This window comes from Moraxella sp. K1664 (assembly GCF_039693965.1).
In the GTDB taxonomy this organism is placed as follows: Bacteria; Pseudomonadota; Gammaproteobacteria; order Pseudomonadales; family Moraxellaceae; genus Moraxella.
Map to the genome: position 1 here is coordinate 517,712 of NZ_CP155576.1, position 56,968 is coordinate 574,679.

Sequence of the window (56,968 nt, forward strand, 5' to 3'; positions counted from 1 at the left end):
CAGAACCGCCCAAGCCGATGACTGTATAATTTGCCATGAATGTGCCTTTTTTAAATGCTAAATAATCATTATTCTATCAGAATTGGCGTGGGTGTTGTTGGATTTTTGCCAAAATTGTCATATAATGACAAAAGCTACTTGCCAATAAGGATTTTTATGAAACTTGTTACCGCCATTATCAAACCCTTTAAACTGGACGATGTCCGTGAAGCCTTGTCGGACATTGGTGTGAACGGCATTACCATCACCGAAGTCAAGGGCTTTGGTCGCCAAAAAGGGCATACCGAGATGTATCGTGGGGCGGAATATGTGGTGGATTTTTTGCCAAAGGTCAAGCTAGAAATCGCCTGCACCGATGAGATGGTGGACGAGATTATTGAAGCCATCATTGGCGTGGCAGGGACGGGCAAGATTGGCGATGGCAAGATTTTTGTTACGCCATTAGAGCAAGTCATTCGCATTCGCACGGGCGAGACGGACGAGAATGCGTTATAAACAAAACCCCACCGAAGTGGGGTTTTGTGTGTTTGACTAAATCATTAAGCCTTTGGTTATTGTCTAACACCTGTTTGAGTGCCAGCACGGCTTGTGATGGTGATGTTATTTCCGTTTAACGTGATGTTGGCGGTGCCTGAGATGGGTAGGGTTGGGTGTTTGCCTTTACCTGCATATTTGCCACCACCTTGGGCTTTGATGTCTCTGATGACGGTCGTGCCTTCACGCTTTTTGGCTTTTTCGGTCAAGCCTTTGGTCATCACGGCTTGGTAGCCACTGCCTGACTTGCTGATTTTGATGATGGCTTTGGCTTCGCCTTTTTCGCTCATTTTCCAGTTGCCCACAATGGCGTCATCATTGGCAAATGCACTGGCAGATACTGCAACACCTAGACCGATGGCAAGTAGTTTGTTCAATTTCATGGCTTACTCCTGTTTACAAAAATCTCATTAATTCAAGCCAGTCAGTACTCGTACTGACAACTGTTTACCCATTATAAACAAGGATTTTTTAAATTGCAAACATTAACTTTGTAAGCCATTTGCCTTTTTGTAAGTGCTTGGTAAAAATGTTTCTGCCTAGGGCGTGTCTACTCAAAAGGGTTGTTTACCATCACTACTTTGGACGGGTCTTTATCAGCAGTGGCAGGCAAACCTTGGCTATCCAACTCATCAAACGCCCCGCAAAGTGCCTGTGCAAAGTCAAGCAATGCCTGTGCCTGTGCCTTACCCGCCTGCGTTTTGGCAATTTCCACATCACCACTGATGATGACACTGTCCGTGCCGTTCTCTATGGTCAAAGCCCCAATTTGTAGGACTTCGCTGTCATTGTCAAAGATATTCATCGTCTCTCCTATTAGATTATTTTAACAAACCAATTAAAAATTCTAAAATCATCATAATCAGTCTTATCCAGACATCATCTTGACCATCGGTGTCAGCCTGCTGTTTTGGGTCAGACGCAGCAGGCAGATTAAAAGCCACTGACTGCACCTGTGGCGACAGCGATGGCATGGCATTGACGCCCGTGCGTTCGGACAACTCGGCAAGGCTAATATGTTCAATCTTGCCCGAGTCGTCATTGGGTGTATAGTACACGCCTGCACGGTTGATGCCAGGGACATAGACCGCCTTAAAAAAGTGGCTCGGCACCAGTACGCCATCGCCGATTTGGGCGACTTGACGACCTTGGAACACCACACCTGTCACGACATACAGCTCGCCATATTTCAAGGTCAAGTTGCGTGTGTCTCGCTCTATCTCCTGCCACAGTCCACGGTTGTGTGTGCCGTTTTGGGGGGCGATGTTGGCAAGGCTAAAACTGTCAAACTGCTGTGAGACGTTCGCCATGTCGCCATTGGGTGATAAATGCCCCCTGTCATAGCCCGAACGGCGATAGTCATTGAGTGTTGCTCGCACGTTTGTGGGCAGGCGACTCTCTTCGTGAAAGCTGTCTTTGCGAGCCAATGAACGTGCCTGATTGATGCGTTCACAAGTCAAGTACTCGGCAGAGTAGATGGGCGTGCGTGAGATGCCCGAATACAACACGGCAAAGCCATCAAAGCACAGCTCATAATTTTTACGAGCCAGTTTTTGCCCTTTGGTGCCGACCAACTGTGGGGCGGTATTGGCATAAAAATGCTCAGGGCAACTGGCGAGATTTTGGGCGTTTACTGGATTGTTTTGCCCCACAAAAGTCCCCTGCTCGCCATACGCCACCGCTATCTTGGCATGACTGGCGGAGCATAACAGCAGTAACGGCAACACAAGCAGTCGCTGACTGGCACGACATGATGAGAAAAATGGGGCTAAATACATGACAAACTCTAATGACAAAACACGACATTATAACCGATTTTTGATGACAAAGGGTGTTATCTCGCCTGTTTTTGAGCGTTAAAAGACTTACCAGACCATCATGGACATGCCCCACCATGCTTATACCACCTAGAAATCCATCACATCGCCCCCATTATTGTTTCTTATTTTATTATTTTTATTTTTCCAGTCCATTTATCTCCCGCTCATGAACCACGCCACTTTTGCCCCACGCCTGCTTACTTGGTTTGCCACACACGGTCGTCATGACTTGCCTTGGCAATATCATCATGCCGACACGTCCGACATTTATGCCGTTTGGCTGTCTGAGATTATGTTACAGCAAACCCAAGTCGCCACCGTTTTGGGTTATTTTGGGCGGTTTATGGATACATTTCCCACCGTACAAGACTTGGCAAATGCCGACTGGGATGACGTGGCAAACCCATGGGCAGGGCTTGGCTACTATGCTCGGGCAAGAAATCTACATCAAGGGGCAAAGCAAGTGGCGGATTATGTCGCCACGCATGGGCATTTCCCACAGACGGTGGATGAATGGCAAAACGTGCGTGGCGTGGGACGCTCCACCGCAGGGGCGATAGTGGCGATGGGCGTGCGTGGGCGTGGCGTGATATGCGATGGCAACGTCAAACGGGTGCTGACACGCTGGGCAGGCATAGACGGCGACATCACCAAATCCGCCACCGACAAGGTACTGTGGGAGCTTGCCGACACGCTCACGCCCACAGATGATAGCGGTAAGTTCGCCCAAGCGATGATGGATTTGGGGGCGATCGTCTGCACTCGCACTCGCCCTGCTTGCATATCTTGTCCATTATCAGACGACTGCACCGCCCATAAGAACGACAATCCCACCGCCTATCCTGTCAAAGCCAAAAAGGCAGACAAACCCCACCGCCATTCGCTCGTGTTCGCTCTGATGCATGATGACAAACTGTTATGGATAAAACGCCAAAGCGATACAGGGACAGGCATTTGGGACGGACTGTACGCCTTGCCCATGCTGATGATAAATGATAAACAAGGCGATATGCCCCATGATTTACATCACGCCAAAACCATGCATGATAAATACGCCCACGCCCATAAGCCTAGCCTTGCTGAAAGTCAAGTTTTGGATAATCTGCCAAACATCACCATCAATCACCCCAAAACCATCAAGCACACACTCACGCATTTTCATTGGCATTTGTCATTGGTCTATATCAATGTTGATAAAATGCTTTATGACAACATCAACCACGCCCTAACTGCCATTCATGCCGATTTTGTTTGGCAAAAAGGGTATGATGGGCTGGGCGTACCAAAGGCGATGGGGAAATTAGTAGGGTAGGCTTGAAAAGGTTATTAATTCAAATCGTAAAACTAAAAATTTGAAATTTTTCCAAACATCAAAACTCTGTTTAATAATCCCGTTTTTGTAGCCAATCCACCATTTGCAAAAGTAGATTATCATCGCCCAAATCCGCCACCTGCTCCCTTGCCCTATCAAAGAGTTCATCGGCATAGGCACGGGCGTTATCCACGCCAAGCAGTTTGACATAGGTGGACTTGTCCAGTTTTTCATCACTGCCTGCCATTTTGCCAAGCGTTTGGGTGTCCGCCACGACATCTAGCACATCGTCTTGCACCTGATAGGCAAGCCCGATGAGCCGTGCATACTCGCCAAGGCTTGCCATACGCTCATCAGACGCACCGCCACACACCGCTCCCATCAACACACTAGCTTCTATCAACGCCCCTGTTTTGTCCTTGTGAATGGCTTCTAGCTCATCTTGGCTAAGCTGTTTTTGCTCACCGCTCAAATCCGCCTGTTGCCCTGCCACCATACGCCGAGCGTTGGGAGCAAGTATGCCAAGTAGCCTTGCCACGACATCAGCCCCAACCGCCCCGAGCTCATAATCTCCGCCCAACACATCAAAGGCAAGCGACTGCAATACATCGCCTGTCAGCACCGCCGCCCCTTCGCCATAAACCACATGACAAGTCGGCTTGCCACGGCGTAGCTCATCATCGTCCATAGACGGTAGGTCATCATGCACAAGCGAATAACCATGCACGCACTCTATGGCAAGCATGGCACGGCGTACCGCTCCAAAGGCAGGCATATCCACACGCCCCCCAACTGCCAAAAAAGTCGCCAATACAAGCAAAGGACGCACCCGTTTGCCACCGTTAGAAATGGCATAGCGAGACGCTTCACCCAAGGGGTGTGGCAGATTGGCAGTGTCAAATAATAGGTCAAAATCTGCCATTAGCTGATTTTTGGTAAAATCTTGTACGCTGTTTAAATCATCGGTGTGCAATTTACTCATGTCCGCCCCCACGTCAAAAAACGCTATCATACCCCAAAATGCAAGGATTTTGGGTAAAAATCATCGGTTTTTAAAAATTTTTCAAAAAATATGCAAAAAGTGCTTGCAAAGTTTTTAAAATCATATATAATACGCACCACTTAGCCAATAAAGCTAAACATGGCGCGGTAGCTCAGTCGGGAGAGCAACGGATTGAAAATCCGTGTGTCGGCAGTTCGATCCTGCCCCACGCCACCATATTTTAAAACACTCAACTTCGGTTGGGTGTTTTTTGTTGTGCGTGATAAAAATAATGCCATCAAAGGATGTATTCAGCACGCCCATTGGCATATTTTAAAATCAAATGAGCATAAAGCCAAACCACAAAAAACCCTGCCATGTCAGCAGGGTTTTTATTGGATAAATCAGATAAGACATTAAGCGTCTTTTTTGGCACCCAATTTTTCTTTGATACGGGCAGACTTACCAGAACGCTCACGTAGGTAGTAAAGTTTGGCACGGCGAACATCACCACGACGCTTAACTTCGATACCACCGATGATTGGTGAGTGTAGTTGGAATGCACGCTCAACACCCACACCGCTTGAAATCTTACGTACGGTGAAAGATGAGTTGAGACCACGGTTACGCTTAGCGATAACCACGCCTTCAAAGGCTTGTAGACGCTCTTTGTCGCCTTCTTGGACACGAACTTTAACCACAACAGTATCACCAGGGGCGAATGAAGGGTGGTCTTTTAGCTGTGATTGTTCAATTTGTTGAACCAGGGGATGTTTGTTACTCATGGAATACTCCAATAAATGACATAGGCTCATACCTTTCTACATGGCTCAAAGGTCGCATATCATATCATCATCAGATTGAAAAACTCAATCCACGTCCGAGCCACACGGACACATAAAACGGCTCATTATAATAAAAAGCCAAACAAAAATCAAGGGTTATTCCACTGTCACCGACTTGGCAAGGTTACGGGGTTTGTCCACGTCCGTACCACGCACCAAGGCGACATGATAGGAGAGCAGTTGCACGGCAATGGTATGGACAATGGGCGATAACACTCCGATATGGCGTGGCGTGCGAATGACGTGTACGCCGTCTGTTTCGGTAAAGTCGCTGTCAAGGTCGGATAAGACAAACAGCTCGCCACCCCTAGCTCCAACCTCTTGCATATTGGCTTTGACCTTATCAAGCAGTTTGTCATTGGGGGCGATGACCACCACGGGCATGTTTTCATCAACGAGTGCCAAAGGACCATGTTTGAGTTCGCCTGCAGGATAAGCCTCGGCATGGATATAGGTCAGCTCTTTTAATTTTAACGCCCCTTCTAGGGCAATCGGATAATGAATGCCACGCCCCAGATATAACGCAGATGGCTTGGTGGCAAACTCTTTTGCCCATACGGCAAGCTGTGGCTCTAAGTTTAAGGCGTGCTGTATGCTCCCTGGCAACTGACGTAAATCATCAGCATAGCCTACCAACTCATCATCAGACACATGCCCACGAAGTTTGGCAAGCGTCACTGCCAGTCCAAACAAAATCACAAGCTGGGTGGTAAATGCCTTAGTACTCGCCACGCCAATCTCTGCCCCTGCTCGGGTATAGATGGCAAGCGTACTGGCTCGGGGCAAGGCAGATTCTAATACATTACAAATAGATAGGCTGTACTCATGCCCTTGGGATTGGGCGTACTTTAACGCCTCCATCGTGTCTAGGGTCTCGCCCGACTGGCTAATCGTGATGATAAGCTCATCAGGGTCAGCGATGACATCACGGTAGCGATATTCGCTAGCTATCTCTACATCGGTACGAATACGAGCGATGGATTCTAGCCAATATTTGCCCGTGAGTGCCGAATAATAAGACGTGCCACAGGCTAGGATTTTTATGCTTTTAGTTTTTGAGAAAATCTCTGGGGCATGCTCACCAAAATTCTCTGACACAAAACCGCCATCTAGGAAAATTTCTGCCGTATCCGCCACCGCTTTTGGCTGTTCATAAATCTCTTTTTGCATAAAGTGGCTATACCCACCCAGCTCCAAACTTGCCAATGACAGCTCGGAAGTTTTTACCGCACGCTCGGTTTTGTCGCCATTTTTATCAAGGAGCATGTCAATGCCGTTAGCGGATAACAAAGCAATATCGCCATCTTCTAAATAAGTGACTTTACGGGTAAAGGCAATGACTGCCGACACATCGGATGCGATAAATACTTCTTCATCGCCAAATGCCACCAGGAGCGGACAGCCCATGCGAGCCACCACCATGTGAGCAGGGTCATCATGGCACATCACAGCAATGGCAAATGCCCCATGAAAACGACTGCACGCTGTTTGTACTGCACGGTACAAATCCTTGCCGTTATTTTCGTATTCGTGGCGGACGCTGTGAGCGATGACTTCGGTGTCGGTTTGCGATTCAAATTCATAACCCAATGCTTCTAGGCGAGTACGTTCGGCTTCAAAATTCTCAATAATGCCGTTATGCACCACCGAGATGAGTCCGCCTGAGATGTGCGGGTGAGCGTTTGGCTCGGTAACACCGCCATGTGTTGCCCAGCGGGTATGTCCGATGCCGATATGACCTGTCAGCCCTTTTTGCCTGACCGCCTCTTCCATGAGAGCGACACGCCCCACACGACGAACTCGTTTAATCTTTTGTTCGCTCTCACTATAGACCGCAATGCCTGACGAGTCATAGCCACGATATTCTAGGCGTTTTAGCCCGTCTGTTAAAAAATCCACCACATTGGCATGGGCACGAATTGCCCCAACGATACCGCACATATTTGTTCCTTAGTATCTGGTTAATGTTACAATGACAAAGATTGCCACAAAAAGTCCTACCCCAAATCGTTAGGTAAGGCGTGTATTATAGCAGATTTGGCAGTCGCTGTGACATCTGCTTTGGTGGTAGTTTTGCAACGCCCCCCCCCTTTTTTTTTCCTTTGCAAACCCCACCCCAAAAACCCAAACCCCCCACCATCTCTGGCAGGGGGTTTGGTTTGACTTGGTTGGTCTTGTTTGCTGTTAAGCCAATCTTGTTAGATTAGTTCTTAACGTTAGCAACAACACCAGCACCTACGGTGCGACCACCTTCACGAATCGCGAAGCGTAGACCTTTGTCCATGGCGATTGGGTGGATAAGCTCAACACTCATCTCAACGTTGTCGCCAGGCATAACCATTTCAGTACCTTCTTGTAGGGTGATGGCACCTGTTACGTCAGTGGTACGGAAGTAGAATTGTGGACGATAGCCATTTAGGAATGGAGTATGACGACCACCTTCTTCTTTTGACAGTACGTATACTTCAGCGTCAAAGTTGGTGTGTGGGGTGATTGAACCTGGCTTGGCTAGTACTTGACCACGTTGAACTTCTTCACGCTTGGTACCACGTAGTAGAACACCACAGTTCTCGCCAGCACGACCTTCGTCTAGTAGCTTACGGAACATCTCAACACCAGTACAGGTGGTTTTGGCGGTGTCTTTGATACCTACGATTTCAACTTCATCACCAACTTTGATGATACCAGATTCAACACGACCTGTTACCACAGTACCACGACCAGAGATAGAGAATACGTCTTCGATTGGCATTAGGAATGCTTTATCGATGTCACGCTCAGGCTCAGGAATGTAGCTGTCTAGGGTGTCTAGTAGTTCTAGGATGGCAGGCTCGCCATATTGACCAGCATCACCGTTTAGACCTAGAAGAGCAGAACCTTTGATGATTGGGGTGTCATCACCTGGGAAGTCATAGTCAGATAGAAGTTCACGTACTTCCATTTCTACTAGTTCTAGTAGCTCTTCGTCGTCTACTAGGTCGCACTTATTCATGAATACCATGATGTAAGGTACACCAACCTGACGAGACAGAAGGATGTGCTCACGAGTTTGTGGCATAGGACCATCTGTGGCAGCAACAACTAGAATCGCACCGTCCATTTGAGCGGCACCAGTAATCATGTTTTTAACGTAGTCGGCGTGACCGGGGCAGTCTACGTGTGCATAGTGGCGAGCTGCAGTGTCATACTCGATGTGAGAAGTGTTAATGGTAATACCACGAGCTTTTTCTTCAGGAGCTGAGTCAATGGCAGCGTAGTCTTTTGCTTCACCACCGTGGTGCTTAGCAGCAACGGTAGCAATCGCAGCAGTTAGGGTAGTTTTACCGTGGTCAACGTGACCGATGGTACCAACGTTTACGTGTGGTTTGTTACGTTCGAATTTGGCTTTGGCCATGGGTATGTCCTCTTATTAACCTATGAATTTAGGTATGGAAATTTTCGCTCGGATTGTCTTAATTTCACAGACAAATTTATGACAACATTCAAACGAATTTGCCATATCTTGCTAATTATAACACAACTCTTTATAATTTAAACCACCGTCAATGTAAAATTATGCCAATTTTACAGGAAAATTTGTGGGTTTTATCCCAAATATGATGAATTTTTAGACAAATTGATAAAAATAATTTATAAGGATGTAAAATAAATACATTGGTTTTGTTGATAATTTCATCATTTATCAAGTAGTTTTACAGATTTTCAATACAAATTTAACCAACAAAAAAGCCCAAACCTTTCGATTTGGACTTTTTAAAATTTGGAGCGGGAAACGAGATTCGAACTCGCGACCCCAACCTTGGCAAGGTTGTGCTCTACCAACTGAGCTATTCCCGCTTATCAGCATTCGCTGTATGGGTGCGTATTATATAGGATTTTTGGCAGACGTCAAGCACTTTTTTAAAAATTTTAAAAAAAAATTCAAAAAATTTTAGCCGTTTTAAATTTTTAAAAATAAATCAACGACTTAGCACATCCAAAGTCACGCCCCACGACAGAAAGTTATCAATCTCATCAACCAGCCCCGTGAACAGCTTCTCTTTTTGCATGTCCAGCACCCAGTGCGTCGGACTGTGCAGGGTGAATTTGATGTCAGACTTTTGGATGTCGGTGCGAGTGTGGTTAATCGCCACCGCCAAACGCAGTAGTAGTGCCAGCTTGGTCATTCTGTCGGTGCTGATGCCCATCAATGCCTTATGGTCGTTTGCGGTGATTTTTCGGCGGTGATAACGCACCATGCCTGCCAGTCTGGTCTGCTCCATCTGCGAAAACCCTGCTATCTCGCCAAACTCCAAGATATACGCACTGTGGCGATGATAGCTACTATGCCCGATACTCATGCCAATCTCATGCAACAGTGCCGAGCGTCTGAGCAGGTCATGGTCGTTTTGGTTTAACCCCAGTGGCTCTTGGGCGACATCAAAGAGCAAACGGGCGGTCTTAGCGACTCGCTTGGCTTGTTTTTTGTCCACATTGAACTTATCAATGAGCTTCATCACCCCGCCATCACGGGCGTCATTGCTGTCAAAACGTGAGAGCATGTCATACATGACCCCTTCACGAAGAGCCCCATCAGAGTAGCTCATCGCCTTGACCCCAAAGGCTTCCATCACCGCCAGCAGTATCGCCACGCCAGCAGGGAAAATCGCCTTACGATGAGCCTTGACCCCTTGTAAGTCAATATGCTCAATATGCCCAACATCCATCAAATGCTGTTTTAGAGCCAATACCGCCCCTTTGGTAATCAGTCCATGCTTGATAAGCCCAAGCCCCGTCAATGCCCCCAGCACCGCCTTAATCGTCCCTGATGAGCCAATCACTCGCTCAAAGCCCATTTTCTGATAGCGTCTAATGTGCTGAGCCATCTCTTTTTTGGCAGAACGCATGGCATGCCCAAAGGCTTCATCATTTATCACGCCATCTTTAAAAAACTTCTGCGTAAAGCTCACCGCCCCCATCTGTGCCGACTCGGTCAGGAGCGAATGACCACCCTGCCCGATGATAAGCTCAGTTGAACCACCACCGATGTCAATGACAAACCGAAGTTCATCACTAGGGTTTGTGTTCGCCACGCCCAGATAGATAAGGCGAGCTTCTTCACGCCCTGAGATGACTTCAATGGGGCAAGGCAAAATCTGATTTGCCTTGGCGATAAACTCATCGCTGTTGATCGCTTGCCTTAGGGTGTTGGTCGCAACCACACGCAAACGCTCGCCTGCCACATTATCCAAGCGACCCATAAAGCGAGACAAGCAAGCAAGTCCACGCTCTTGGGCGTCGGCACTTAAATGACCTTGCTCATCTAGCCCTGCCCCCAGTTGGACTTTTTCGGACATGGACGCAATTTTTTTTAGCTCGCCATCTTTGACATAGGCGATTGCCATGTGAAAGCTGTTTGACCCCAAATCAATGGCACATAAGAGTTCATCATCGATGATACTTGACATAACTGTCCTTTGGCTGTGTGGCTAAGTGGATAAAAAGTGATAAAATTGTCAGATTAATTTTAAAATCAAAAAAAGCTTTTAAAATTTGGTGTTATCAATATCTGCACACCCATTTTTAATACACTTTTAACATATTTTTAAAAAACCCTAAATCATGGTCACGCCCAATTTTAAAATCATCAAACCAATCGCTCTTTGGGAAATAGGATTTTAAAGGTAGAACCTTGACCCAACACCGAATCGATGTGCAGACTTGCCCCATGTTTGTGCAGGACATGCTTGACAATGGCAAGCCCAAGCCCCGTCCCACCCGTGGCACGAGAACGCCCACTATCAACCCGATAAAACCGCTCGGTCAGGCGTGCCAAATGCGTCTCTTCAATGCCAATGCCATTATCAGCAATGCTTAGCAGTCCGCCATCTGACGTCTCTTCCCACAAAATGCTAATCTCGCCCTGCCTGCCTGTCTCGGTGCTGTCCGTGGGCGTGTATTTCATGGCGTTGATGACAAGATTTAAAATGGCACTGTATAAATATTTCTCAATGCCCAGCACATGACGCTCGGTGTCTAGGTGTATGTCTAGCAAATGCCCGAACTCTTTGTTGGTCGCACGGGCGTCATCAAAGACCTGCATGAGCAATCGGGGCATGTCCACCGCCACTTGTTGCTCGCTGTCATCATGTTCTAGTCGTGACAACATGAGCAGGTCATTGACTAAGTTGTTCATCCGCCGTGCTTGCTCGCTCATCAAGGCAAAGCCCCGTTGCCATTTGGGTTCTAGGCTCGGGGCGTTTGAGAATGTCTCAATATAACCCATCAGCACCGTCAAAGGCGTTCGCATTTCGTGCGACACGTTACCCACGAAGTCGGTTCTCATTTGTTCTAGATGATGAATGTAGGTGTGATTGGCGACGGTCAAAAGCACGTGGTTATGGGCGTTATTAATCCTAGCGAGTGTAACCTTATAAATCTCGCCACGGTAAATCTGCCCAAAAAACTCAAAGGCTTGTTTGGTGGATTTGGCGGTATTGGTTGGGTTGGGTTGGTTGGTTGGATTAGCCGATTTGGCAGATTGATAAATGGCATGAAAAATGTCAGGGAATTTTTCCAAAAATTCATGATTTAAAATCAGCGATGACACCTTAGCACCGATAATCGGCTTATCCACATAAGCGGTCAAGATAAACAGTGCCGATGAGTTATGCCACACTATGCGTTCGTGTTCATCTAATATCATCAGCATGTCATCGGATGATTCTAATATCTGATAAAAATCATCGGATAAATCAGGGGCTGTGTCTAACTTTGCATTGACAGCCTTTGCATTGATAGCCGATGACCGACCGACAACATCTGCCGTCGTGTCTGTCTTATCAAGCCCCTTCTTATCAAGCCCTTTATCGTCCAACATGAAACTTGCCTTGCTTTTGTTATATCATTTTGATTTTTAAAATATTTTTATTAATCATTGATTAGAAAACCGATAACCCGTCCCACGCACCGTCTGAATCAGCCCATCCACGCCATGCGGGGCAAGCACTTTACGCAAACGGCGAATATGCACATCAATGGTACGCTCATCAATGTACACATTACCACCCCACACATGGTCTAATATCTGACTGCGACTGTACACTCGCTCAGGGTGGGTCATGAAAAATTTTAACAGCTTATACTCGGTGCTACTGACCGCCACAGGCGACTCAGCGACCGAGACACGCTGACTTTTGTCATCAAGGCACAGCTCGCCCACGCTCAGCACTTTATCAGTTGGCATGCTACGGCGTAACACCGCCTTGACACGGCTAACCAGCTCCTTGGTGCTAAATGGCTTGGTCATATAATCATCCGCCCCAGCGTCCAGCCCCAGTACTTTATTGTCTTCTTCGCCTTTGGCGGTCAGCATGATGATAGGAATGTCATCGGTACTGCTGTCTTTTTTGAGCAAGCGACAAAAATCCACCCCCGATGTGCCTTGGGGCAACATCCAATCCAATATCATCAAATCAGGGCGAGCGTCCACAATCTGACGATGAGCCGTCTTGACATCATACGCCGACACCGTCTCAAAATCCGCCATCTGTAACGTCGTGGCAATCAGCTCGTTAATGGCAGGTTCGTCTTCAACGATTAAAATGGTAGGCATGGGTTATCCTTAATTCACACAACAGCCCATATAGGGCATTGCCAAAAAATAACAATACTATAACAATAACACAAAACATCACAAAAGTGGGTAACTATTTGCAACCACCCTACTCCCCCACAACATCACGCACCACACTCATCTCGCTATGGCGAATGTCCGTACCGCTACTGGTATAGATGACAAGCTCCGCCACGTTACGGGCATGGTCGCCCACCCGCTCCAACGCTCGCAATACCCACAGCGTGTGCATAATCTCGGACGACTTTATCTCATCTTTGTCCTGTAATGCCACCAACAGTTCGCCATACTCGCTATCAACAAGCTCGTCCATCTGCATGACATCAAAGGCAAAACGACTGTCGTGATTATTAAAGGCTTCCAAAGCGTCCAGCGTCATCATACGCACATTGTCGGCAAGGGTGTGGACATTGGCATGAATGGGCGTGTCATATAGGGCAATGCGAGCGATTTTTACTGCTTCATCGCCAATCCGTTCAAGGTCAATCACCGCCTTACTCATGCTCATGATATACCGCAAATCCACCGCCGTGGGCTGACGCATGGCGACAAGTTTGACCACTTTGTCATCAAGCTGTCTTTCATAGTCATTGATTGTCTTGTCTGACTCAATGACCGCCCGTGCCAGCTCTTTGTCGCCATCGGATAGGGCTTTGATGGCTTTACCGACATTACTGATTGCCAAATTGCCCATCGTTAGGAGCAATTCTTTGGCAACGGTTAATTCGTGGTCGTAGGATTTTGAAGTGTGTTTTTCCATTATTTTTTCCAAATTTTAATTAAAAATTATTAAAATTGTCAATTAAACTTCCTAAAAAACCAGTTTTCCGTTCGCCCTTGTATCAACCCAACACCAAACCTAGATTATCTGCTAGAATGTTGTTGGGTTATACAAGCAAAGAGAACACGGGTTCGCCCTTAGTGTCTTAACACTGGTGCTCAGATGGTGTCCTTTGCTTGTCATCTTAACTCTGAATGGTATCTAAGTGCGTTTATTAAAACAGACACTGCATAAACAAGGCAAGAGACAGATGATACACTATATTGGCATAGACATCAGCAAAGCAAAGTTTGATGTTGCATTTATAAACCCAAGCACAAATAAAGTAAAAACCAAGGTTTTTAACAACAACAAAGCAGGCTTTGATTTACTGCTTGCTTGGTTAAAAACCAATGTCAGCAATCATCTTGATGAGCTACACATCATCCTAGAAGCAACAGGGGTTTATCATGAACACCTAAGTGAGTTTCTTGATGATAATAATATCAAGCAAAGCATTGTCAATCCTAACTATGTCCGCAAATTTGCAGACAGTTTGGGGGTAATCCATAAAACTGATAAAAAAGACAGCATTATTTTATCAAGGTATGGTTATAGCCACAAGCCTGAGGTTTGGGTAGCACCTAGCATTGAAGCCAAACAGCTAAAAGCTCTATTGGCTCGCTTAGAAGCACTCAAAGAAGATTTGCAACGAGAGCAAAACCGACAAGAGTTGCTCTTATCACCCAATCTGCCCGATTTGGTTAAAGCATCCATGCAAACAGTCATCAGTGTCCTTCAAGAGGAAATTGCCAAACTCACCAAAGACATTGATGACTTTGTTGACAAACAACCAAGTTTAAAGCAAGACAAAACCTTACTTGAAACCATTGACGGCATTGGTTCTGTTATTGCCAAAGAAGTGGTATGCTTAATACATACCAAACAATTTAAAAAAGCCTCACAGATGGCTTCGTTTTTAGGCTTAATACCCAAACAAAGACAGTCAGGTGTCTTTAAGGGAGCAACCAAACTGTCCAAACAAGGGCAAGTCTCTTTGCGTGCTAAGCTGTATATGTCTGCAATGAGTGCCATTCGTTATAATAGCACCATTAAGGCATTTTATGAACGATTACAACAAAACGGTAAAACCAAAATGCAAGCCTTATGTGCTTGTATGCGTAAATTGGTACATATCTGTTTTGGTGTTATCAAAACCCAAACATCCTTTGAGCAACAAGTATCTTTAAGTTAGTTTGTAAGATACTAGATACCAGATACTTAAAAAACCATTGACTTAGGTGGGGTATCATGGTATCTGAGCCATGCCTGCGGGTGGCGGAAAACCGTTATGGGCAGGCATAGCTCACCACGAACGGTTTTCTTTAATTCAGGGTTTTGCAGAAAGTCTATTGTCTTTTTTAAAAAAATCATTTAACAAAAATGATTTTTAAAGTTAACTTTTTATAATCAGCATTTAACTAAAAACAAATCAACCATACCGCCCTGTAATATAATCTTCGGTTGCTTTTTGTTTGGGGTTGGTAAATATCTCTTTGGTCTCGCCCATTTCAATCATATCGCCCAAATACATATAAACGGTATAATCAGAACACCGTGCCGCTTGTTGCATATTATGCGTAACAATGGCAATGGTATAATCTTCTTTTAAATCATCAATCAAATCTTCAATCGCCCCTGTGCTAATCGGGTCAAGGGCGGACGTTGGCTCATCAAGTAGCAAGACTTCGGGACGGGTTGCCACGGCACGGGCGATACATAGGCGTTGCTGTTGTCCGCCTGATAAGGACAGCCCTGACGCTTTTAGCTTATCCTTGACTTCATTCCATAGGGCGGACTTTTTTAATGCCCACTCCACCCTGTCGTCCATCTCCGACTTTGAGAGTTTTTCATACAGTTTTACCCCAAAGGCGACATTGTCATAAATGGACATCGGAAAAGGCGTGGGCTTTTGAAACACCATGCCTACTCTGGCACGGAGTAAGTTTACGTCCACCGATTTATCCAAAATATTCTCGCCATCTAAGATAATCTGCCCGTCCGCTCTCATGCCTTGATACAAATCATACATTCTATTAAACGTGCGAAGTAAGGTAGATTTGCCACAGCCTGAGGGCCCAATAAAGGCGGTTACTTTTTTGTCGGCAATGTCCAAGTTGATGCCTTTTAGGGCTTTAAAATCGCCATAATAAAAGTCCAATTCACGCACCGACATTTTTGGCACGATGACTTTATCAGTTTGGCGAGTATGGTTATCCACAATGGGGGCATTTAGGGTCATAAAATCTGCCTGATGATTGGTAAATGAAGTGTGGGTTTGGGTGGGTTTTTCTAATAACGCTGACATGGGATTTTTCCTAATGAATAATTAAACTTTTGGTATTGTTAATTCAATCTACCTTTGGGTGGATTTGTAGGGGCAAATTGCAATTTGCCCTTTATTGAATTTTGATAATTGGGCGAATGTGATTCGCCCCTACACGTCCAATTTTTAAAATGTATCTTTATTAAGCAATGCTAAATTTTAAAATACTTATTTATATTCCTTACCGCCAATAAATCTTGCCAAGATATTTAATGACAAAACAGCAAGGGTAATCAAGAGTGCCGCCGACCACGCCAATTTATTCCAAGTAATATCAGGATTCATGGAGAATTGATAAATCGTATTTGGCAAATTGGCAATCGTCTGACTCATGTCCATGCTAAAATACAAGTTATTTAAAGCGGTGAACAGTAGCGGAGCGGTCTCGCCTGTGATACGGGCAAAGGCAAGGAGTACGCCTGTAATCACGCCTGCTTTGGCGGATTTTAGGGTAACGTGTCCCACGAGCTTATATTTGGGCGTGCCTAGGGCGTAGGCGGATTCTCTAAGGGCATTTGGCACAAGGGCGAGCATATTCTCGGTGGTACGCACGACCACAGGAATGACGATAAGAGCCAAAGCAACCGCCCCTGCCCAACCCGAAAACCCCCGACCGCCTGACACCATAAGAGCATAGACAAACAGACCGATGACGATACTCGGAGCGGACAGCAAAATGTCATTTAAAAAACGAGTAACACCGCCAAGCGTCCGCCCAAATTTGCCATCATTATCGGCAAATTCCGCCAAATAAATCCCTGCCATCAGCCCCACAGGCGTGCCAATAAACAGCCCCGAAAAGGCAAGCATTGCCGAGCCGACAATCGCGTTTTTTAGACCGCCCACGGTGGCAGGGGGCGGAGTGTTGGCGGTAAAAATGGGCAATTCCATAAAGCCTGTCGCCCCACGAGAAAACAGCGTAATCAAAATCCAAACAAGCCAAAACAGCCCAAACACCATCGCTGACATGGTAAAACCAATGCCAAGGGCGTTTTTGAATTTGCGTTTTTGGTACAACGTGCCATTCATCCGCTCATGGAATTTGGGCGTTGGGGCAGTTGGTTTGCTTTGCGTGAGTGTGGTCATGATAACCTTCTTTTAACCTTTGGGGTTGGTGGTGTATTTATTTGGGCGAATAAATTGCCCTTACAATTTTATTTAAAATACATTTATTTAAAATTAAAAACTTACCTTTAATCTATCGCCTTATTTCCCTGCCTTTTTATCAATTTTCATGAGCATAATTTTAGAAATTGACAACACAATAAAGGTAATGACAAATAAGATAAGACCCAAATGCAGAAGCGATGATAAATGTAGCTCGCTGGACGCTTCGGCAAATTCATTGGCAAGGGCGGACGTGATGGACACCCCTGATGCGAACATACTGGGCGTGATGTTAAAGGTGTTGCCGATAAGAAACGTTACCGCCATCGTCTCGCCCAAAGCACGCCCCAGTCCCAAAATCACACCGCCAACCACGCCTGCTTTGGTGTAAGGCAGGACGATTTTGGTCATGACTTCCCATGTGGTCGCCCCCACGCCATAGGCGGATTCTTTTAGCAGGTCAGGCACAACAGCGAACACATCTCGCATGGTGGCAGCGATAAAGGGGATAATCATGATGGCAAGGACAAGGCTTGCGGTAAACAGCCCAATGCCCATGGGAGCCCCATTAAACAGCGTACCAACCACAGGCAATCCGCCCAAATGCTCAATGAGCCACGGCTGAACCTTATCGCCAAACCACGGAGCAAACACAAACAAGCCCCACATCCCATAGATGATAGACGGCACACCTGCCAAAAGCTCAATGGCGATGCCTAGGGGCTTTTTGAGCATTTTTGGGCATAGCTCGGTCAAAAACACCGCAATGCCAAAACTCACTGGCACGGCAATCAAAATGGCGATAAATGACGTAACAAGCGTGCCATAAATCGGAGCCAACGCCCCATACTCACCCGACACAGGATTCCATTCGCTACTGGTATAAAAGCCCAAGCCAAAGGCTTGCATACTTGGGATTGCCCCGATAACAAGCGATGCCAAAATCCCGCCCAACGACAACAATACAAGCAGGGCAAAAAATTTGGTGGCAAGCACAAAGATGGCGTCTAGCTTTTTTTGTTTGTTTAATTGCCCTTTTAGGCTATCGGCATGGGCGGTGTGTGTTGTCATGATTGACCTTTTGATTTTTAAAGTAAACTTTATTTAAATAGGGCGTGTTGAACCTTTATAACACTATTTACAATATAGAAATGTTTTAGAAATAAACTAATCGTTTTTGCATGAAAAATGGCTAAATCTTGTTTTTCCTCGTCAAAAACTTGTCTGATAGAATAACTATCAGCCTGCATTTTTTCCTTGAAAAACGTGCGATTTTTCTCATTTTTCATTGCAAATACAAAAGTTCAACACGCCCTAGTAATGCAAAATAATTTGGAAAATTGGCTATTTTTATTAACATCACTTTATAAAATTATAGGGGCAATCACATTCGCCCTGTGTGATATTAAATTATAGTGAATTAACCACAATTTGCACCAATTCCACATTTTTTAAATAATGCCTTTGTAGGGGCGTGTTGCACACGCCCATTGGTGCATTTTGAAATTAAACAACTATATTTTATAGCTCATTTAAAACATTACGAGTTCCAAATTATTTTAAATTGCGATTTATATATTTTTGATTAACCCAATTTAATTTGGCATAAGGGCGAAAATATCCGCCCTTACTTTTATTCACATTATTTATTAAACAACGGCTGACCGTCCGCCCCTTTGACTTCTGCCCAGCTTGCCTTAAACAAGCCAACTGCCGTATCGCTAAATGGCACATAATCCAAGGCTTTGGCAGAATCATCGCCATTGGCATACGCCCAGTTAAAGAATTCAAGCACGCCCTTGACTTGTTCGGGGTTTTGGGGATTTTTGTGGACGATGATAAAGGTCGCCGCCGCAATCGGCCATGCCCCTTTGGTGTCTGAATTGGTCAGCACTTTGTTAAAGCCTGCTTCTGCCGACCAGTCAATGTCGCCTGCCGCCGCAAAGCTGTCTGCCGATGGCTGGACAAATTCGCCTTGGGCATTTTTTAAGGAGACGTGAGCCATGTTGTTTTGTTTGGCAAAGGCGTATTCCACGTAGCCGATGGAGTTTTTGACACGCCCCACATAGCTTGCCACGCCGTCATTGCCCTTACCACCCATGCCTGTGGCGGACGTTGGCCATTTGACCGCTTTGTCCACGCCAACTGCACTTGCCCAGTCGGGCGACACTTTGGTGAGATAGTCGGTGAAGTTGAAGGTCGTGCCTGAGCCGTCCGAGCGGAACACGGTGGTAATGTTGGCGTCAGGCAAGGTTACGCCTTCGTTTAGGGCGGTGATGGCAGGGTCGTTCCATTTGGTGATTTTGCCCAAATAAATCTTGGCAAGCGTGTCGCCATCTAGCTTTAATTGCCCTGCACTCACGCCATCAACATTGATGACAGGCACGACACCGCCAATCACGGTTGGGAACTGGATAAGCCCATCAGCGTTTAGCTCGTCCACGGTAAGCGGTGCGTCAGACGCCCCAAAGTCCACGGTTTTTTCTTTGATTTGCTTGATACCGCCTGATGAGCCGATGGATTGGTAATTGACCTGTCCACCTGTGGCAGAATTAAAATCAGCCGACCATTTGGCATAGATGGGCTGTGGGAACGATGCCCCTGCCCCTGTGATTTTTAGCTCGGCAAATTCGCCCGTGCTTGGGGCGGTGGTTTGTCCGTCAGCAGGAGCGGTGGCGGTGGTAGTGGGGGCAGATTCGACAGGTTTGCCATCGGCACCGATGGGCGTGCCTTCGGCGGGGGTGTTTTGGTTGCACCCTGTTAGGGCAAATACGCCTGCCACGCTTAGGGCAAGCAGTTTATGAGTAAAAGATAATTGAACTGACATACAAACTCCGATGTAATGGGGAAATTGGTGCGACTGCTTGCAGATGGCAATTTACAATCGCTGTGCGTATTTTGCCGTATTTGTATGACAGCTTAGTGAATGTTTGATGACAGTTTTATGACAGAGTGCACCAATAAACTTCAAAACTACCACAAGCTCAATGATGTGTGGATGTAGGGGCGTGCTGAGCCAGTCCCCACAAACCCGTGGTAAATATCAAGTTGGTTGAATGCAAAACAGGCATGAGTATGAAATAGATAAAGTTAGCAATTTGACAATTTGGTAATTTGGTAATTTGGGCAATTTAAAAAAGAACAAACCGCAAATGAGCGAGCCATATTTTTCCAAAATACCACTGCCATATGCTATAATAGTCCCTTTACCCCCCATTTGGCAAACCCTTGGAGAAAACCATGACCGTTGCTACTTTTAATCCCAAAACCGACACCAAGCCCCACGCCCCCACGCTATCGCAGTTGGATTTGTCTCACTTAGAACAACTACCCAAAGACCCAACCGCCCCCAAAAAAGTCTTTATCGCCACCCAAGGCTGTCAGATGAACGAATACGACAGCCAAAAAATGGGCGATGTGTTAGGCGACAGTCATGGCATGATCGTTACCAATGACATCAATGAAGCCGATGTGCTGATTATGAATACCTGCTCTATCCGTGAAAAAGCCCAAGAAAAAGTATTCTCCGAGCTGGGGCGTTGGCGTAAACTCAAAGACAAAAACCCCCATTTGGTTATCGGCGTGGGGGGCTGTGTGGCATCCCAAGAAGGCGATAATATCCAAAAACGTGCCCCTTATGTGGACATGGTTTTTGGCCCGCAGACCTTGCACCGCCTGCCCCAGATGTATGATGAGCTGACCGCCAAGACCGCCCGTGCCAAAGCGTTGAACGTAGAGCATACCAACACTGGCAAAAACGGCAAAACTCGCATTGGCGTGGTTGATGTATCATTTCCTAGCATTGAGAAATTTGACTTTTTGCCCGAGCCAAAGGTCGAAGGCTATAAGGCATTCGTCTCTATCATGGAAGGCTGTTCAAAATACTGCTCGTTTTGTGTCGTGCCTTATACTCGTGGCGAAGAGCTGTCTCGTCCGCTTGATGACGTGCTTGCTGAGATTGATAGCCTAGCCGAACAAGGCGTGCGTGAGATTAACCTTTTGGGACAAAACGTCAATGGTTATCGGGGCGAAAAAGATGACGGCACGATTTGCCGATTTAGCGAGCTGTTGCACTATGTCGCCCACATTGACGGCATTGAACGCATTCGCTACACCACAAGCCACCCCTTAGAGTTCACCGATGACATCATTGACGCTTATCGCCACATTCCCAAACTCGTCTCGCATTTGCACCTGCCTGTCCAATCTGGCTCTAATGCCATTTTGCAAGCGATGAAACGCAATCACACCATTGACATTTATATCAATCAAATCAATAAGTTAAAAGCCATTCGCCCTGATTTGCACTTATCTAGCGACTTTATCATCGGCTTTCCTAATGAGACCGATGAAGACTTTGCCGATACACTAAATCTTGCCAAAGAGTTAGATTTTGACCATTCATACAGCTTTATCTACTCAAAACGCCCTGGCACGCCTGCATCCGATTTGCCCGATAATGTCAGCTTTGAGACCAAAAAAGAGCGATTGGCGACTTTTCAGGAAGTCATCAAGGATTCTACCTTTGCCAAGACCCGAGCGATGGTCGGTCAGACCGTGCGAGTACTGGTCGAAGAGCGTGCCAACCGCCGAGATGGCTATCTGCATGGCACAGCCGACAACACCCGTTCGGTGATTTTTCGTGGCAGTGATGAACTGCTCGGTAAATTTGTCAATGTCCGCATTGATAAGGCGATTAGCATGCATTTGGTAGAAGGCGAGCTGGTTGAAGTACTGGGCTAAGTCTCTTGGCTTGGCTCATCTTGGTTTGTTTTGGCTGATTAAGGAGTTATTTTGTCAAACAATAGTCCGACCGTCTCCATCAAGGTGCTACATCTGCCCGTGCAGACAGACGAGCAGGGCAAACCTGCATACCTAGACCTTGCCATGCTCAGCAAAAACTTGCGTGATGATGTTCTACCCATCACGCAGGACGACAGCCACGGCGAGCATGGCACCATTCCCACGCCCAAACAAATCTTTGAGCAGGCAAGTCGCTATGTCCTACATCAGCCGAATGCCCTGCGTGAGCTATCCACCGTCTTTTTCTATCACCTAACCAGTCAAAAAGACAGACAAACACAAAAAACTTATCAATCTCAAAGCGACCGACAAAAATTCCTTGATGAATTTGGTAAAGCCCTTGGTCTTGATGATGACTTTTTTAAAACACTAGATGACATAGAAAATAAAAATACGGACAACAAAACCACCGACGGCAAAACAAACAATAAAACAGAGAGCCAAAATACAGACAAAGCCACAGACAGCAAGGATAAAACCAAACACAGTCTCAACAGCCCCGACAGCCACACCAGCACCGCCCCCATCTTTTTGACGGGTAAGACAGGCAGTGGCAAAACCCACATCATCAAACAGCTGTGTAAAATGTTTGATGTCAATTTTTTGGCGGTCAATGCCCCAAGTATCAGTAACGCAGGCTACAAAGGCATGACGTTGGCAGACATCGGGGCAAGCCTGCTACAAGCGAGCAACAAGAACATCGCCAAAGCAGAGCATTCGGTCATCTTTTTTGATGAGTTTGATAAATTATTCATCAATGATGGTCTGATGTTAGGGGCGTATCATCTGTCTTTGGTGACTGAGATTTTGACCATCATCGAAGGCACGACCCCCTTTCCCGTCAAAGACAGCGACAATGGCGGTATTGACAGCAGTCGCATGCTCTTTGTCCTAGGCGGTAGTTTTAACATCCATCAGCGTAATGAGAGAGCCCCCATCGGCTTTATGAATGCCAAAACCCAACAAGGCACGCCCGACCACCAGCTTAGGCTCACCGACTTTGGCTTGCCTGATGAGCTAGCAGGGCGTATCGGCACCATCATCACCCTAGATGACATCAGCCAAGAGCAGATGATTGACATCCTAAAAAACAGCCCAACATCGCCCTTTGTCGCCTTTAAAAACAAACTTGCCATGATAAGCTGTACCGCCAGTATCAGTGATGCCGTACTGTCCGACATGGCGGACAAGCACCATGATGCCATTGAGAAGTTTGGCGTGCGTGGACTCTATCAAGCCTTTTACCGTCTGCCCCAAATCAGCGACATCCTACACGAAGCCCCCGACCATCCCCACTCGCATTATCACATCACGCCCACAGGCTTTGACCGCACCGACCATCCCAAGGTAGAGCTAGAAGTGACCGTTACTCCACCACCGCCCAAGCCATCACCATTTGACCTGTATGATGACATGCCGTTTTGATGGTTAAATGTTTTCAAAGCGTGATACATCAAACACTCATTGTCATGACGACACCCAATAAAAAACCCAAAGCCACGCTTTGGGTTTTGTGCTTTGTATTTTGACTAGGGCGTGTTGAACTTTGGTATTTGCAATGAAAAATGAGAAAAATCGCACGTTTTTCAAGGAAAAAACGCAGATTGATAGTTATTCTATCAAGCAAGTTTTTGACGATGAAAAACAAGATTTAGCCATTTTTCATGCAAAAATTGATAAAAGCGTTAAATTTTCATCTTATTTTATAAAAATGTTATCAATGTTCAACACGCCCTAAAAATACGATATCAATATTCAATAATCACTTTCATCGCCTTATTCTCTGACGCATGTTTGAACACGTCATAGGCTTTTTCCATCTCATCAAATTTAAAATGGTGCGTGGCAAGTTTGTCCATCGGCAATTTACTGCATTCACAGGTCTTTAACAACATGCCTGTGGTGTTAGCATTGACCAGCCCTGTGGTGATTTTTAGGTTTTTAATCCACAGTTTTTCAAGCTCAAAGTTCACCGACGTGCCATGTACGCCCACGTTGGCGATATTACCGCCTTCTTTGACAGTCTTTTGGCAAATGTCCCATGTATCAGGAATGCCCACCGCTTCGATGGCACAGTCCACGCCACGTCCGTCCGTGATGGCACGAATGGCTTCTACGGCATCCGCCACGCCCGATGATGAATTGACCGTGTGGGTCGCTCCCATCTCTTTTGCCATCTGCAAACGGTTATCGTCCATGTCCACCATGATGATGGTCGCAGGCGAGTACAGTTGTGCTGTTAGTAGCACGCCCATGCCCACAGGCCCTGCCCCCACGATGACGATAGAATCCCCTGGTTTGACATCGCCATACTGCACGCCAATCTCATGCCCTGTCGGCAGAGCGTCTGACAAGAACACCGCCACGTCTGTGTTTAGGTTGTCGGGCAGATGATACAAGGAGTTGTCGGCAAATGGCGTACGCACATACTCTGCTTGCGTACCGTCAATCATATATCCCATAATCCAACCACCGTCAGCACGGCAATGGGCATAGAGCTGTTTTTGGCAGTTTTCGCACGAACCACAGCGAGACACGCACGAGATGATGACTTTATCGCCTTTTTTGAAGTTTTTGACGGCTGAACCAACTTCTTCCACAACACCCACGCCTTCATGTCCTAGGATGCGCCCTGTCCACTCGCCAGTCTTGGCACGAGCAGTCGCTTCAATCTCAGGGTTTTTGCCTTTCCAAATCCCCAAATCCGTCCCACAAATCGTGGTCTTGGTCATGCGAATCACCGCATCGGTGGGGTCAATAATTGCTGGCGTGGGTCGCTCTTCAAAACGAATGTCATCGGCTCCATAATAGGTCATCGCTTTCATCGTGGCAGGCTTGGTCATGATTGTCTCCATTTACTGATATTTATCAAAATAACCAATAAAAATCATCGGTCATCATTGATAAAGAAAATATTCTTACCAATCATCATTTTCATTTGACAAAATAATCATTGGCAAACCTAGAAATTTATTTGTCTGATAAATTCCTTAGGGCATGTTAAATGTTGATATTTGCCATGAAAAATGAGAGAAATCGCACGTTTTTCAAGGAAAAGTCCGCAGTTGATATTGAAATATCAACAAGGATTTTGACGATGAAAAACAAGATTTAGCCATTTTTCATGCAAAAATTGATTAAATCATCAAACTTTATCAATTCCAATAAAATGTTATCAATGTTTAACATGCCCTAACTCTAATGTAGCAAAATTTTTGGGGAATTTCCAATGAAATTTTTATGACAATTTAAAGATTTTCCTAATAAATCATTTGGGTAATTTTTTATGCCATCGTATTTGTATTTTTTGTTATGTTATATTATTTTATTTTAAAAAATGAATGATAAAGGGTGTTTTTAAAAATATGAAAATTTATTTTAAATTGGGATAATTTTTTATAAAAATGACAATTTTAAAAAAACAAAATTCCCCTTAAAATCATTTTTTATCATTTAAACCTAAGAAACTTTAAAATTACTACAAACATAATGATGTTTAGGTGTAGGGGCGTGCTGTGCATGCCTTGTGTAGTAACGTCATCAAAGGGTGTGCTCAGCACACCCCTACAAACCCGTGGTAAATATTAAGTTGGCTGGGCATATATAAGCAATTCATTTATCAAGGGCAAATTGCAATTTATCCTGCAAGCCCATTCAAAACTTTATAAAATTTATGAAAATGACAATTTTAAAAAGGACATGTTCGCCACGTCCTTTTTAAAATTGTCAAATTTGTCAAATCCACAAAAACCGATTTTGGATAGCCCCACCTACTGCTTTTTATCCATCGCATTAAACACAGGCGGTAGCTCCTTTTGGGCTTCGTGTTCTTTTTGGATTTCGCTGGCGGTGAGACGGTCGGGGGATAAGCCTTTGATGATGGACAAATCCGCCACGTTTTTGCGTTTGCGATTAGATAGGCTCACTGGCACCATGCGGGCAAATTCAAATAAGTACAGATACTCTTCTTCGTCGCCATCAAACTCATCTTCTTCGTCAGGGCGGATACTGGCGATTTTGGCAAGGTCAGCCACCTGCTCACGTTCATCTGCCGTCAAAGCGACTTCTGCCACGCCAAGCCCCGTGATAAAGCCCCCTGCCCAGTCTTTTAATGCCAAAAACCGCTCGGACAACTCATGCTCATCATCAGGCACCAGTGGCTCATAGCCATAGGCGTCATCTTTGTCTTTTAAGGCAAAACTTACGTCTTCACCATACTCCGCCAACAACTCCAACGCCCGCTCATCAGGCAGGGCAAAGCTAAGCTCGGTTAATATCGCCGACCATCCTGCCACGTCCGTGGGATGACAGGCGGTCATCAAGGCACTCATGAGACCATGTAATTCACTGATAGAGACATCTGTCCATGTGCTAAACGCTTCTGTCCAGTCATTAAATCCTGATAAATCATCACTCATAAGGCTCTCGCTGTTGGTTACTGTTGGTTAAACTGCCCTATAAATGCCGTCATTTTGGCAAAAGTCAAGGGTGTTTTGTGTTTTTAAAATCTCATGCTACAATAACACACCAATCATCGCTGAACAATCGCTTATCGCCCATTATCCTAGGAACACCCATGCTAACCCAATTACAACTCTTAGAGCAGACCATCACCGAGCTAAAAGCACGCTACAACATCACCGCCACCGAACTTGCCAATCTCAAACACAAATTGGCACATGATGACAGCCCCCGTCAAATCAGCCAGTTACAGCTTGAAATCAACCAAAGCAAAGACGAAAACAACGCCTTGCACGCCCGTATCAAAGAGCTACTGTCCGCCCAAGATGAACTGGACAAACGCCTAGATGAGCTAAGCCAAGACAACGAACGCCTAGCCAAACAAAACAAGGATCTTGCTGAGAAAAATGCCCTTGCCATCAGCCGTGCCGAAGTCATCCAAACATGGCTTAGCAAAATTGATAACCAAAATCACCAATAAAAATCAACAAGGACACACTCATGAACATTCATTCCGCCATCAAATTCGGTGCCAAAAACAACATCAAAGTCAGCCCATCGCATGAGACATCTGCCCCAAGCGAGCCGAGCAAGACCGCCGAGCAAAAAACACAACAAAACCCAAACCCAAGCCAAAGTTCAAACCCAAGTTTAAGCTCAAACCAAAATCTAAGCCAAAATCTAAGCCAAAGCCAAAATAATCAAAATACAGAAAATCCAGCCCCTGCCAAACCTGCCACGCCCACGCCTGCCCCAAAAGCAAGTGACAGCACGCTTGGCAATATTGGCAATACCCCTGCCACGTCCCACGCCACACCCACAACATCCAAAGTCCCGACAAAGCCTGCCGATAAAACGGACAAGCCGAGCTTTAAGGCGGTTGATTTGAGCATTGCAGGGTCATCACACCGCATTACCTGCCCTGTCGATGAAGTGGCACAGTTGGAGCAAGCAGGGGCATACATCAATGACAAAATCCGTGAGCTTCGCCGTGCCGTCAAAGGCAAAAACCCCAGTAACGAAGAGCTGTTGGTACTGACTTGCTTGGAGCTGTACGACCAATGCCAAAGCCTAAAAAACGACCGCAAAAATCAACTGCTAGATAACGAACGTGCCAAAGCCTTGATTGAGAAAATCACCAAAGACGCCCGTTCGGTGTTGTAATCCAAATGATAAAAGGCATGTTTGTAAAACCCATCAAACATGCCTTAGTTTTACCCATCAAATTAAACCATTAAAATCAAACCATCAAAAATTAAAAAGGATTTCTCATGACAACTTTCGCCCAAAAACGCCGTCAGAAGTTTATGACCAAAGCGTATTATGAGAAAATGAAAGAATACTATGATGATGTTACCGATTACAGTATACAAGACCAAAACCATTATGTGGATGAATTTAATTTCTTGTCTGTGGATTTACAGCCAGACTGGATAATCCTATTTGATATATATTACGGACAACTCCTACTCGCCTACACCGCAGGTGATGACATCAAAACTCTGATTCCTTATCTATACAAATGTATCGAATGCAAAGAAAATGAAGCCGCAGCGATTGCCAAACATCATTATGAGGAGGGTAGCTTGCCCTGTGTGCTTGGCTTTGGCTCTGGTTCTGACAAAGTCTTACAATTTATCAGCCTAGCCTACCTGTTAGATTGTCGTGATTTATTACCCACCATCAAACGACTGGCAGAAGGTCAAAACCAAGATGTCTTTGATGCTACTGATGCATTGACTGACCGCTTGTTTAGGCTTATTGACCCCAACCAAGCAGTACGACCTGGAAAAGGCGATAATATTTTATACAACAACCCTTGGTACACGATTATCTGTGATTGTCTGGATGATTTATATCATCACAAAGGCAACACCCAAAAAATCAAAGACACCATCATCGATGAGTTAAGACAAAACCTAGAAGAATGGTACGAATACCACAATCACAAGCTATGGCATAACAGCCATCTTAGAATGGAAGAAGAATACGGCTATTTTGGCTACTGGGAATTTGTGCCAGCATGCCTTGTCTATCTTTTTGACTTGGACGATACACCCTTGCACAAATTTATTCATTACCCCAAAGATTTGGTGGCGTGGGCAAGACAAAACAGCCCCAAAGAGCCTATGCTACATCAACCATAATCCCGCTCACCAAATATCGCCGTTCCCACTCGCACCATCGTTGAGCCGTGGGCGACCGCCTGCTCCATGTCGCCACTCATGCCCATGGACAATGTGTCAAAGTCAGGCAAATCAAAACGCCCTTTGATGTCATCAAATATCGCTTTGGTGCGGACAAATGCGTCCGTACCGTCTTTGCTAGGGATAATCATTAGCCCCCGTAAGGTTAGCTTTGGCAGACCCATCACGGCTTGTACCAGCCCATCTAATTCATCAATATGGCAGCCCGACTTACTCGCTTCATCGTCGATGTTGATTTGGATAAGCACGTTTAGGGGCGGGCGGTCATCTGGGCGTTGGTCGCTTAGCCTTTGGGCGATGATGGCTCGCTCCACCGTCTGCACCCAATCAAAATGCGTGGCGATGTCTTTGGTTTTGTTTCGCTGAATATGCCCGATGTAGTGCCATGTTATCGGCAGATGTGCCAGTTCGTTGATTTTTATCAAGGCTTCTTGTAAGTAATTTTCACCAAAATCACCCTGCCCTGCCTGATACAGTGTGGCAATGTCCGATGATGGCTTGGTTTTTGAGACAACAAGTAGCACCGCTTTGGGGTTGGCTTGGTAGGTGTCATTGATGGCGTCTAGACGCTCTTTGACTGCCGTATGACGCTCGATGAGTGCGTTGGATGATGAATGATGGGGAGCTTGTGTCATGGTTTTTCCTTAAATCTTTGTATTTTAGCAGAAAATCCCCACAAATGGCATAAACTTTGGCATAAAATGGATTGTAATATCTGACGGGACGTGGTTTAATGGCAAAGCAAAATATTGTATAATAAGCCCATAATTTATCCAGTTTATTCATTTTTTAAGGCAATCCCATGTCAGCTCCTAGTATTGAAGACCTACTGCGTTTTGTGGTAAAAAATAAAGCGTCCGACTTGCACTTATCGGCAGGACTACCACCCATGATTCGTGTGGATGGTGAAGTGGTGCGTATCAACACCCCCGAGATGGATCACTCTACCGTGCATAAGCTCATTTATGACATCATGAATGACAAACAGCGTGCCGACTACGAAGAGTTTTTAGAAACGGACTTCTCGTTTGAAATCCCCGGGCTTGCTCGTTTTCGTGTGAACGCCTTTAACCAAAACCGTGGTGCTGGTGCGGTATTTCGTACCATTCCATCCAAGGTTCTGACCATGGAAGATTTGGGCATGGGTCCTGTCTTTAAAAAGGTCTCTGACTTTAAGCGTGGCGTGGTACTGGTCACAGGCCCGACAGGTTCGGGCAAATCAACCACACTGGCGGCGATGATTAACTACATCAACGAAAGCCGTAAAGAGCATATCCTAACCATCGAAGACCCCATCGAGTTTGTCCACGAATCCAAAAAATCGCTCGTGAACCAACGTGAAGTACACCGTGATACCCTAGGCTTTGATGCTGCTTTGCGTTCGGCACTGCGTGAAGACCCCGACATCATTCTGGTCGGTGAGATGCGTGACTTGGAGACCATCCGCCTTGCCTTGACTGCTGCCGAGACAGGACACTTGGTGTTTGGGACACTCCACACCAACTCTGCTGCCAAGACCATTGACCGTGTGATTGACGTATTCCCTGCCGCCGAAAAAGACATGATTCGTGCGATGTTATCCGAGTCCTTGCAAGCAGTTATCTCGCAAGCCCTACTCAAAAAAGTCGGGGGCGGTCGTGTGGCGGCTCATGAGATTATGCTTGGCACACCTGCCATTCGTAACCTTATCCGTGAAAACAAAATCGCCCAAATGTACTCTGCCATCCAAACAGGGGCAGGCGAAGGCATGATTACCCTTGACCAGACGTTAAAGAACTTGGTCGCGTCTCGCACCATCACCAAAGAGACGGCACGTGTCTATGCCAAACAGCCAGAAGCATTCTTATAAGGAGCTTACATGGATTTTGATAAACTACTACAAGTGATGATTGCCAAAAACGGCTCTGACCTTTTTATCACCGAAGGCGTTCCCCCGTCACTCAAAGTCAATGGTACCATTTTGCCCATGACCAAAACGCCACTGACTGCTGAGCAAACCATGGCACTGGTGACCAGTATCATGACCGAAGCTCAAAAAAAAGAGTTCCATGAGACCAACGAGTGCCAATTTGCCATCTCTGATAAAGCCGAAACCGCTCGTTTTCGTGTGTCAGCGATGATTCAACGTAACAAGGCGGCGATGGTGTTGCGTAAGATTGAGACGCAAATTCCCACGACCGAAGATCTAAAACTACCGCCGATTCTAAAAGAGCTTGCCATGAAAAAGCGTGGCATTATCCTACTTGTCGGTGCGACAGGTACAGGTAAATCCACCACGCTGGCTGCCATGATTGGACATCGTAACGAGAACTCTCGTGGTCACATCATCACCATCGAAGACCCGATTGAATACGTCCATCAGCACAAAGGCTGTATCGTCACTCAGCGTGAAGTGGGTATTGACACACTCTCGTTTGAAGAAGGGCTAAAAAACACCCTACGTCAAGCCCCTGATGTTATCCTTATCGGCGAGATTCGTAACCGTGAAGTCATGAGCTATGCCATCCAGTACGCTGAGACGGGTCACTTGGTATTTGCCACACTCCACGCCAACAACGCCAACCAAGCCATCGACCGTATCATTCACTTTTTTGAAGCGGACAGACACGGACAGTTATTCATGGACTTGTCACTCAACTTGCGTGCCATCATCGCCCAACAGCTTATCCCAACCCCTGATGGCAAAGGTCGTCGTGCCGCCATCGAGATTCTACTAGGCACACAGCTCATCGCTGACTACATCCGTAAGGGCGAGATTCATGAGATTAAGCCTGTGATGAAACGCTCTCGTGACATCGGCATGCAGACCTTTGACCAAGCGTTGTTTGACCTGTATGAATCAGGGCAAATTACCTATCAAGACGCACTCAAACACGCTGACAGCCCGAACGACCTACGCTTACAAATCAAACTGGAAAGCAAAAATGCTGCCGCGGTCGAAGAAGAGTCTGCCAAACTCTCTATTGATATGGGCGACTACCCATAACCTGGCGATAGGCAAACAAAAAGACTGGCATGACCAGTCTTTTTTTATAACTCTTAGCCTAGCTTTTATTGGCAGGGTCAAGAGTTTTTTGACACTCTTCGTTATCGCACACGCCATGCAAGACCAGTGAGTGCCCTGACAGCTTGAAGTTATACTTTTCAGCGATTTTCTCTTGCTCATCTTCGATGATGGCATTATGAAACTCTTCAATCTTACCACAGACATCACACACCAAATGGTCATGATGCTCTTCTTGGGCAATCTCAAACACCGATAGGTTATTTTCAAAGTTATGACGCTCAACAATACCTGCCTGTTCAAACTGGGTCAGCACACGGTACACCGTCGCCAAGCCGACATCTTCGCCCTGCTCGGCAAGTGCCTTGTACACGTCTTCGGCACTCATGTGGTGGTGTTCTGCGTTCTCTAATAGCTCTAAAATCTTCATGCGGGGCAAGGTTACTTTCAGACCTGCCTTGCGTAAATCTTTGTTAGTAAATGCCATGTTCATCACCTTTTAAATCGTGGACTTAGTCGCTGATTATTGATTTTATAAATCATCACAGCTCTTTTGATTATCATTTGATAATCAGTTACAAGATAAGTGTACTTTAACACACTTTTGATAAAATTTCATCCATCAATTGAGGATTTGTGGACAAAATGCCTGATTTTTGGGATTGGTTTTTTTAATCTTGCTACAACGTCAGCAAAAACGCCGTCAATGCGTCCATCTCGTCAGCGGTCAGCCCTAGCGGTTTGATGAGTGGGTCTAAGTGGTCAGCGTGGGCAATGGGTGGGGCGGTGCTGGTGGGTGGTATGTCCATGCCTGTGTTATAAATCGCCACCACGCCACGCAAATTGGTAAACAGTCCATGATGAAACCACGGTTTTGATGTGCTAAGGTTTCGCAAAGACGGGGTTTTAAATTTACCAAAATCGGCAGGGTCGCCTGTGATTTCATATTTGCCAAAATCTTGGCGGGTGCGTCCTGCTAGGGTTTGATTGAGATTGTGAAAATCGCCATCGCTCATCGCTTGCCCAAAATGACAATTCATGCACCGCCCCTTGGTGCGAAATAGGTGCAAGCCCAACAGTTCGGCATCACTCAAAGCCGTGATGTCGCCCTTTAAAAACTCATCAAAACGGGTGGGCGTGGGGGTCAGCGTGTGTAGATAGGCAGTCAGAGCGTGGGCGACTTGATTGATGTCAATGGCGGTCATCTGCCTCCCAAACACCGTCCGAAAGTGTGGCAGGTATCCTGCATTTGCCAAGCGGTTTGGCACGCTGTCTAGCGTGATGTCCATCTCGTTGGGGTCGGTTAGGGGCATAAGTACTTGCTCATGCAAGGTCTTGGCTCGTCCGTCCCAAAAAAAGGCGTGTTGTGGGCTGTCTAATCCTAAATGTGTCAAGGATTGGCTGTTGCGGGTGCCTTGTCGGTCATATACGCCAAGCGATACGGGACGTGGGTCGGCAAAGGCGTGGTGCGGGTCATGGCAAGTGATACAGGCGATTTGTCCGTCTGATGACAAGGCGGTTTCAAAAAATAACCGTTTGCCAAGCTCGCTTAGGGGTGTGGGCATGGGTGGCGTGCCAATGGGGGCAAGCTCTGCCCATGCCACGCCGTCATCAATGGTCGGTGCCAACCACTGGTCGGTAGGCTTGGCATAGGCAAGGCGTAAACATTGTATGTCGCATTCGCCTGATGATGTGTGAGCTACTGCCTGACAGGTGCCAAACATGATAGCCAACACCACAAAAACCACTCGTAACATTGCGATAAATCAGCTTGTTATGTTTGGTGGGTTATTATAAACCTGTTTTATAAAACTGTAAAGCGAATGATTATCGTATGCTTTTTGGCTTGACAAGATTTAACAGTTTGAGTCCGCCTTACACGCCTGATACGCCATGTTCACGCCTTGTATGATAGACGGATAGGCATTTTCGCCGTGGGCGTGGTTGGGATTAAAGTCAAAAGTTACGTTGGCATGGGGCAGTTTATTTTTTAAAAACTCACTCATCAAAAACGCATCGCTATTTTCTAGCGTGGTGGGGGCGTTGGGGCTTCGGTGTCGGGCATTTAGCTCGTGTTCGCCGAGTGTGATAAGGACGTTTTTGATGTTGGGCGTGGCGATAATTCCCTTTTGATGAGCCAAAATGCTTTTGTCATTCCACCAAATAGACGGACTGACGATGACATAATTATCAAAACTCTCGCTACGAGCCATGAGCAGATACAGCCCAAACAATCCACCATAAGAATGCCCGATGAGCGTGCGGTGATTGGGGTTAATGCCAAATTCTTTATCTAGCATGGGGGCAAGTTCATCAGCGATAAAAGCATGAAAATAATCCGCCCCACCAAATGCCGTCTGCTCGCCTGTTGGAGCAGGGTAGCTGTCGGACGGTGGCGTATAGTCGTGTGTGCGGTTTGGTATGTCAAAGGCTCGCCCTGTGGGGTAGCCGATGCCCACAACCATGAGCGATTTGGGATTTTTTTCGCTCGGCTTGTCGTGATTCATTTGAGCGATAGAGCTTGCCACCCCAAAAAACGCATTGCCGTCTAGCACATAGATGACAGGATAGCCGTTGGCAGGTTTGTCGCCGATGGTGGCGACTTGTATCAGGTAATTTTATCGGTGTAGCTAGAATACACCACTTTTTCATGACTGTTTAACATGGTGGCAGGTTGCCATGCGTGGGCGGTTAAAATGGTGCTACATAAACCCCATGCCATCATCAGCATTATAATGTATTTTTTCATGATTGCTCACAAATTGTTCAAAATCAAAACTAGGGCGTGTTGAACTTTTGTATTTGCAATGAAAAATGAGAAAAATCGCACGTTTTTCAAGGAAAAAACGCAGGCTGATAGTCATTCTATCAGACAAGTTTTTGACGAAGAAAAACAAGATTTAGCCATTTTTCATGCAAAAACGATTAGTTTATTTCTAAAACATTTCTATATTGTAAATAGTGTTATAAAGGTTCAATACGCCCTAAACACTCGCCCCCACACTTCTTGCCAAAGCGATACCATCTTCTATGGACAAGTAAGTTTTTTTGCTGGGCGTGTCCCTAAATACCACGTCGCCATCCCTAAATACCACACATTCGTCCACGGCAATCTGTTGCCATTTTTCATTGATGGTCAGCGGTATGGTAACCAATATCGTCACTTTGTCTTTGCTGGTGGTGACATCGCCAAAGTTGACACTCATCTCCCCATCCGACAGATGAGCTTCGCCAAAGGGGGCTTTGCGAGTGAGATAAAAGAGCAGACTGCCTGCATATGCCAGTTGCCAATTTCCATTAGAAATCAAGCAGTTAAATAGCCCATTGGCAGACAGATAACGGCATTGTGCGGTCAAAAAGGCAAATAAGGCTTCATCGGACGGACGGGACTTAAAGGTGGCTTTTAGACGGTTTAAAAGATAACAAAACGCAAGCTCGCTGTCGGTCGTACCTACGGGGGTATAATGCTCGGCATTGCCGTTGGCGTGTAGGCGTTCGGTGCGACTGATAAAGCTGTCGGTCATCTGCCCGTTGTGAGCAAATGCCCACTGCTCGCCCCACACTTCACGCACAAAGGGGTGAATGTTGGACAGGTTATTTTTCTCGCCAATGGTCGCCCGTCTGATGTGGGCGATGACGTTCATGGCTTTTATGGGATAATGGTTTATCAAATCCGCCACAGGCGATAGGTGCGACGGCTGATTGTCATGGAACTGGCGTAAGCCTATCTTACCCGTCTCGCCACGTTCAAAAAAGGCGATACCAAACCCATCTTCGTGATGGTCAGTCCCCCCGCCCCGCTGGCGAAAGCCTGTAAAGCTAAATCCGATGTCGGTAGGGGTGTTGCAGTTCATTCCAAGTAGTTGGCACATGGTTTTCTCTATTTTCTTGCAATTATTTATATCAAATGTTATACTAAACTTAGCAGTCTGACCTAAGGCGAGACCTTACAGTAGGACTCATCGGGTCTGAGCAATCAGACCCTTTTCTTTATCTTATCACGATACCCAAAGGATGTGTTTTGCTTGCTTGAACAAACAAAACAGGCTTTAAACGCTCAACATAATTCCGCCCACCCTTTTTCTTTACGTAGCTACATGGTGAGAATTTTTGTCCCAAAAAGTAAGCCTTCACATCAGCCAATTGAATAAAATAAGAATGGGCTGAATCTCTATGCACAGCATCTTCAATAATAAACTTCAAAGGCATCATGCGATAACCCGAACCAAGACCAATTTGGTTGGGTATGGGGTTATAGCGTCTCATTCTACGATTTAAATTTCTTAACTTGATTTCATCAGTTTTATCAACAAATAAAATGGCCAAATCGTGATTTTGTGCTGTTGAACGAATAAAGTTTTTGTAGCCCAGTGTGTTATCAATGCGTTGCATTAAAGTTTGCCATGCTAATTCAAAGATATCAGCATGTGCGGTTTTGTTTTTCTTATTAACGACAACGTTTATGATTTGATAGTTGGGCAGAGTTGCTTGAAAATCCAAAACATCTCTTAATAGTCTAAGTCTTAATGATTTGGCGATGCGTTTTGAGTCTTTGGGTTTGTGAATGAAATGAGAGCTGTGAATTTCTTCTCTTAATTTAAATCCATAACGCCCCTTTAAGTGGCGACGAAAATTGATGACGGCTTCCAAAGTGGCGTGCCAATCTTGTTCATGAATAATAATCGCACTTAGGCAAAAATAATCCGAAGGGCTGTTATTAACCCCCACGTCTCCACTTTCATCAACATAAATCAAAAACATCAGGCAACACGCCCCCAATGAAAACTCGCCAGCCGTTTCATCAAATCAGGATTTTTTACCATAATATCATCGCCCGTCCGCCCTTGCTCACGGTTATAGTAGATGACGTTTAGACGCAGTAGCCAAAAAATCGTGGCAGAGTAGGCAAGCATGACAGGCAGGGCGGTTTTTTCGTTGTCGGTTAAGGGGCGGACACGCTCGTAGCCGTCTATAAAAGCAGTCATTTTGTCGGTGTTAAAATTCACGCTCTCGCCGTCTGTGGCATTGCCCCAAGTCGTACAAAAATCGTTAATGGTAATGGCAATGTCCATCAGATAATGCTCAACCGACACTTCGGTAAAGTCCAAAAGCCCTGTCAGGCGAGCCGTATCGCCTGAAAAATCCCATAAGGTATTATCAGTAAACATATCCAAATGACAAAGCCCCTTTGGCAAATCATCGGGCAGATTGGCGTAGGCTGTCCAGATGTCGCTTATGAGACGGGCTTCATCGGTGGGCATATAGGCGGTTTCACGCTCTTTGACCCTTGCCCAGTCGTACAGTGGCACGCCATAGTTTTCGGCAGGTTGCAGGGTTTGTAAGGTCTCATGCAGAGTTGCCAACGCTTGCCCCATAGTACGACACATGGCGGTGTCGGTGGCGGTGGGGTGTGAGCCTGAGAGCTTTGGCACGACTAGGATTGCTTTGTTTTCGTATCGCATGACGCAGTCGGAGCCGATGTCATCGCCTTTGGCGGTGAGTTTGACAAGTGGTGGGGCGATTGGTAATTTGTCTTGTAGGGCGTGCATGACGGTTGCCATTTTGATGATGTCGGCAGGTACACGCTCTTCAAATAGCGTAAACACATAGCTAAACTCATCGCCCACGTCGCTGTCGGTTTGGATAAACCAGTTGGAATTTTTGATGCCTTGGGTAATTGGAATGGCTTTTTTAAATTTTACGCCAAACAAACCACAAAACGCAAAAAATTCATCATCAGATAGGTGGGTATAGACGGACATGGGTTAGCCTTTTTTGTTGAATAAAATCTTTATTTTAAAACTTTTTGCAAAAATTTACGACTACTTTTTGACTTTTTAAGTATTTATACCCAAGCGGTTGCCCTTGTTTTTAACCATGATAACGTTTATCATAACCAAACACCCCAATCCACCCAAAATCTACCAAACAAGGAACGCCCATGACCCAACCCGCCCCCAAAACCAAAAAAGACATCTTAGCCGAATTTGACCACATCATCGCCACAGGCGAGCTTAGCCAAATCATTCCCTTTTTGGACGCTCACAAACAAGGCAACGTAAGCGAGCTTAAAAAACAGCTCAACAAAGCCCGCCGATATTATCTGGACCGGCATGAAGTCAAAGAAAACGGCAGAACGGTTGGCACAGGTGTGCGTGGCACGCCCAATCACGAGCGAATGCTGTTTTGTTTGGCATTGGCGTTATTATCGCCCAGTGATTTTAATGGGCGTTGGTTTGATTGTTTTGCACAGGTGTTACGGTATATGTCCAACCCTGATTATTATAAAAGTTTGGATAACAAAAACAATACCACGCCCATGGTTTTTGACATCATCAAGCATTTTGATTTTAAAGAGCTGTTTAATGCTTTTACGGCAGAATGTGTTAAAAGAGAGATAATGTGGGGATTAGATTATCCATTATTAAGACGATTAGAAAATGACAAGCTGATAGACCATCACCCCCAACTATTTGCCATGACAATCGCTAGATTTACAATGCCAAATGCTATGCCTAAAAAGAAATTAAGCATTGATGAATACCGAGAGTTTATCTTGTCATCAGACATTTTGGTTCGTGATGTCAAGTTATTATTTGAATATGAAACTGATGTGAGTTGGGTATCATTTGACTATTTAGACAGGCAGACATTTAAAGAATATAAAAACGGTGAATTTTGGCTTTATTTTATTCCTGAATTTATCAAACAGGGCAAATTAGACCGTCAATTTGTCCTACAAAAATGCCTAGAAATCCAAACAGGACTTTGGAAAACAACCAGCAAAAGTTTTTTTAAAGAGCTATTTAAAGCACTCTCCCCAACCATAGATGAGCTTATCACACACCAAGAGCAGATTTTTGTTTTATTGCACAGTGATTATAAACCTGCGGTTAATTTTGCCATTGAACTTATCAAACAAATCATTCTTGATGAGCGGTTTTTATTAGATGAATTTATAGAATTCGTTAGTCCTGTGATGATGAATGCCGATTTTAAAGGCGGTATCAAATCGCTACTTGTGTCCTTTGATAAATTATTAAAAACCAAGCCACATTTGATTAAAGATTTGTATCCTATCATCAGCTCGGTGTTATTTGTCAATGAATTAGCCCTACAAGAGCGAGCGGTAAAAATACTTGCCAAATACGCCAATAAAAAAGCCTTAGATGATGAATACGACAATCTACAAAATACCCTGCACGCCATTTATGATACTTTGCCAAATGACATCAAATCAGGATTAGCCCCAATTTATACGCCCATGCTAGATAATGGCGAGCATGATTTATCAAATAATGTCTCTAATGAACCGATGAATGACACAGGCACAGATTATTATTATGATAACAGCGTCAATATTGATTATTTTGCCGATGAGCGAAAAATCACGCTTTATGATGATTTTAATGAGTTGTTATTTAATTTTGGGCAATTAGAACATGGCGATAACCCCATAGAGATTGAGATTTATATGGCAAGTTATTTAGCCTTAAAACAACAAGGCAAATTCCCAAGCGATGATAACACCCAATTAAAATCAGTATTGGATAAATACCGTCATCAGTGGTCAGACAATGATGTCTTTACAATTTTTGAAACAGAATTTTTAAATCACATTTATCAAAATAAAGATGAAAAAATCGGCACTCATCAATATAAATTTTTAAACTCTTATCATGCCATAGTGAAGCAGTTTATTGCACTTGATAAGATAAATGACGGCAAAAGTGATAATCCCTTATCGCTATTATCCACGCCAACCCATGCACCTGCTTATATAGAGCCTGCGATATTGGTAGAGCGACTCATCGCCTATCAGAAGGCGGGGGTAGAGATTGATTTGACCGATTATGCCATAGCATTGGCTCGCACGCCACGAGCGAGTGTAGAGCCTGCCCTTAGTTTATTGCCCCAAATCACAGATGAGCTTATCCGTGAGAGCTTGGCATTTGCCTTTGGGCAGAGCGAATTACCCAAGACCATTCCACCCCAAGCAATCAGCGAAAAGTTTGGTTATGAAAAAGGCGAGCATTATCAAGCATGGCGGGGCATATTTGCAACCATAGCCAAAACGCATTATCCTAATATAGAGCTGGATTATTCTCATGAATATGCCAAACTATTTGATAAGGTGGTGGTTAATGATAAATTGGGGCAAGATTATTACCGCAAGCAAATATTGGCATATGATTGGCAAAGTGGCAGAAATATTGAAACGGGTAGTTATTATATCGGGTTTGATATCAGTGCTTATTTAAAATATGCTCATACTTCGGACATTTATCGCCAAAGTTGTTATTATGCAAGAATATATACAGATATTTATGATAATCAGATATTGACATTATCCAAATTTTTAACACCACTTAATCAAACAGACAGTGATAAATTTTTGTCAAATTATGTATTTGATGATTCAGAGATGTACGCTCAAATTGCCTTACCATTATTGCAAATCATGGCGAGCGATGATTATCCTTATAATCCTTATACTCAGTTTATCATGACGGCGTGCTGTTTTGCCAAAGACAAAGCCATAAGATTGGCGGTGGTGGATTTGATGAGTTTTGCCATTAGTCATCACAGATTGGATATTGATACCTTTACCCGACATAGTAGCGAATGGACCAATCATAACTCCGCCCCATTTAATCGTTATGTAGAATGTATCCAAAGCCTGTCTGAATATGGTGGTGATTATGCGGTCATTGTCAAAGAGATTATTGAAAAGACGTTATTAAAACTTTGTTTTGATGATAAATTACCAACCAATTTTAAAAAGTATTTGGAGCTGTATTATTTATTATTGTCCCAATCAAACACCAAAGCCGATGATGAAATAATGACAAAGCTACATGAATTTGTGGCGATATCGGGTAGCGTCAAGGCAATCGTAAATAAAATTGGTAAATTATAATTAAACTTCCTGCAAAACTAGGTTTTCCGTTCGCCCTGAGCTTGTCGAAGGGTAGCGGAAAACCGTTATGGTTCGACAAGCTCACCACGAACGGTTTTCTTCAATTGGAGTTTTGCAGGAAGTCTGTTAGTTAAAAGGATAAAAACATGAGCCTTGCCGATATTGATGTCAGTTATCAATCCCCCAGCCGATTGATAAAAAAACCAACCTTTGATGAATTGGTATTATCTCATCATACCGACATCGAAGAGCTGACCGACATTCCATGCTTTTTTTGGGGCGAAATCACCGAGCCACTGCCGACTGCCAAAGCCTTGATGTGCCTAAGCCGTGTGGTGCGGTCAAGTTTTGCCCCCATACCTGTATCACTAAGAGACCCGATTATCAGTGCAGGGCGAGATGAGTTGCGTTTTGAAGGCTTTTCATCGTGCAATGGGGTGTATGCCCGTTTGGATTTGTTATCGGACGGCATGGACGGCGAATTTATCGCACATGGCACGACCAATGTGGATTTTAATGAACCGATGATAAATGCCCTAAATGCCGTCAAAAAGAATGAACTTATGATGATGAGCGTGGGCGATAAAGAAGTTAATATCAGCACCGATGTGGGTAACATCAAAGAGAAAAAAGTGAAATTGCCCGACCGCTGGATAAAGGGGCTAACCAGTGTGCAGGTCTATATGGCGGACATGGTGGAGATATTTAGATTAAATAAAATGCAAAGTATGCAGTTTTTTAATACCATACCCAAATCCAAAAATAACGCCACACTATATTTGACTTATAAATTAAATAAAGTCGTGATAAGTCCCATTTATGCCAAAGGGAGCATAAAAGTGGGTGGTTTGGAGCGACTTCGGTTATTAGAAAATCTGGTGCCGTATATTGATAACATGGTGTTTTTTCAAAATATCAATGATGATAAAGACAGCCAGAGTATGGCAATACAGATTTATATGAAACATATGCGATTGACATTGGCAATATCACCGCACAATCATCGGGGATTTTCGGGGGAAGGTAATATATTACAAAAAATAACGCATGAATTGCCAACTGAATATATTTATGCCTTTAATCATTTATTAAAAAGTAATGAGAATTTTGACCCGACCACATTAGCCATAGACAATGATTTATATATTGACGATGTTAAAAGTTTGACCACGCATTTATCCATGATTGGGCTGTTGGGATTTGATTTGTATAGCGACAGTTATTATTATCGCCGACTGCCTTTTAACATGAATAAATTATTATCGCTCAATCCCCGCCTAAATAACGCCAAAAAACTCATCAAAGACGATAACATCACGCTCGTTCATCATCGCCCCAATGACACCCTTGCCCATGTCAAAAGTGGCGAGCATACTTATACAGTGGTCATCACAGACACCCATGCCAAATGCACCTGCCAATGGTATGCCAAACATCAGACCAAGCGTGGACTGTGTAAGCATATTTTGGGCGTGCAGATGATGATAAATGCGTTGTGAAATATAAAAATACCGCCCAAACTTGACTAATACAGTCAAGTTTTTTGGCAAAATTTCTGTTATAATAATGGGTTTAACAAATTTAGCCAAAACGAGCCAACCAATGACAATCAAACAGCCAAGCCAAAAACAAGCCGAACTTCTCTGCCCTGCTGGTACCTTTAAAAATATGCAATACGCCTTTGCTTATGGGGCGGATGCGGTCTATGCAGGGCAAGCCCGTTATTCTTTGCGGGTGCGTAATAATGATTTTGATGAAGAAAACCTTGCCAAGGGCATTGCCTACGCCCATTCGCTTGGCAAAAAGTTTTATGTGGTGGTCAATATCCAAGCCCACAACGCCAAATTAAAAACCTTTATTGAAGACATTCGCCCTGTCATTGAGATGAAGCCTGACGCTCTCATCATGTCGGACGCTGGCATGATTATGATGATACGAGAGCATTTTCCGCACCAAGACATTCATCTGTCCGTGCAAGCCAATGCCGTGAACTGGGCAACGGTGAAGTTTTGGAAACAAATGGGCATTACAAGGGTGATTGTCAGCCGTGAGCTGTCTTTAAAAGAGATTAACGAGATTATCAAAGAAGTCCCTGATATGGAGATTGAAGTCTTTGTCCATGGGGCGTTGTGCATGGCATATTCTGGGCGGTGTCTGCTCTCTGGCTATATCAACAAACGTGATGCCAACCAAGGCACTTGCACCAATGCCTGCCGTTGGTCGTACAACACTTATAAGGCGGTGGAAAATGAAACGGGCGACATCGTTCCTGCCAGTCCAGAAGTGTTTGTCCCCAGTCAAGGCGAGATTAAAAACGTCAATCTAAATGGCGATGTCGTTATGGGCGATGATTATGTAGAAAAGCCGTCTGATGAAGTCGTACTCATTGAAGAAGAAGGTCGCAAAGGCGAGCTTATGGCGATGTACGAAGATGAGCATGGGACGTATATCATGAATTCTAAGGACTTGCGTGCGGTGGAGCTTGTGCCTGATTTGGTAAACATGGGCGTGCATTCGTTAAAGATTGAAGGGCGTACCAAGTCGCATTATTATGTCGCTCGCACCGCTCAGGTCTATCGCCGTACCATTGATGATGCGTTGGCGGGCAAACCCTTTGATACAGGGCTTATCACCGCCCTTGACGGACTTGCCAACCGTGGCTATACCGAAGGCTTTCTACGCCGTCATGTGCATTCGGATTATCAAAACTACGAGTACGGCTCATCAAAAACCGACAATCAGCAGTTTGTGGCGGAAGTGTCAGACGTGGCGGACGACTTTTTGACCTTAGAGATAAAAAACAAACTCATGGTCGGCGATGATGTGGAGATTATGACACCAAAAGGCAATTTGACTTATACACTCACCGAGATGTGGGACAAAAAAGGCAATGCCATAGACGGAGCGTTGGGGTCGGGGTGGATTGCCAAAATCAAAAATCCGTTTAGCGATATTTCTCATGATGACCTAAAATTCGCCCTTGTGATGAAAAGTGTGAGTGAGGCGATTTATACTTGATATTTATAAAAAGGAGAAAATATGCCAACCGTTATTTCACAAAATGCCAATATCAATGCCGAGCGGTTATTTACCGCTCTTATGGATAATAGTGTATTGATAAAAGATAAAAACAGCAATATTGAAAAAGTGGCATTAGATTATCAAACTTTTGTGCAATTACAAGAGTTTTTATCTCTGATGTCGCATAAAAAACAAGATAATGCTTTTGTGTCGCTTGCTGATACTTTTAAAAATCTTAAAAATGCCGATAAAATGGATTTTGATGTGGATTTTGATAGCATTCGCAAAAATCAGCCATTACCACAATTTGACGACCTTGACTATTTATTTGATTAAGGCAAACCATGTTTTTACTTGATACCAATGTCATTTCTGAAATGCGTAAAATTAAAACAGGGCGTGCCAATGCCAATGTAACACGGTGGGCGGAACATTTAAATATCCAAGAAACTTATTTAAATTCGGTTATCATTGGCGAGATTTATCGGGGAATTTTATTAAAACGCCATAATAAGGATTATGAACAAGCACAAATTCTACAAGAATGGCTTGATGATTTGTTGGTGGTGTATCAAGGTCGCATTCTTGATATTGATGTGCAAATTGCTAAGATTTTTGCCGAATTAAATACGCCCAATTTTAAATCCGCCAATGATGCTTATATTGCGTCCACAGCGATTGCGTATGATTTGACCCTTGCCACAAGAAACATCAAAGATTTTGACGGTATGCCTGTTAAGATTATCAATCCTTTTGAATTTACATAACCATGCAACAAAAAATCTCCCACTACCAAGCCCTATACCGTGAATGGCTCGCCCTACAAGCCGATAATGACAAACTTATGGCAAACCTGCACCGCCAAAACGCCATTACGGACGAACTGTCCGCCTTTTATTTTAATCATCATGGACAATCCGACTGGCAACGCTATTATGAAGCCTTAGAAAATGGGGCGGACGTGGATTTGACCACAGACGGCGAGTATAGCGTGATGAGCCAAGATACGCTTTGGGATATGTTTTGTGATGAGCGGGCATTTTATGAACGACTTTCTAAGTTTGCTCAAAATAGGCTTCACGACTTAAATAACAAATAACAATTTAAAAAACCAATGGCACTAAAAATCACCACCGACTGTATCAACTGCGACATCTGCGAGCCTGAATGCCCAAACGATGCAATCAGCTACGACCAAAAAGGGCAAAAAACCTACGTCATCAACCCCGACCTATGCACCGAGTGCGTGGGTTTTTATGATGAGCCAACCTGTGATAAGGTCTGCCCGATTGACTGTATCATCAAGGACGATAAACGACCCGAAACCCCTGAGGATTTGATGGCAAAATATAAGCGGATTTGGGGGAGATGACCCCCATTTGTGTCGTTTAGCTCTCCACGCCTTTTTTCACGTCCTTAACCACTTTTTTGCCCCGACCATACCAATGCCAGCCTTTTTTGGCAAGTCTGACCGCTTTGGTAATGTTGCTCTCAGTAAAGCTTGCCTCCCCTATTGGCACGACCACACTATTGCCATGCTCATCCACCACTTTTTTGGCGTCAGCATTAAAACCATCGGCATCGCTGTTACTATTGGCAGTCTGTGCAGTCATTCGCACCACAGACTCTTTGGCTCGCAGTGGGGCAGTTTTAAACAGCTCTGCCAGTGGCATGTCTAGCTCATCTTTTGCCAACTTTTCTATACTTTCTAGGTGGCGATACAACTCCACATACCACGGGTCATAGTCCGCCATCGTAAAATCATTCATCTCACTTTTGATGGGCAAAGGATAAGGCATGGTTTTATAAAACTGCCATAAACTTACGGTATTTAAATCCGTACGCAGGATATATTCATCATTTTCAGTACGTGTAATCAGCTCATTGGTTACCAGCTCATCGATGTACAGATTCCATTTTGGTGTCTCTTTACGTCCCAGCACCCCCCGTAGCTCGGCTTCGCTTGCCGTCTCACCCACTTGATATTTTTTATAAATCAAATTAAGCATGTCAAGCAGGCTTAGCAATGGATGACGTACCGCCACTTCCTTGCTGTCAAAGATGGTTAAGGTGTAGCTAATCTCCACCCCGAGCAATATCAAGTTCCACGACAGATATAGCCACATCAAAAACACAGGGATGGCAGCGAACGCCCCATAGATGGCTTCATAACTGGTAAAATTCGCCATGACCGTCCCAAAGACCATCTTTAAGGTCTCAAAGAGTATCGCCACGACCACGCCTGCGATGGCGGCGTTTTTTAGGGGAACTCTGACTTTGGGGATAAACCAATACATGGCAATAAAGCCACCGACCGTGAACAAAAACGAGATGATTTTTGCCCATATCCCCCAATCAATGCCATAGCCTGCCACTTGCTGATTTAAAAACGACAGCCCCGAGATGGCACTGGACGCACCAAATGCCACCCCCAAGATAATGGGAGCGACCGTAATCATTGTCCAATAGCGGACAATACTTGCCATGCCCCCTGTGCGTTCTGATACTCGCCAAATTTGGTTAAACGCCGTCTCAATGGTGATGAGCGTCAAGATGGTTGTCACAAAAACCCCCGCCACACCGACAATCCCCAGATTGCTCGATTTTTCGGCAAAATTATCCATGTGCTGAGAAATCGTCGCCCCTGATGATGGCATAAGATTGCTATAAATGGCTTGTTGCACCTGCCCACGCACATCTTCTAAGGCAGGCACACTTGAAAACACCACGAGCATGACCGTCAAAATCGGCACAAGCGATAACAGTGTGGTATAGGTCAAGCTGGCGGCTTTTTGGGTGCAGTTATCGTCCAAAAAGTGACGTACCAGCAAGCGAATGTACATAAACCAAGAATGATGAGCAAAGGGCAGTTTGTTAAGAAGTTGAGTCATGAGCTTTGAGATGGTTTTTTGGTATAAATCAATGTTAAAATTAACGTAGTTTAACAAATATTACCACAAAATTGCTTTATGTTTATGTAATTTTTTAAAAAAACATAAATGGTAACTTTTGCCAAATTTTGGGTATAATAGATTCATTTGTCCGTGCCAATACCATGAAAAAAGCCCACACCATCGCCCAGCCCAAGCCCATCATTCCCATACAGTCCGCCCTTCGCCGAGCGTGGTTTGTGTGGCTGTTGTATTGTCTTGTCATCTATCCTGTGCTTGCCAGCCTAGCATTCGGCAATGTGGGCTATGCCAATCTGGGCATGAATGGGGGCGTGGTTACTGGCATGGTGTTTGGCGTGATATGGCAACTTGTCAAACTCATCCCTGCCCTACTGCTCACCCCCACCATCAAGCGAGCGGACGCCCCTTATGGGCTGATTGTGGCAAGTTTGGTCATGCTTATTTATTTGGGCTTTGTGGGCGTGTATTGGTTTATTCATGTCTTTGAGCATTCGCCAGTGTATATCAGCGTAGGATTTGGCTTTGAGACGTTATTACTGCTTATCATCAATGTCTTATTGTTCGTTTTATTAAAACGCCTACCACCCATGCACAAAAATAAAATAAGAAAATAAAAATAATCAGGCAAAATCATGATAACTTATAAAAAATACCTACCCCTGCTCATTGGCTTATCGCTTACCCCAACCGCCTTTGCCCATGACACACCGCCCGAGAACATCACTCGCACATCGCTCATCTATGACAGACATGCCGAGCAGTTGGGATATCATGGCACCAGCATGGGGCAGTTTGGCACGTCGGTGCATGACAGACCACGCTCACAGCCCCTAGCTCCGAACATCGTCACTGGCACTCGCTTTAACGAGCAGTACATCAACCGCCAAATCGCCCTGTGGTCATTACGCCAAATCAACAGCTCCATGCCACTCATTGACGACGCATGGTCAAATCAAGTCATCAATGACATGACCGCCCAGATGAACGCCCTAGTTCGCACCCAGTCGCTCATCGCCACGCCCATCATCAATGACAGCAGTATCAACGCCTTTGCCGTGCCGGGGGGCGTCATCGGCATGAACACAGGCACGATACTGTCGGCAGGCGGGCTTGATGAAGTGGCAAGTGTCATCGCTCACGAAATCGCCCACTTATCCCAACGCCACTACGAACACAACCAAGAAAACAGCAAAAAACTCATCGCCCTACAAATCGGCGGACTACTGGCAGCCCTAGCGGCAAGCTCAGTCAGTGGCGATGTGGCGGCAGCTGCCATGATAGGTTCACAGACCGCCACCGCAGAGACGGCAGCCAGTCACAGCCGTGAGCATGAGCGAGAAGCGGACAGAATGGGTCAGCAGATTTTGGTGCAGGCAGGCTATGACGCCGCCGCCATGCCCCGCTTTTTTGAACGCCTATACAAACAAGTCTCGCTGACCACAGCCAAAAACGCCTTTGTGCCGAGCTTTATCCAGTCACACCCCTTTACCGCCGAGCGTCTGAGCGAATCGATGAGCCGTGCCAAAGGCTATCCTGTACCAAGCATGGTCGCCCGTGAACAGCAAGCCCGTCTTTTTGACAAGCTGACATGGCGACTTCGCTATCTGACCAAACAGTCGGGTCTGGACGAGCTGACCATTCACGCCAAACGCAGTGACGGGGCAAGGCTTGCTCTTGTCATGTATTTAGCGGACAACGCACGCACCAATGAAGCCCTACGCCTATTTGCCAACGCTTCTTTTGACCCGTCTGACCCACTTGTCTGCCTGACCCACGCCCATGTACTCACCAAGATGAATAACCACGCCCAAGCCGTAACGGTACTGTCATCTTGCCAAGCGATATACCCCGAACGCCGAGATTTACGCCTGCATTTGGCGGACGCTTATGTCAGCACAGGCGACACCGCCAAAGCATTGGCACTACTAACTCCCTTGACCGAGCGTACGCCCCATGACAGGCAGGCTTGGCAAGGGATACAGCACGCCTACGAAAAATCACGCATGGACAAAAACATCGCCACCATACACGCCCTACACGCCCGCTCACAGGTAGAGCTATGGACGGGTAAGTATGACGGAGCATTACAATCGAACGCCCAAGCCACCAAAGTCGCCAAAGCCCACCACTCAAACTTGCTACCCATGTTGGAGCAAAGCAAAGCGATGATAATACAAGCTAGGGACTATAAGCCGTGATTTGTGTTGTGGCTTAGGCTATGATTTTGTTTTTAAGAAAAAATAAAACCCACCACCATGACTGCTATAACCCCAATCGCCGTCTAATAGTGCGATGAGTTTTTTGGCATAACGCTCATAAATACCATCTTTTCGCTCGGTACTGGACGAGAACGAGAAATGCGTGATGCTCTCCACACCTTTGGTGTAGTGCGACTGATTGACATAATCCGCCACCGCACGCATGATACGGTCAATGGTATCAAAGGGCTTTTTATTATAACCCACATCATCGGTCGTTTCATCGTCCGCATAAAACAGGGCGGATTTGTGAACCGACCCCCAAATCTTAGACATAAGATTAAAGGTTAGGTTGTTGCAAGTGGTTGTATTAACCCTAATTGGACTAAGTTTCTGTACTTAACAGGACTTAGTCCTTTTAATTTGCTCTTTATTCTATCATGATTGTAGTAGTGTATGTACTCATCAATCACTTGTTTAAGTTCATCTGTTGATGTAAATGTGGTTGTCTCATAAAATATCTCTTGTTTTAGCGTACCAAAGAAGCTCTCTATCACAGCATTATCCAAACAATTGCCTTTTCTTGACATGCTTTGGGTTAAGCCTTGTTCTTTTAGGGTTTGTTGATACTGGTGCATTTGATAGTGCCAGCCTTGGTCTGAATGAATGATGGGTTTGTCATCCATCTTTTCTTGGCTTAGCTTGGATAGGGCATCATTTAACATCTCTTTGACCAACTCATACGTTGGTCTGTCCTTCATCGTATAACTGACAATCTCACCATTAAACAAGTCGATGATGGGCGATAGGTAGAGTTTTCTTTGAATGACACTGCCATCATTTGCCTTGTCTTGTACTTTAAACTCGGTGATGTCTGTTGCCCACTTTTGATTGGGTTTGTCTGCTTTAAAGTCTCTTTTGAGTATATTGTCCTGAATGGTATCTTTGCCCATTGTGCCTTTGTAAGTATTAAACTTACGTTGACGACGAACCAATGCTTTGAGTCCAAGTTTAGCCATCAGTCGTTGCACTCGTTTATGATTAATGACCATGCCTTTTTGGGCAAGCTGATTGTTAAGCTCTGATGTGATTCTACGATAACCATACCTGCCCTTGTGTTGGTGGTAGATGTGGTTAATGTGTTCTTTTAAGTCAAGGTCTTTGTCAGGCTTTGTACTTTGACGAATGTGGTAATAAAACACACTTCTTGGCAAGTTTGACACTGCCAATAAGTCAGCAAGTTTGTGCTTATGCCTTAATTCTTGGATGATCAGGACTTGTTCTTTGTTTGTACTGATTGTTCCTTTTGACGAATTAAGGCATCTAGCTTTTTTAGATAGTCATTCTCTGCTCTAAGATAGGCAAGTTCATCAAGCAAATCATCCACACTTTTTTCGTGGTCTTGTTTGGTTTTCCAAGTTGATTTGGTTTTATTAGCGTTGTGTTTGTTTGACATTGCTTTTTTGCCTTTGGGTTTGGGTATTAGTCCCATTATACCAAAGGCTTGGTAGGACTTTAACCAAGTTGACAGTAAAGAAGGTTGTGGCAGATTAAGCTCTATGGCAAGTTGTGTAAGCGATTTGCCCTGTTGTATGGCTTGAACGGCATTAAGCTTAAAATCTGTGTCATAGACAGCCTTTGTGTGTCGTCTTTTTATGCCATCAATGCCATGTGCTTGATAGAGTTTAACCCATAGCTCTACGGTTGTGTGGTTTAGATTAAAGTGTTTGGCGGTTTGTTTGTAGCCATGATGATTAAGATAATACCCAATCACAGACAGTTTAAAGTCGGTTGTGTATTTTGCCATAAAAAGCACCCCAAAGGTTAGTGTGTCTAACTTTTGGGGTGCGGTTCAGATTTGCCCTTATTTTTATTATTTGACAAAAGTAAATTTATGTCTTAATATAGCCTAAACACGATATTGGATTCATGATGTATATTGTAGAAACGACTGATGAATTTGAATGCTGGTTTGATGAACAGCCCTTGCAGGTTCAAATGCGATTATTGGAAGCCTTTAAGTTATTAGAGCAATACGGACACCGATTGGCTCGCCCTTATGCCGATACCTTATATGGCTCAAAATTTAGCAATATGAAAGAATTGCGTATCCAAATTGGGGGCGACCCTTATCGTGCCTTTTATGCGTTTGACCCCTTACGTCAAGCAATTGTGCTATGTGCAGGTAACAAAGTGGGTAATGAAAAGCAATTTTATAAACAAATGATACCGCTTGCTGATGAGCTTTACCAACAGCATTTGGATAAATTAACAAAACAGGAGAGTCCAAATGGCAACGCTTGAACAATTATTAAATAAATTATCGCCAGAACAACGAGCTGAAGTGGAGCGTAACGCCGAAGCGATGATTTTGGATTATCAACTTCATCAGTTGCGTGAAGAGTTGGAGCTGTCGCAAAAACAGCTTGCCGAAGCCATGGGCATTACCCAACCGACTTTATCCGCCATTGAAAATCGTGGGGCAGAGATTAAGCTGTCCACGCTAAAACGCTATGTGGAGACCATGGGCGGAAAATTACGCATTGACGTAGAATTACCAACAGGTAAGCACGTTGGGTTTAATATTTGATAGCATTTAATCATAAAATAAGGGTAAGAGAGAGATGAACCGCACCCCAAAAGTTAGACACACTAACCTTTGGGGTGCTTTTTATGGCAAAATACACAACCGACTTTAAACTGTCTGTGATTGGGTATTATCTTAATCATCATGGCTACAAACAAACCGCCAAACACTTTAATCTAAACCACACAACCGTAGAGCTATGGGTTAAACTCTATCAAGCACATGGCATTGATGGCATAAAAAGACGACACACAAAGGCTGTCTATGACACAGATTTTAAGCTTAATGCCGTTCAAGCCATACAACAGGGCAAATCGCTTACACAACTTGCCATAGAGCTTAATCTGCCACAACCTTCTTTACTGTCAACTTGGTTAAAGTCCTACCAAGCCTTTGGTATAATGGGACTAATACCCAAACCCAAAGGCAAAAAAGCAATGTCAAACAAACACAACGCTAATAAAACCAAATCAACTTGGAAAACCAAACAAGACCACGAAAAAAGTGTGGATGATTTGCTTGATGAACTTGCCTATCTTAGAGCAGAGAATGACTATCTAAAAAAGCTAGATGCCTTAATTCGTCAAAAGGAACAATCAGTACAAACAAAGAACAAGTCCTGATCATCCAAGAATTAAGGCATAAGCACAAACTTGCTGACTTATTGGCAGTGTCAAACTTGCCAAGAAGTGTGTTTTATTACCACATTCGTCAAAGTACAAAGCCTGACAAAGACCTTGACTTAAAAGAACACATTAACCACATCTACCACCAACACAAGGGCAGGTATGGTTATCGTAGAATCACATCAGAGCTTAACAATCAGCTTGCCCAAAAAGGCATGGTTATTAATCATAAACGAGTGCAACGACTGATGGCTAAACTTGGACTCAAAGCATTGGTTCGTCGTCAACGTAAGTTTAATACTTACAAAGGCACAATGGGCAAAGATACCATTCAGGACAATATACTCAAAAGAGACTTTAAAGCAGACAAACCCAATCAAAAGTGGGCAACAGACATCACCGAGTTTAAAGTACAAGACAAGGCAAATGATGGCAGTGTCATTCAAAGAAAACTCTACCTATCGCCCATCATCGACTTGTTTAATGGTGAGATTGTCAGTTATACGATGAAGGACAGACCAACGTATGAGTTGGTCAAAGAGATGTTAAATGATGCCCTATCCAAGCTAAGCCAAGAAAAGATGGATGACAAACCCATCATTCATTCAGACCAAGGCTGGCACTATCAAATGCACCAGTATCAACAAACCCTAAAAGAACAAGGCTTAACCCAAAGCATGTCAAGAAAAGGCAATTGTTTGGATAATGCTGTGATAGAGAGCTTCTTTGGTACGCTAAAACAAGAGATATTTTATGAGACAACCACATTTACATCAACAGATGAACTTAAACAAGTGATTGATGAGTACATACACTACTACAATCATGATAGAATAAAGAGCAAATTAAAAGGACTAAGTCCTGTTAAGTACAGAAACTTAGTCCAATTAGGGTTAATACAACCACTTGCAACAACCTAACCTTTAATCTTATGTCTAAGATTTGGGGGTCGGTTCAATTCGGCACTGTTTTCCTTAAATTATCCCATTACCGAACTTGATGGTTCTTATATCAAGGATTATCAAAAAACCCTAGATTTGGGTAATGACTTTTTTACAGGGTCGTATTTGGTGGTTAATCGGTTTGGTAAATCAGATTTTATTGACAATATGACAAAACTTGCCCAATATTATGGACAGCCACATATCTTTGTCATCAAAGGCGGTAAATACCCCACAGCCTATCTGTTAAGCACACAAGACCCACACATGGGGCAATTTATGAATTACCCTGATTGTCATGAACATATCGGCAACCCTAAGTTTTTTAAGAAATATCGTCAGCGTGATTTTTATTTTACAGGGGCGATGAAAGACAGTCATCTGACCAATAGCCAAATGGTGGGCGTATATCAACCCGCCAACTGGTTGGGGCGTATGGCGTGTTCGTCTATGGGTAAGCGGGTATTACGACAAGTGGGCATTGAATATCCCAATCCTTAACGTTATTTTAAATTACCAATACAATCTAAAAAGGCAATGTTATGACTGTTATGAATGAATTAAATCATCTACTAAGTTTTGATAAAAAACTTAGTAAAAAATTAGAAAAGTTATTGCAAAAACATTTGACCTATCAAGAATACATGAACATGAAAAATCACATCACTTATAAAACCCGTTATCTAAAACCCAAATATGATTACGATGATTTTGCAAAACAGCGTGATATGATAAGTTGTATTTTTTATTCTACCATTGGTCAAGAAAGCATGGATTGGATAGATGAATGGTCGGACATTCCTTATGAGATATTTACAGGGACAGAGCCGAATTCTTATGGATATGACCAAGTCAAATTATTTGTAGAGAATTATTATAATCTGATGAAAGAACAAGGTTTATTAAAAATGGTTATTGACGAATAAATAATAAATTGTATAGTCAATTAATTCCAATTTACACCAATGCCAAATTTTAAAAATACCCTTGTAGGAGCGTGTTGAACACGCCCGTTGTTGCATTTTGAAATCAAAAGACTATAAATAAAAAAAGCATTGCTAATTCTAACAATGCTTTTTTAATGGATAAACTGACGGATAAATTAACCTTATAAATACGCCTTAATCCTTCCTACAAGCCTATCCACTTGCTCTTTGGTGGTGTCAAAACTCATCATGAGCCGTATCTCGCCTGTTTCATCATTCCAATCATAAAAATGAAAGTCATCATGTAGCTTTGCGACCGTATCAGGCGGGAATATGGCAAATACGGCATTGCTTTGGACTTTTTGGGTGATGACAACACCGTCTAAGTCTTTGATTTGGCTATATAAATAGCTTGCCATGTCGTTGCTATGCTTGGCAAGGGATAGCCACAGTTCTTGTTCAAACCATGCCACAAATTGAGCTGAGATAAACCGCATTTTGGACGCCAGTTGCATGCTGGATTTGCGTAAATGTAAAATATCTTTGTCCAACTTAGGATTTAAAAACACCAAACATTCGCCCATCATCATGCCATTTTTGGTGCCACCAAGCGACAGTACATCGGCAAACTGGGCGATGTCCGCCAAACGACAGCCCAAATAAGCAGCCGCATTGGACAGTCTTGCCCCATCAATGTAGAGATACAGCCCAAATTCATCACACACTTGACGGATATTGGCAAGTTCATCAAGGCTATAACAGGTGCCAAGCTCGGTGGTTTGACTGATATAAACTGCACGAGCTTGGGGATGGTGTTCAGATGGACGGATGAACTGGCGGATTTTTTGGGGGTCTAGCTTGCCATCATCACCATCAATCACCAACAGCTTAATCCCTGCAACATACTGCGGAGCGATACTTTCATCGTTGTTGATGTGGGCGTGATTGGTGCAGATGACCGCCCCAAATCTTGGCAATATCGCCGACAACCCCAAAACATTCGCCCCTGTGCCATTAAAGACAGGATAGCCAACCGCCTGCTCGCCAAAGGCTTGCTTGATGTGCTCTGCCAATGCTTGGCTATGGCTATCATAGCCGTATGCCTTGTCATGTCCATTGTTGACATCAATCAGTGCATCCATGATGGCAGGGTGCACGCCTGAGTAATTGTCGGATGCAAAGGCGAAGCTGTGTTTGGTATTCGTGCTCATGCGGTCAGTGCCTTTTTGACAAGCCCTGAGATGACGGCAGGGTCGGCTTGCCCTGTGGTTTTGTCTTTGACGGCATTCATCACACGCCCCATGTCTTTCATGCCAGACGCACCAAGCTCGCCAATGGTCTCATTGATGATGGCGATGAGTTTGTCATCAGACAACTGCTCGGGTAAAAAGGCAGAAATCACGTCAATCTCAAACTGCTCTTTTTGTGCCAAATCATCACGTCCATTGGCGGTATAAATACCCAAAGACTCTTGGCGTTGTTTGATTTGCTTTTGCAAAATCGCCAATACGTCTTTGTCATCAAGCTCACTTTGTCCGTCAATCTCTACTTGCTTGATGACGGCTTGGACGTTACGCAAAACTTTGACCTGCTCCATGTTTTTGGCTTTCATGGCGGTTTTGATGGTGTCGGTTAGAGTGGTTTTTAGGGTCATGAGTGTCTCCTGTTAAATGGTATATTTTAGCAAATTTGGGTTAGATTTGCGATATTGCATGAACGTTTTTGTGGCTTAATATTTAATGGGGTAGGTAAAATCATTTTTGCCTTGTAAATATATAAATTAGGTTTTTTGTAATTCCAAGAGCCTATCATAAACCACGCTTTTTTTAATACCCAATACATCCGCCACGATTGCACTTGCTTTTTTTGGCGGTAATTCTTTGGCGATGGCAAGTAGCCAGTCATCATAATCCGCCTTTTGTTCTTTTTGGGTATTGCCTGCCACAACCAGCACAATCTCGCCACGCTGTTGGTTGGGGTCATTTTTTACAAATTCTAATAAATCAATAAGCGGTAATTTTTTGATTGTCTCAAAGGTTTTGCTAATCTCACGGCACAGTGTGGCTTCTCGCTCACCACCAAACACGTCCGCCATGTCGGATAGGCAGTCTGTAATGCGGTGCGGTGCTTCATAAAAAATCAGCGTTTCAGTATGGGCTTGATACACCTTTAAGGCTTCTATCCGCCCATGTTGTTTGGCAGGCAAAAACCCCACAAAACTAAACTTGTCAGACGGCAATCCCGCCACAGACAACGCCCCGATGACCGCACACGCCCCGACAATCGGCACAACGGTGATATGCTCATCATGGCACGCCTTCACCAGCCGATAACCAGGGTCGGAGATGAGCGGTGTGCCAGCGTCCGAGATGAGAGCGACTGATTGACCGCCTTGCAATCGCTCGACAAGGCGTGCCGTCTGCGTGTCGGCATTGTGTTCATGATAGGCAGTGGTGGGCGTGGATATATTAAAAAAACTTAATAATTTAGAACTTGTGCGAGTGTCTTCGCAGGCGATTACATCCACGGATTTTAGGGTGTCAATCGCCCGTGCTGTCATGTCGTTGAGATTGCCAATGGGAGTGGCAACAATATATAAAATGCCTGTCATTTTTTTGCCTTTTTAATTGTCATTATTTAAATTTGAATTATCCAATTTATCATTTGCCAAATTTGAATTTTCTAAATCCATATTATCCACATCTGAATTTTCTAAATTTAAAGTTTCACCCAAATGCAACCAATTTCCCAATACGTCCGCCAATTCATCAAGCCCTTCTTTATTTAATGCCGAAAACAGCTGAATGGAAAATGGCAAATCTAAGGCTTGCAATTGTTTCTTGGTTTGTAGCAGGGCGGTTTTTTGAGCCCCACGTTTTAATTTATCCGCTTTTGTCAATAATACATGAACGGGCAATTCGCCGTCCTTTGCCCAGTGGAGCATTTGTTCATCAAAATATTTTAATGGGTGGCGAATGTCGGTAAGCAAAATTAAGCCCGT

Annotated in this window: 62 protein-coding genes and 2 tRNA genes (2 of these 64 cut by a window edge); 29 read left to right on the forward strand and 35 right to left on the reverse strand. The window is 44.6% G+C overall.

The window, feature by feature from the left end:
- Nucleotides 1-37, reverse strand: partial view of a UDP-N-acetylmuramoyl-L-alanine--D-glutamate ligase gene (gene murD / locus AAHK14_RS02775; RefSeq protein WP_065255046.1) — the beginning only. It extends 1,358 nt beyond the left edge of the window; the window shows 37 of its 1,395 coding nt (coding positions 1-37); the start codon lies at nt 35-37; its stop codon lies beyond the left edge, outside the window.
- A gap of 119 nt (nt 38-156) precedes the next feature.
- Here murD and glnK point away from each other — a divergent pair, with 119 nt between their 5' ends.
- On the forward strand, nt 157-495 hold the full coding sequence (glnK, locus tag AAHK14_RS02780) for a P-II family nitrogen regulator (protein WP_065255047.1): 339 nt from the start codon (nt 157-159) through the stop codon (nt 493-495).
- 56 nt (nt 496-551) lie between these two features.
- Here the strand turns inward: glnK and AAHK14_RS02785 are convergent, their stop codons facing one another.
- The 3 genes from AAHK14_RS02785 to AAHK14_RS02795 form a co-directional block, all read right to left on the reverse strand.
- The gene (locus AAHK14_RS02785) at nt 552-917 is read right to left on the reverse strand and encodes a hypothetical protein (protein ID WP_065255048.1); all 366 of its coding nucleotides are present in this window, start codon (nt 915-917) and stop codon (nt 552-554) included.
- A gap of 167 nt (nt 918-1,084) precedes the next feature.
- Nucleotides 1,085-1,339 carry a hypothetical protein gene (locus tag AAHK14_RS02790; protein ID WP_065255049.1) on the reverse strand — a complete coding sequence of 85 codons (255 nt, stop codon included), beginning with the start codon at nt 1,337-1,339 and terminating at the stop codon, nt 1,085-1,087.
- A 16-nt stretch (nt 1,340-1,355) separates the two neighbouring features.
- Entirely contained in the window at nt 1,356-2,312 is a 957-nt protein-coding gene (locus tag AAHK14_RS02795; RefSeq protein WP_065255050.1) for a DNA/RNA non-specific endonuclease, read from the reverse strand.
- A gap of 208 nt (nt 2,313-2,520) precedes the next feature.
- Here AAHK14_RS02795 and mutY point away from each other — a divergent pair, with 208 nt between their 5' ends.
- Nucleotides 2,521-3,666 carry an A/G-specific adenine glycosylase gene (mutY, locus tag AAHK14_RS02800; protein ID WP_065255051.1) on the forward strand — a complete coding sequence of 382 codons (1,146 nt, stop codon included), beginning with the start codon at nt 2,521-2,523 and terminating at the stop codon, nt 3,664-3,666.
- A gap of 70 nt (nt 3,667-3,736) precedes the next feature.
- On the opposite strand, the gene AAHK14_RS02805 is transcribed toward mutY, so the two are convergent.
- The gene (locus AAHK14_RS02805; protein ID WP_156064969.1) at nt 3,737-4,678 is read right to left on the reverse strand and encodes a polyprenyl synthetase family protein; all 942 of its coding nucleotides are present in this window, start codon (nt 4,676-4,678) and stop codon (nt 3,737-3,739) included.
- A 131-nt stretch (nt 4,679-4,809) separates the two neighbouring features.
- Between AAHK14_RS02805 and AAHK14_RS02810 the strand changes: the two genes are divergently transcribed.
- Nucleotides 4,810-4,885, forward strand: a tRNA-Phe gene (locus AAHK14_RS02810).
- Nucleotides 4,853-5,068: a hypothetical protein gene (locus AAHK14_RS02815; protein ID WP_172823641.1), complete on the forward strand. Its 216-nt coding sequence runs from the start codon at nt 4,853-4,855 to the stop codon at nt 5,066-5,068. The genes AAHK14_RS02810 and AAHK14_RS02815 overlap by 33 nt, the downstream gene beginning before the upstream one ends.
- On the opposite strand, the gene rplS is transcribed toward AAHK14_RS02815, so the two are convergent.
- The 8 genes from rplS to phoU form a co-directional block, all read right to left on the reverse strand.
- Nucleotides 5,065-5,433: a 50S ribosomal protein L19 gene (rplS, locus tag AAHK14_RS02820; protein ID WP_062501004.1), complete on the reverse strand. Its 369-nt coding sequence runs from the start codon at nt 5,431-5,433 to the stop codon at nt 5,065-5,067. The two genes, AAHK14_RS02815 and rplS, sit on opposite strands and share 4 nt — an antisense overlap.
- Nucleotides 5,434-5,589: 156 nt before the next feature.
- Nucleotides 5,590-7,434: a glutamine--fructose-6-phosphate transaminase (isomerizing) gene (gene glmS / locus AAHK14_RS02825; protein WP_065255052.1), complete on the reverse strand. Its 1,845-nt coding sequence runs from the start codon at nt 7,432-7,434 to the stop codon at nt 5,590-5,592.
- A gap of 262 nt (nt 7,435-7,696) precedes the next feature.
- A complete protein-coding gene (gene tuf / locus AAHK14_RS02830; protein ID WP_194092777.1) occupies nt 7,697-8,887 on the reverse strand; it encodes an elongation factor Tu in 1,191 nt (396 codons plus the stop codon).
- A 367-nt stretch (nt 8,888-9,254) separates the two neighbouring features.
- Nucleotides 9,255-9,330, reverse strand: a tRNA-Gly gene (locus AAHK14_RS02835).
- 122 nt (nt 9,331-9,452) lie between these two features.
- Nucleotides 9,453-10,940, reverse strand: a complete 1,488-nt coding sequence (locus AAHK14_RS02840) for a Ppx/GppA phosphatase family protein (protein WP_065254924.1) — start codon at nt 10,938-10,940, stop codon at nt 9,453-9,455.
- Between the two features lie 179 nt (nt 10,941-11,119).
- On the reverse strand, nt 11,120-12,352 hold the full coding sequence (locus AAHK14_RS02845; RefSeq protein WP_065254923.1) for an ATP-binding protein: 1,233 nt from the start codon (nt 12,350-12,352) through the stop codon (nt 11,120-11,122).
- Between the two features lie 54 nt (nt 12,353-12,406).
- Nucleotides 12,407-13,087, reverse strand: coding sequence for a phosphate regulon transcriptional regulator PhoB (phoB, locus tag AAHK14_RS02850; RefSeq protein ID WP_065254922.1), 681 nt, complete (start codon nt 13,085-13,087; stop codon nt 12,407-12,409).
- 109 nt (nt 13,088-13,196) lie between these two features.
- Entirely contained in the window at nt 13,197-13,868 is a 672-nt protein-coding gene (phoU, locus tag AAHK14_RS02855; protein WP_062500552.1) for a phosphate signaling complex protein PhoU, read from the reverse strand.
- 226 nt (nt 13,869-14,094) lie between these two features.
- Here phoU and AAHK14_RS02860 point away from each other — a divergent pair, with 226 nt between their 5' ends.
- Both AAHK14_RS02860 and AAHK14_RS02865 read left to right on the forward strand, forming a co-directional pair.
- Nucleotides 14,095-15,123 (forward strand): IS110 family transposase, encoded by a 1,029-nt coding sequence (locus AAHK14_RS02860; protein ID WP_083108321.1) that lies wholly within the window; start codon nt 14,095-14,097, stop codon nt 15,121-15,123.
- Between the two features lie 70 nt (nt 15,124-15,193).
- Complete coding sequence (locus AAHK14_RS02865) at nt 15,194-15,322, forward strand: hypothetical protein (RefSeq protein ID WP_346818224.1); 129 nt, start codon at nt 15,194-15,196, stop codon at nt 15,320-15,322.
- 38 nt (nt 15,323-15,360) lie between these two features.
- Here AAHK14_RS02865 and pstB read toward each other — a convergent pair whose 3' ends face one another.
- The 4 genes from pstB to pstS form a co-directional block, all read right to left on the reverse strand.
- Entirely contained in the window at nt 15,361-16,104 is a 744-nt protein-coding gene (gene pstB / locus AAHK14_RS02870; protein WP_228144561.1) for a phosphate ABC transporter ATP-binding protein PstB, read from the reverse strand.
- A 318-nt stretch (nt 16,105-16,422) separates the two neighbouring features.
- A complete protein-coding gene (gene pstA, locus AAHK14_RS02875) occupies nt 16,423-17,283 on the reverse strand; it encodes a phosphate ABC transporter permease PstA (RefSeq protein WP_156065145.1) in 861 nt (286 codons plus the stop codon).
- 177 nt (nt 17,284-17,460) lie between these two features.
- Nucleotides 17,461-18,432 (reverse strand): phosphate ABC transporter permease subunit PstC, encoded by a 972-nt coding sequence (gene pstC, locus AAHK14_RS02880; protein WP_065256226.1) that lies wholly within the window; start codon nt 18,430-18,432, stop codon nt 17,461-17,463.
- Between the two features lie 571 nt (nt 18,433-19,003).
- On the reverse strand, nt 19,004-20,188 hold the full coding sequence (gene pstS, locus AAHK14_RS02885) for a phosphate ABC transporter substrate-binding protein PstS (protein ID WP_065256228.1): 1,185 nt from the start codon (nt 20,186-20,188) through the stop codon (nt 19,004-19,006).
- Between the two features lie 413 nt (nt 20,189-20,601).
- Here pstS and miaB point away from each other — a divergent pair, with 413 nt between their 5' ends.
- From miaB to AAHK14_RS02900, 3 genes are all read left to right on the forward strand, one after another.
- Nucleotides 20,602-22,104 carry a tRNA (N6-isopentenyl adenosine(37)-C2)-methylthiotransferase MiaB gene (gene miaB, locus AAHK14_RS02890; RefSeq protein WP_065256229.1) on the forward strand — a complete coding sequence of 501 codons (1,503 nt, stop codon included), beginning with the start codon at nt 20,602-20,604 and terminating at the stop codon, nt 22,102-22,104.
- 51 nt (nt 22,105-22,155) lie between these two features.
- Nucleotides 22,156-23,589 carry an AAA family ATPase gene (locus AAHK14_RS02895; RefSeq protein ID WP_065256230.1) on the forward strand — a complete coding sequence of 478 codons (1,434 nt, stop codon included), beginning with the start codon at nt 22,156-22,158 and terminating at the stop codon, nt 23,587-23,589.
- Between the two features lie 133 nt (nt 23,590-23,722).
- Nucleotides 23,723-23,902: a hypothetical protein gene (locus AAHK14_RS02900; RefSeq protein WP_065256231.1), complete on the forward strand. Its 180-nt coding sequence runs from the start codon at nt 23,723-23,725 to the stop codon at nt 23,900-23,902.
- Between the two features lie 10 nt (nt 23,903-23,912).
- Here AAHK14_RS02900 and AAHK14_RS02905 read toward each other — a convergent pair whose 3' ends face one another.
- Together AAHK14_RS02905 and AAHK14_RS02910 are read right to left on the reverse strand one after the other, a co-directional pair.
- The gene (locus AAHK14_RS02905) at nt 23,913-25,007 is read right to left on the reverse strand and encodes a zinc-dependent alcohol dehydrogenase family protein (RefSeq protein WP_065256232.1); all 1,095 of its coding nucleotides are present in this window, start codon (nt 25,005-25,007) and stop codon (nt 23,913-23,915) included.
- 927 nt (nt 25,008-25,934) lie between these two features.
- On the reverse strand, nt 25,935-26,582 hold the full coding sequence (locus AAHK14_RS02910; protein WP_062499971.1) for a UPF0149 family protein: 648 nt from the start codon (nt 26,580-26,582) through the stop codon (nt 25,935-25,937).
- 158 nt (nt 26,583-26,740) lie between these two features.
- Between AAHK14_RS02910 and AAHK14_RS02915 the strand changes: the two genes are divergently transcribed.
- The 3 genes from AAHK14_RS02915 to AAHK14_RS02925 all read left to right on the forward strand — a co-directional run bounded on the left by AAHK14_RS02915 (nt 26,741) and on the right by AAHK14_RS02925 (nt 28,772).
- On the forward strand, nt 26,741-27,106 hold the full coding sequence (locus AAHK14_RS02915) for a hypothetical protein (RefSeq protein WP_065256233.1): 366 nt from the start codon (nt 26,741-26,743) through the stop codon (nt 27,104-27,106).
- A 20-nt stretch (nt 27,107-27,126) separates the two neighbouring features.
- The gene (locus AAHK14_RS02920; protein ID WP_227712976.1) at nt 27,127-27,789 is read left to right on the forward strand and encodes a cell division protein ZapA; all 663 of its coding nucleotides are present in this window, start codon (nt 27,127-27,129) and stop codon (nt 27,787-27,789) included.
- Between the two features lie 107 nt (nt 27,790-27,896).
- Nucleotides 27,897-28,772, forward strand: a complete 876-nt coding sequence (locus AAHK14_RS02925; protein ID WP_065256234.1) for a PoNe immunity protein domain-containing protein — start codon at nt 27,897-27,899, stop codon at nt 28,770-28,772.
- Here the strand turns inward: AAHK14_RS02925 and AAHK14_RS02930 are convergent.
- Nucleotides 28,763-29,467 carry a YggS family pyridoxal phosphate-dependent enzyme gene (locus AAHK14_RS02930; RefSeq protein ID WP_065256235.1) on the reverse strand — a complete coding sequence of 235 codons (705 nt, stop codon included), beginning with the start codon at nt 29,465-29,467 and terminating at the stop codon, nt 28,763-28,765. The two genes, AAHK14_RS02925 and AAHK14_RS02930, sit on opposite strands and share 10 nt — an antisense overlap.
- A gap of 167 nt (nt 29,468-29,634) precedes the next feature.
- Between AAHK14_RS02930 and AAHK14_RS02935 the strand changes: the two genes are divergently transcribed.
- Together AAHK14_RS02935 and AAHK14_RS02940 are read left to right on the forward strand one after the other, a co-directional pair.
- The gene (locus AAHK14_RS02935; RefSeq protein WP_065256236.1) at nt 29,635-30,681 is read left to right on the forward strand and encodes a type IV pilus twitching motility protein PilT; all 1,047 of its coding nucleotides are present in this window, start codon (nt 29,635-29,637) and stop codon (nt 30,679-30,681) included.
- 9 nt (nt 30,682-30,690) lie between these two features.
- Nucleotides 30,691-31,818 carry a PilT/PilU family type 4a pilus ATPase gene (locus AAHK14_RS02940; RefSeq protein ID WP_194092644.1) on the forward strand — a complete coding sequence of 376 codons (1,128 nt, stop codon included), beginning with the start codon at nt 30,691-30,693 and terminating at the stop codon, nt 31,816-31,818.
- A gap of 58 nt (nt 31,819-31,876) precedes the next feature.
- Here AAHK14_RS02940 and fur read toward each other — a convergent pair whose 3' ends face one another.
- The 7 genes from fur to AAHK14_RS02975 form a co-directional block, all read right to left on the reverse strand.
- Nucleotides 31,877-32,323, reverse strand: a complete 447-nt coding sequence (gene fur / locus AAHK14_RS02945) for a ferric iron uptake transcriptional regulator (protein ID WP_062499981.1) — start codon at nt 32,321-32,323, stop codon at nt 31,877-31,879.
- 193 nt (nt 32,324-32,516) lie between these two features.
- Entirely contained in the window at nt 32,517-33,560 is a 1,044-nt protein-coding gene (locus tag AAHK14_RS02950) for a cytochrome c peroxidase (protein WP_172823646.1), read from the reverse strand.
- Between the two features lie 132 nt (nt 33,561-33,692).
- The gene (locus AAHK14_RS02955; protein ID WP_083108295.1) at nt 33,693-34,448 is read right to left on the reverse strand and encodes an alpha/beta hydrolase-fold protein; all 756 of its coding nucleotides are present in this window, start codon (nt 34,446-34,448) and stop codon (nt 33,693-33,695) included.
- Nucleotides 34,445-34,585 (reverse strand): hypothetical protein, encoded by a 141-nt coding sequence (locus AAHK14_RS02960; protein ID WP_156065143.1) that lies wholly within the window; start codon nt 34,583-34,585, stop codon nt 34,445-34,447. The genes AAHK14_RS02955 and AAHK14_RS02960 overlap by 4 nt, the downstream gene beginning before the upstream one ends.
- A 235-nt stretch (nt 34,586-34,820) precedes the next feature.
- Entirely contained in the window at nt 34,821-35,708 is an 888-nt protein-coding gene (locus AAHK14_RS02965) for a class II glutamine amidotransferase (protein ID WP_065256241.1), read from the reverse strand.
- Between the two features lie 118 nt (nt 35,709-35,826).
- Nucleotides 35,827-36,597 (reverse strand): DUF3800 domain-containing protein, encoded by a 771-nt coding sequence (locus AAHK14_RS02970; protein WP_065256242.1) that lies wholly within the window; start codon nt 36,595-36,597, stop codon nt 35,827-35,829.
- On the reverse strand, nt 36,597-37,598 hold the full coding sequence (locus tag AAHK14_RS02975; protein WP_065256243.1) for a homoserine kinase: 1,002 nt from the start codon (nt 37,596-37,598) through the stop codon (nt 36,597-36,599). The genes AAHK14_RS02970 and AAHK14_RS02975 overlap by 1 nt, the downstream gene beginning before the upstream one ends.
- 179 nt (nt 37,599-37,777) lie before the next feature.
- Between AAHK14_RS02975 and AAHK14_RS02980 the strand changes: the two genes are divergently transcribed.
- From AAHK14_RS02980 to AAHK14_RS03010, 7 genes are all read left to right on the forward strand, one after another.
- Entirely contained in the window at nt 37,778-40,756 is a 2,979-nt protein-coding gene (locus tag AAHK14_RS02980; protein ID WP_194092645.1) for a DUF6493 family protein, read from the forward strand.
- A gap of 146 nt (nt 40,757-40,902) precedes the next feature.
- Entirely contained in the window at nt 40,903-42,255 is a 1,353-nt protein-coding gene (locus AAHK14_RS02985) for an SWIM zinc finger family protein (protein ID WP_065256245.1), read from the forward strand.
- A gap of 103 nt (nt 42,256-42,358) precedes the next feature.
- Nucleotides 42,359-43,774, forward strand: coding sequence for a tRNA 5-hydroxyuridine modification protein YegQ (yegQ, locus tag AAHK14_RS02990; RefSeq protein WP_065256250.1), 1,416 nt, complete (start codon nt 42,359-42,361; stop codon nt 43,772-43,774).
- Nucleotides 43,775-43,795: 21 nt separating this feature from the next.
- On the forward strand, nt 43,796-44,113 hold the full coding sequence (locus tag AAHK14_RS02995; protein ID WP_065256246.1) for a hypothetical protein: 318 nt from the start codon (nt 43,796-43,798) through the stop codon (nt 44,111-44,113).
- An 8-nt stretch (nt 44,114-44,121) separates the two neighbouring features.
- Nucleotides 44,122-44,544, forward strand: a complete 423-nt coding sequence (locus AAHK14_RS03000) for a type II toxin-antitoxin system VapC family toxin (RefSeq protein ID WP_062499602.1) — start codon at nt 44,122-44,124, stop codon at nt 44,542-44,544.
- A gap of 2 nt (nt 44,545-44,546) precedes the next feature.
- Nucleotides 44,547-44,876, forward strand: a complete 330-nt coding sequence (locus tag AAHK14_RS03005; RefSeq protein WP_062499600.1) for a DUF4298 domain-containing protein — start codon at nt 44,547-44,549, stop codon at nt 44,874-44,876.
- 15 nt (nt 44,877-44,891) lie between these two features.
- Nucleotides 44,892-45,149: a YfhL family 4Fe-4S dicluster ferredoxin gene (locus tag AAHK14_RS03010; RefSeq protein WP_065256247.1), complete on the forward strand. Its 258-nt coding sequence runs from the start codon at nt 44,892-44,894 to the stop codon at nt 45,147-45,149.
- A gap of 16 nt (nt 45,150-45,165) precedes the next feature.
- On the opposite strand, the gene AAHK14_RS03015 is transcribed toward AAHK14_RS03010, so the two are convergent.
- Nucleotides 45,166-46,668: a YihY family inner membrane protein gene (locus AAHK14_RS03015; RefSeq protein ID WP_065256251.1), complete on the reverse strand. Its 1,503-nt coding sequence runs from the start codon at nt 46,666-46,668 to the stop codon at nt 45,166-45,168.
- Between the two features lie 164 nt (nt 46,669-46,832).
- Here AAHK14_RS03015 and AAHK14_RS03020 point away from each other — a divergent pair, with 164 nt between their 5' ends.
- Both AAHK14_RS03020 and AAHK14_RS03025 read left to right on the forward strand, forming a co-directional pair.
- Nucleotides 46,833-47,303 carry a hypothetical protein gene (locus AAHK14_RS03020; RefSeq protein WP_065256248.1) on the forward strand — a complete coding sequence of 157 codons (471 nt, stop codon included), beginning with the start codon at nt 46,833-46,835 and terminating at the stop codon, nt 47,301-47,303.
- A gap of 18 nt (nt 47,304-47,321) precedes the next feature.
- Nucleotides 47,322-48,887, forward strand: a complete 1,566-nt coding sequence (locus AAHK14_RS03025) for a M48 family metalloprotease (protein WP_065256249.1) — start codon at nt 47,322-47,324, stop codon at nt 48,885-48,887.
- Nucleotides 48,888-48,905: 18 nt separating this feature from the next.
- On the opposite strand, the gene AAHK14_RS03030 is transcribed toward AAHK14_RS03025, so the two are convergent.
- From AAHK14_RS03030 to AAHK14_RS03040, 3 genes are read right to left on the reverse strand one after another with little or no spacing between them, the layout of a single operon-like run.
- Nucleotides 48,906-49,223, reverse strand: a complete 318-nt coding sequence (locus AAHK14_RS03030) for a hypothetical protein (protein ID WP_281133647.1) — start codon at nt 49,221-49,223, stop codon at nt 48,906-48,908.
- 11 nt (nt 49,224-49,234) lie between these two features.
- A complete protein-coding gene (locus AAHK14_RS03035; RefSeq protein WP_115246899.1) occupies nt 49,235-50,185 on the reverse strand; it encodes an IS3 family transposase in 951 nt (316 codons plus the stop codon).
- Nucleotides 50,158-50,694 (reverse strand): helix-turn-helix domain-containing protein, encoded by a 537-nt coding sequence (locus AAHK14_RS03040; protein ID WP_065256690.1) that lies wholly within the window; start codon nt 50,692-50,694, stop codon nt 50,158-50,160. The genes AAHK14_RS03035 and AAHK14_RS03040 overlap by 28 nt, the downstream gene beginning before the upstream one ends.
- Before the next feature lie 125 nt (nt 50,695-50,819).
- Here AAHK14_RS03040 and AAHK14_RS03045 point away from each other — a divergent pair, with 125 nt between their 5' ends.
- From AAHK14_RS03045 to AAHK14_RS03070, 6 genes are all read left to right on the forward strand, one after another.
- A complete protein-coding gene (locus tag AAHK14_RS03045; protein WP_065254999.1) occupies nt 50,820-51,191 on the forward strand; it encodes a type II toxin-antitoxin system RelE/ParE family toxin in 372 nt (123 codons plus the stop codon).
- The gene (locus AAHK14_RS03050; RefSeq protein ID WP_065254998.1) at nt 51,178-51,477 is read left to right on the forward strand and encodes a helix-turn-helix transcriptional regulator; all 300 of its coding nucleotides are present in this window, start codon (nt 51,178-51,180) and stop codon (nt 51,475-51,477) included. Before AAHK14_RS03045 ends, AAHK14_RS03050 begins: the two co-directional genes overlap by 14 nt.
- Before the next feature lie 83 nt (nt 51,478-51,560).
- Nucleotides 51,561-52,097: a helix-turn-helix domain-containing protein gene (locus tag AAHK14_RS03055; RefSeq protein ID WP_065256690.1), complete on the forward strand. Its 537-nt coding sequence runs from the start codon at nt 51,561-51,563 to the stop codon at nt 52,095-52,097.
- Nucleotides 52,098-52,099: 2 nt separating this feature from the next.
- Nucleotides 52,100-53,020 (forward strand): IS3 family transposase, encoded by a 921-nt coding sequence (locus AAHK14_RS03060; RefSeq protein ID WP_264753555.1) that lies wholly within the window; start codon nt 52,100-52,102, stop codon nt 53,018-53,020.
- Nucleotides 53,021-53,209: 189 nt separating this feature from the next.
- Nucleotides 53,210-53,542: a hypothetical protein gene (locus tag AAHK14_RS03065; RefSeq protein ID WP_282667159.1), complete on the forward strand. Its 333-nt coding sequence runs from the start codon at nt 53,210-53,212 to the stop codon at nt 53,540-53,542.
- Nucleotides 53,543-53,583: 41 nt separating this feature from the next.
- The gene (locus AAHK14_RS03070) at nt 53,584-53,967 is read left to right on the forward strand and encodes a hypothetical protein (RefSeq protein WP_065256584.1); all 384 of its coding nucleotides are present in this window, start codon (nt 53,584-53,586) and stop codon (nt 53,965-53,967) included.
- A 182-nt stretch (nt 53,968-54,149) separates the two neighbouring features.
- Here AAHK14_RS03070 and AAHK14_RS03075 read toward each other — a convergent pair whose 3' ends face one another.
- From AAHK14_RS03075 to yihA, 4 genes are all read right to left on the reverse strand, one after another.
- A complete protein-coding gene (locus AAHK14_RS03075; RefSeq protein ID WP_194092526.1) occupies nt 54,150-55,178 on the reverse strand; it encodes a low specificity L-threonine aldolase in 1,029 nt (342 codons plus the stop codon).
- Nucleotides 55,175-55,621 (reverse strand): GatB/YqeY domain-containing protein, encoded by a 447-nt coding sequence (locus tag AAHK14_RS03080; protein ID WP_065256586.1) that lies wholly within the window; start codon nt 55,619-55,621, stop codon nt 55,175-55,177. The genes AAHK14_RS03075 and AAHK14_RS03080 overlap by 4 nt, the downstream gene beginning before the upstream one ends.
- A gap of 126 nt (nt 55,622-55,747) precedes the next feature.
- Entirely contained in the window at nt 55,748-56,578 is an 831-nt protein-coding gene (rsmI, locus tag AAHK14_RS03085) for a 16S rRNA (cytidine(1402)-2'-O)-methyltransferase (RefSeq protein WP_065256587.1), read from the reverse strand.
- 12 nt (nt 56,579-56,590) lie between these two features.
- On the reverse strand, nt 56,591-56,968 hold the 3' portion of the coding sequence (yihA, locus tag AAHK14_RS03090) for a ribosome biogenesis GTP-binding protein YihA/YsxC (RefSeq protein WP_065256638.1). The gene runs 342 nt beyond the window's last position; 378 of the gene's 720 nt are visible here — the last part of the coding sequence; its start codon lies off the right edge, out of view; its stop codon occupies nt 56,591-56,593.

Bases quoted from the DNA above. Each gene is read 5' to 3' on its own strand.
- glnK (WP_065255047.1), top strand. From the start codon at position 157: ATGAAACTTGTTACCGCCATTATCAAACCCTTTAAACTGGACGATGTC.
- AAHK14_RS02785 (WP_065255048.1), bottom strand. From the start codon at position 917: ATGAAATTGAACAAACTACTTGCCATCGGTCTAGGTGTTGCAGTATCT.
- AAHK14_RS02790 (WP_065255049.1), bottom strand. From the start codon at position 1,339: ATGAATATCTTTGACAATGACAGCGAAGTCCTACAAATTGGGGCTTTG.
- AAHK14_RS02795 (WP_065255050.1), bottom strand. From the start codon at position 2,312: ATGTATTTAGCCCCATTTTTCTCATCATGTCGTGCCAGTCAGCGACTG.
- mutY (WP_065255051.1), top strand. From the start codon at position 2,521: ATGAACCACGCCACTTTTGCCCCACGCCTGCTTACTTGGTTTGCCACA.
- AAHK14_RS02805 (WP_156064969.1), bottom strand. From the start codon at position 4,678: ATGATAGCGTTTTTTGACGTGGGGGCGGACATGAGTAAATTGCACACC.
- rplS (WP_062501004.1), bottom strand. From the start codon at position 5,433: ATGAGTAACAAACATCCCCTGGTTCAACAAATTGAACAATCACAGCTA.
- glmS (WP_065255052.1), bottom strand. From the start codon at position 7,434: ATGTGCGGTATCGTTGGGGCAATTCGTGCCCATGCCAATGTGGTGGAT.
- tuf (WP_194092777.1), bottom strand. From the start codon at position 8,887: ATGGCCAAAGCCAAATTCGAACGTAACAAACCACACGTAAACGTTGGT.
- AAHK14_RS02840 (WP_065254924.1), bottom strand. From the start codon at position 10,940: ATGTCAAGTATCATCGATGATGAACTCTTATGTGCCATTGATTTGGGG.
- AAHK14_RS02845 (WP_065254923.1), bottom strand. From the start codon at position 12,352: ATGTTGGACGATAAAGGGCTTGATAAGAAGGGGCTTGATAAGACAGAC.
- phoB (WP_065254922.1), bottom strand. From the start codon at position 13,087: ATGCCTACCATTTTAATCGTTGAAGACGAACCTGCCATTAACGAGCTG.
- phoU (WP_062500552.1), bottom strand. From the start codon at position 13,868: ATGGAAAAACACACTTCAAAATCCTACGACCACGAATTAACCGTTGCC.
- AAHK14_RS02865 (WP_346818224.1), top strand. From the start codon at position 15,194: ATGCCTGCGGGTGGCGGAAAACCGTTATGGGCAGGCATAGCTCACCAC.
- pstB (WP_228144561.1), bottom strand. From the start codon at position 16,104: ATGTCGGTGCGTGAATTGGACTTTTATTATGGCGATTTTAAAGCCCTA.
- pstA (WP_156065145.1), bottom strand. From the start codon at position 17,283: ATGAATGGCACGTTGTACCAAAAACGCAAATTCAAAAACGCCCTTGGC.
- pstC (WP_065256226.1), bottom strand. From the start codon at position 18,432: ATGACAACACACACCGCCCATGCCGATAGCCTAAAAGGGCAATTAAAC.
- pstS (WP_065256228.1), bottom strand. From the start codon at position 20,188: ATGTCAGTTCAATTATCTTTTACTCATAAACTGCTTGCCCTAAGCGTG.
- miaB (WP_065256229.1), top strand. From the start codon at position 20,602: ATGACCGTTGCTACTTTTAATCCCAAAACCGACACCAAGCCCCACGCC.
- AAHK14_RS02900 (WP_065256231.1), top strand. From the start codon at position 23,723: ATGAAAAATGAGAAAAATCGCACGTTTTTCAAGGAAAAAACGCAGATT.
- AAHK14_RS02905 (WP_065256232.1), bottom strand. From the start codon at position 25,007: ATGACCAAGCCTGCCACGATGAAAGCGATGACCTATTATGGAGCCGAT.
- AAHK14_RS02910 (WP_062499971.1), bottom strand. From the start codon at position 26,582: ATGAGTGATGATTTATCAGGATTTAATGACTGGACAGAAGCGTTTAGC.
- AAHK14_RS02915 (WP_065256233.1), top strand. From the start codon at position 26,741: ATGCTAACCCAATTACAACTCTTAGAGCAGACCATCACCGAGCTAAAA.
- AAHK14_RS02920 (WP_227712976.1), top strand. From the start codon at position 27,127: ATGAACATTCATTCCGCCATCAAATTCGGTGCCAAAAACAACATCAAA.
- AAHK14_RS02925 (WP_065256234.1), top strand. From the start codon at position 27,897: ATGACAACTTTCGCCCAAAAACGCCGTCAGAAGTTTATGACCAAAGCG.
- AAHK14_RS02930 (WP_065256235.1), bottom strand. From the start codon at position 29,467: ATGACACAAGCTCCCCATCATTCATCATCCAACGCACTCATCGAGCGT.
- AAHK14_RS02935 (WP_065256236.1), top strand. From the start codon at position 29,635: ATGTCAGCTCCTAGTATTGAAGACCTACTGCGTTTTGTGGTAAAAAAT.
- AAHK14_RS02940 (WP_194092644.1), top strand. From the start codon at position 30,691: ATGGATTTTGATAAACTACTACAAGTGATGATTGCCAAAAACGGCTCT.
- fur (WP_062499981.1), bottom strand. From the start codon at position 32,323: ATGGCATTTACTAACAAAGATTTACGCAAGGCAGGTCTGAAAGTAACC.
- AAHK14_RS02950 (WP_172823646.1), bottom strand. From the start codon at position 33,560: ATGTTTGGCACCTGTCAGGCAGTAGCTCACACATCATCAGGCGAATGC.
- AAHK14_RS02960 (WP_156065143.1), bottom strand. From the start codon at position 34,585: ATGAAAAAATACATTATAATGCTGATGATGGCATGGGGTTTATGTAGC.
- AAHK14_RS02965 (WP_065256241.1), bottom strand. From the start codon at position 35,708: ATGTGCCAACTACTTGGAATGAACTGCAACACCCCTACCGACATCGGA.
- AAHK14_RS02970 (WP_065256242.1), bottom strand. From the start codon at position 36,597: ATGTTTTTGATTTATGTTGATGAAAGTGGAGACGTGGGGGTTAATAAC.
- AAHK14_RS02975 (WP_065256243.1), bottom strand. From the start codon at position 37,598: ATGTCCGTCTATACCCACCTATCTGATGATGAATTTTTTGCGTTTTGT.
- AAHK14_RS02980 (WP_194092645.1), top strand. From the start codon at position 37,778: ATGACCCAACCCGCCCCCAAAACCAAAAAAGACATCTTAGCCGAATTT.
- AAHK14_RS02985 (WP_065256245.1), top strand. From the start codon at position 40,903: ATGAGCCTTGCCGATATTGATGTCAGTTATCAATCCCCCAGCCGATTG.
- yegQ (WP_065256250.1), top strand. From the start codon at position 42,359: ATGACAATCAAACAGCCAAGCCAAAAACAAGCCGAACTTCTCTGCCCT.
- AAHK14_RS02995 (WP_065256246.1), top strand. From the start codon at position 43,796: ATGCCAACCGTTATTTCACAAAATGCCAATATCAATGCCGAGCGGTTA.
- AAHK14_RS03000 (WP_062499602.1), top strand. From the start codon at position 44,122: ATGTTTTTACTTGATACCAATGTCATTTCTGAAATGCGTAAAATTAAA.
- AAHK14_RS03005 (WP_062499600.1), top strand. From the start codon at position 44,547: ATGCAACAAAAAATCTCCCACTACCAAGCCCTATACCGTGAATGGCTC.
- AAHK14_RS03010 (WP_065256247.1), top strand. From the start codon at position 44,892: ATGGCACTAAAAATCACCACCGACTGTATCAACTGCGACATCTGCGAG.
- AAHK14_RS03015 (WP_065256251.1), bottom strand. From the start codon at position 46,668: ATGACTCAACTTCTTAACAAACTGCCCTTTGCTCATCATTCTTGGTTT.
- AAHK14_RS03020 (WP_065256248.1), top strand. From the start codon at position 46,833: ATGAAAAAAGCCCACACCATCGCCCAGCCCAAGCCCATCATTCCCATA.
- AAHK14_RS03025 (WP_065256249.1), top strand. From the start codon at position 47,322: ATGATAACTTATAAAAAATACCTACCCCTGCTCATTGGCTTATCGCTT.
- AAHK14_RS03030 (WP_281133647.1), bottom strand. From the start codon at position 49,223: ATGTCTAAGATTTGGGGGTCGGTTCACAAATCCGCCCTGTTTTATGCG.
- AAHK14_RS03040 (WP_065256690.1), bottom strand. From the start codon at position 50,694: ATGGCAAAATACACAACCGACTTTAAACTGTCTGTGATTGGGTATTAT.
- AAHK14_RS03045 (WP_065254999.1), top strand. From the start codon at position 50,820: ATGTATATTGTAGAAACGACTGATGAATTTGAATGCTGGTTTGATGAA.
- AAHK14_RS03050 (WP_065254998.1), top strand. From the start codon at position 51,178: ATGGCAACGCTTGAACAATTATTAAATAAATTATCGCCAGAACAACGA.
- AAHK14_RS03055 (WP_065256690.1), top strand. From the start codon at position 51,561: ATGGCAAAATACACAACCGACTTTAAACTGTCTGTGATTGGGTATTAT.
- AAHK14_RS03065 (WP_282667159.1), top strand. From the start codon at position 53,210: ATGACAAAACTTGCCCAATATTATGGACAGCCACATATCTTTGTCATC.
- AAHK14_RS03070 (WP_065256584.1), top strand. From the start codon at position 53,584: ATGACTGTTATGAATGAATTAAATCATCTACTAAGTTTTGATAAAAAA.
- AAHK14_RS03075 (WP_194092526.1), bottom strand. From the start codon at position 55,178: ATGAGCACGAATACCAAACACAGCTTCGCCTTTGCATCCGACAATTAC.
- AAHK14_RS03080 (WP_065256586.1), bottom strand. From the start codon at position 55,621: ATGACCCTAAAAACCACTCTAACCGACACCATCAAAACCGCCATGAAA.
- rsmI (WP_065256587.1), bottom strand. From the start codon at position 56,578: ATGACAGGCATTTTATATATTGTTGCCACTCCCATTGGCAATCTCAAC.